Raw genomic sequence first — 56,744 nt, forward strand, 5'->3', positions numbered from 1 at the left:
GCGTCGCTGCCGGAGCCCGTGCATGCGGCAGCGGCTCCGGCCGCGCGCACGCCGCCGCTTTCGGCGACGGGCGACCACGCGGGGCTGACGGGCGGCAGCGGCGGCGGCGCGAGCGGCGAGAATTCCTGCTCGGCATGCACGACCTTGCCGTCGACGACCGTCAGCACCGACGACAGCTGCGGTATCCGCGGCACGTCGATCGTGAAGTAGTCGTCGCTCAGCACCGCGAAGTCCGCATACCGGCCGGGCACGAGCGCGCCCTTGCGGTGTTCGTCCGCGGAAAACCACGCACTGCCCACCGTGTAGCGGCGCAGCGCCTCCATCCGGCCGAGCCGGTTGCCCGGCGGATAAAGCGCGGTGCCGCCCACGCTGCGGCCCGACACCATCCAGTACAGCGCGACGAACGGGTTGTAGCTGCCGGCGCCCGTCGCGCCGGAGCCCGCGCCGACCGGCAGCCCGGCCGCGAGCATCGCGCGGATCGGCGGCGCGCGCGTGGCCGCTGCGGCGCCGTGGCGCGCGATGAACGCCTCGCCCTGGAACGCCATGCGCGGCTGCACGGTGATGCCGCCGCCGAGCGCGGCGACGCGCGCGATGTTCGCATCCGAAATCGTCTCGCACCGGTCGAAGCACCAGCGCAGCCCGTCGAACGGTATCTCGCGGTTCACCGCCTCGAACACGTTCAGGAAGCGGCCGATCGATTCGTCGTACGTCGCATGCAGCCGGAACGGCCAGCGATGACGCACCAGCAGGCGCACGACGGCCGTCAATCCGGCTTCGATCGACGCGCTCAGCGCTGCGCGCGGCTCCATGAAATTGCCGAGATCGACCGCCGAGAACAGCAGCCGCTCGCCCGCGCCGTTCGCGCGCAGGAACGCGTCGCCGTCGCCGGGCGCCGTCAGCGCGATCCACTGCGCGAAATCGTCGAGTTCGCGGCCGGCGTGCCGCGCGCCGAGGTGGTACGCGATGCGCAGCGTCAGCTCGCCGCGCTGCGCGAGCGCCATGACGGCCGCGTAGTCGTCCGGATACGCGAGGCCGTCGCCGCCGGCGTCGATCGCGCTCGTCACGCCGACACGGTTCAGCGCACGCATGAAGTGCCGCGTCGAGTTGATCCGGTCGGCCGCATCGAGCGCCGGCGCGTACGCCAGCGCCGCTGAAAGCACAGCCGGATCCGGACGCGCGAGCAACAGGCCGGTCGGCCGCCCGTGACGGTCGCGCCGCAGTTCGCCGCCTGGCGGATCCGGTGTGTCGCGGCCGTAGCCGAGCGCGCGCAGCGCGGCCGCATTCAGCCACGCGCTGTCGGACAGATGCTGGACGAACACCGGCGTATCGGGCGCGATCGCGTTCAGCTCGGCGGCGGTCGGGCCGCGCTTTTCCGCGAACTGCAACGCGGTCCAGCCGCCCGCCACGCGCGCCCACTGCGGCGCGGGCGTCCGCCGCACCTGCCGGCCCAGCAGGTCGAGCGCGTCGGCGAGCGTCGGCACGCCGTCCCAGCGCAGCTCGAGGTTGAAGTTCATTGCGCCGCGTATCGCCTGCAGGTGCGCGTCGATCAGGCCCGGAATCACGGTGCGGCCGTGCAGGTCGATGCAGACCGTGGCGTCATGCGCATGGCGCAGCACGTCGCGATCGTCGCCGGTCGCGACGATGCGCCCGTCCTTCACGGCGAGCGCGCTGACGAACGAGCGCTGGTCGTCCTGGGTCGCGATCTTGCCATTGAAGACGACGAGGTCCGCCGAGCGCGCGGGTTGCGTCGCGCTAAGCACCGTCGGCCCTCCCGTGCGCAACCGCGCGAATGCGCCGCATCGGCAAACACACGAACGTGGCCGCGCCGCCCGCATCGGCGCGCATGCCGCGATTGCGCAGCCGCGCTGCTGCAACGGATTCGCGCATCGTCAGGCCGCCTGCTGCGCCGCATCGGCGGCGTCGTGCCGCGCGCGAGTCCGGCACGGCGCGGTGGGCGCGTCCTGGCGGACGAAGCTCTGCACGCGCAGCAGCCGGCGCACGTCGTGCGCGCGCGAGCCCGGATCGAAGTGTCGCGCGACGCCGGCCACCAGCGTCGACGCGTGCGCGGTGCGCCCGCGCTCGATCAGGTGATCGGCAAGATCCAGCGCGCTGCGCAGCGCCCACATCGCCGCCCCCTGCGCGTTGGCGGTCTGGATCGCCATCTGCAGATGACGATGTCCGTCGGCCTCGTACGCGACCGCGCAATCGGCGGACGCGGTACGCGCCTGTTCGAGCATCACGATACCTCTCACGCGCAACAGTTCGGGGACGAACAGATGCTCGCCGTGCGCGCGGCAGCGCGCGAGCGTCGCATCGAGCCGCGCGCGCGCCTCGGCCGCGCGGCCGGTGCGCACGAGGCCCTCCGCATACGCGACGTTCAGCGGCGCGAGCAGCCGCCGGAAGCCGCTCGCCTCGACGCGCCGCAGCGCGGGTTCGAGCCGTGCGACGCCCGCGCCGGGATGGCCGGCCTGGATGTCGAACTGGCCGGTCAGGCATTCGGCATGACTGCGCCAGATGTCGAAGCCGTGCGCTTCGGCGGTCGCGCGCAGCGTCGCGAGATAGTCGGTCGTGACGTCGTGGTCGCCGTAGCGCAGCGCGATCGGCACGGCGGCCGCGCCCAGCACGACGCACAGCGCGAGCGCCGACGGGCCGCGGCGCGCGCAGTCGACCGCATGCGCGGCGATGCGCATCGCCTCGTCCGGATCGCCCTGCATCCAGACGAGCCGCGTGAGCATCGTGCGCGCGAGCGTCGTCATGTCGACGCCGAGCGCGGCCTGCGCGCACGGCGGTTCGCCTGCATCCGCGAGTTCGGCCGTCGCGGCTTCCAGCCGCTCGCGCGCCTGCGCATGCTCGCCGAAGTAATGCAGCGACGTCGCGACCATCGCGTTCGCGAGCAGCCGCTGCGATCGGTCGCCGCGCCGCTCGGCCGCGCGCTCGAAACGCGTTGCGTAGCGCAACGATTCGTGGATGTCGGACAGCGTCAGCATCGCGTGCCACAGCCCGACCAGCGCACGCGCGTCGAATGCGTCGTCGCCGATGTGCGTCGCCAGACCGAGCGTGCGGTCCCACATCGCGGCGGCAGCGAGCGCGTCGCCGTCGGTATGCAGCAGCGCCGACGCGCACGCCGCGCGCAGCCGCATCTCGCGCGCGGCATCGACCGGATCGGCGGTGCTCGTGTCGAGCCGGTCGAGCACCCGGCGCGCCCGCGCCGCGCATTCGCGCATCCGCGCGGGCTCCAGCAGCGCGCGGGCGAGCAGGTCGGGTTCGGGCACGCCGGCGGGCGCGGCCGAGTCCGCCGGTTCGGCCGCGGCCTGGCCGGGGGCGTCGTACGGCCGCATGTTGTCCGGCTGCAAGTCGTTCGGTTGCGCGCCGGGCTGTTGCGAATCGGCCTGTTGCGCATCCGCATGTTGCATATCGGCCAGTTGCGAATCGACCGGCGGCATATCGGTCAGCTGCATATCAACCGGTTGCGCATCGGCCGGCGGCATATCGTCAGGCTGCGCATCCGCCAGCGGCGCAACGGCCGACGCCTGTGCCGCCGCGCCGTCAGCCGCTGCCCCACGCGACTGCGCTTGTCCGCGCGCGTACTGCGCGTGCCGCGCGGCGATGCGCTCGAATTCGCCTTCGTTATGCAGCTTTTCCAGCGCGTACGCGCGCGTCGATTCGGTCAGCCGGTAACGCGCATACGCGCCGTGGAACTCGACGGTCACGAGCGACTTCGCGACGAGTTCGCCGAGCACCGCGATCATGTCGGCGGCCGACGTGTCGGGCTCGGTCGCAACCGCGCGCGCGGCATCGAACGTGAACGGACCGATGAAGCACCCCATCCGCCGGAACAGCGCGCGCGCGGCCGGATCCAGCAGCACGTAGCTCCAGTCGAACGTCGCGCGCAGTGTCTGATGACGCGGCAATGCCGAGCGCAGCCCGCCCGTCAGCAGATTGAGCCGGTCGTCGAGGCGAGACGCGACGATCGCGAGCCCGAGCGTCGCCACGCGCGCCGCCGCGAGTTCGATCGCGAGCGGCAGTCCGTCGAGCCGCCGGCAGATGTCCGCGACGAGCCGCACGCCCGCGTCGTCGACCGGACAAGCGGGCGCGGCCGCGCGCACGCGCTCCAGGAACAGCTCGACGGCGGAACAGCGGACGATTTCGTCGGCGGACGCATCGCCGTCCGGCACCGCGAGGGGACTCATGCGCAGCACCGCTTCGGCCGAGATATGCAGCGGCTCGCGGCTCGTCACGAGCACGCGCAGCGGCGCGGCGCACGACGTGAGCGTTTCGACGAGGGTCGCGACCAGATCGACGATGTGCTCGGCATTGTCGAGCACCAGCAGGCAGCGCGACGCGGCGAACGCTGCGCCGATGCGCTCGATGGCCGGCACGCCGTGCGTGTCGAGACCGAGTTCGGACGCGAGCGCGATCAGCACGTCGTCGCGCGTCGATGCGCGGGCCAGTTCGACGAACAGCACGTGTTCGCGCGAACGGCTGCGCACGACGTGCGCGACGTGCACGGCGAGGCTCGTCTTGCCGATGCCGCCGGCGCCGACCAACGTCACGACCGGCGTGCGTTCCAGCATGTCGACGATCTGTGCGATTTCGGCGTCGCGACCGACGAGCGGCGCCGGCGGCGGCGACGCCGCCGGCGCGGGCGACACGACGGCGGCGGCCGGGCGGGCCTCCGCGCGCGCTTCCGCGAGTTCGGCCGCGGGCACCGGCACGGGCATCGAAGACGCGCTCGCGACCAGCAGGTAGCCGCGGCCGGGCACCGTCTTGATCAGATCGCGGCTCGTGCCGAGCGCCTTGCGCAGCGTCGCGACGTGCACCTGCAGGCGATTTTCCTCGACGATCAGGCCCGGCCAGACCGCGTCCATGATGTCGTCTTTCGACACGACCGAACCGCTCGCGCGGTGCAGGACTTCGAGGATGTCGAGCGCGCGTGCGCCGATGCGCAGCGACGCGCCGTGACGGCGAATGTCGCGCTGCTCGAAATCGACCGACAAAGTTCCGATCTGGATCATGGCCGCCTCCGGGTACCTCGGGATGAACGCCCGGCGAACGCGGCAGTTCGGCAGGCGGGAAGTTCAAGCCCGGCGCGCTGTCGCGCCGGACGCAAAAAATGGCGAAATTCGGCTCGAGTGTAGACGGCCGCTCCGCGAAAATCTTGAAGGAAAATGCGCTGACCCGCGCATCCGCGGCGCGCGCGATCGAGTCGTTCACCCGCGCGCAAGAATCGGGGCGCTATACTGCGCCGAGCCGCGCGCGTACGCGCAGCGCGGGGCCGCGGCGAGCTATTCACTGGCCGCCGCACGCAAGCATTGAAAGCAATATGTCAGGAAAGAAAGCGGACGTTTATGCAAATTGATTTTGAACGTCCGCGCATCGATTTAAACTGGACTCGTGATGTCGCTCTTCGAGTCCCTCGCCCGGAAATTCCATGTCTGACTCCGTCATCGCAGCGACTGCGAAACCGCCCGCGCCGCTGCCGAAAGACACGCTCGGCTGTGTGTCGAGCCTGCTGTCGAAGGATGTCGAAACGGCGTCCGGCGGCCTGAAACTCCACCGCAAATGCATGCGCGACGCGCATGTCGAGCGCATCGACATGCCCGCGTGCGACCGCGGCTTTCTCGTCGGCGTGTCGCTGAACGGCGGCCACCGCCGCACGCTGTATGGGCGCGCAGGCGCGACCGAGCGCCGGTTCCAGCATCACTCGATCTACATTCGCGACTTTTCCCGCCAATTCCGCGCCGATCTCTACGGCAACTTCGACTTCGTGCTCGTCGAACTGCCGCACGCGTATCTGGAACGCGTCGGCCCGGAGCACGGCGGCAATCCGGTCGGCGGCCTCACGTGCCGGGCGGACATGCGCGATCCGGTGCTGGGCCATCTTGCGCACGCGGTCGCGGACAGCCTCGACGCGCCGGGGCCGCTGAACACGCTGTTCATCGAGCAGGTCGGCCTCGCGATCGGCACGCACCTCGTGCGCCGCTACGGCAACGCGCGCACGCGCGAACTGGAAAGCAAAGGCGTGCTGTCGCCGGCGAAGGTGGCGCTCGCGAAGGAACTGCTGATGGAAAAGGCGGACCTCGGCGTGTCGATCGAGGAAGTGGCGAACGAATGCGAGCTGTCGCGCGGCTACTTCATCCGCGCGTTTTCGCGCACCACCGGCCGCACGCCGCACCAGTGGCTGCTCGAACAGCGGGTGATGCGCGCACGCGAGTTGATCGAAACGTCCGACATGACGCTCGCCGACATCGCGGTCGTATGCGGTTTCGCCGACCAGAGCCATCTGAACCGCGTATTCGCGCGGATCGTCGGCCATCCGCCCGGCGCGTGGCGGCGCGCACGCGCGCGTTGACCGTCGGCACGGCGCGCTACGCCGTGCGTCACGGCACCGCCGTCGCATCGTAGTTGACCGGCACCCAGTCGTACCGCGCACCATCGCGGCGCAGGTGGCCGAGGCCCGGAAACGCGATATGCGCGGCACCGACGAGATAGCGCCGCGCCGCGACACGCGCGAGCGTATCCCGCCGCGTGCGGCGTGCAGCGGCGGCATCGCTGTCGTACTGGACCGTCGCGTTCACGTCGCGCAACTGGATCGCCGCCACGTGCACGATGTCGCCCCACGCGAGCATCCCCGCGTTCCCGCTTTCGATCAGATACGCGGTATGGCCCGGCGTATGGCCGGGCATCGGCACCGCGCGAATGCCCGGCGCGAGCGTCGCTTCGCCGCGAAACGTCTTGAAGCGGCCTGCCGCGGCATAGGGTGCGACCGCCGCGGCGGCCGCATCGAAAAACGATGCGAGGAACGCAGGCGCGCGCGCCTTGTTCGCGGGATCGAGCCAGTAATCGGCTTCCACCGCGTTCGCCCGCACGATCGCATTCGGAAACGTCATCGCGCCATTCGACGCGATGCCGCCGACATGGTCCTTGTGCAGATGCGTGAGCAGTACTTCGTCGATCTGCGCGGGTGCGTAACCGGCCGCTCGCAGGCTGTCCAGCAGCTTGCCGCAGCAGTCGCCGTACAGCGTGCCGGCACCCGCGTCGACAAGCACCCGCTTCGAGCCGGTATCGACCAGGAACGCGTTGATCGAACCTTGCACCGGCGGTTCCAGGAACGCGCGATCGAGGTCGCGCCGGATCTCCTTCTTCGAGATGTCGCGGAACACCGTATCGATTGGAAACGGATGCGTGCCGTCGGACAGCGCGATCACCGTGAAGGCGCCGATCCTCTGCCGGTAGAAACCAGGGGGCTGCTGCCCCACGACGGGCGCCGGCGCGGATCGTGCATCCGCGTGGGCGCCGGCGGACGGATCAGCCTGCGCGAACGCGGCGGACGCGAGCAGGCTGGCGCATCCGGCCGCAACGAACAAACGGGCTGCACGCGCGACGATGGCGTGCCGTGACAGGTTCTTCATGATTTCTCCAGGACGACCCATGCGCGCGCACGGCCCCGAATCCGGCCGCGCGCGCGACACGCGATGTCGCGCAGCTTATCGGCCGCGGTGGCGAAAATCCTTGAGCCGCACCTGAATTGTCCTGAACGTCCGGCATGCGAGCGCGACCGCCGCGCCGCCCGCCGCTAGAATGCGAACCGCATGCAACGCGACGTTGCGACACGCACAAGGGCGACTCCATGGACAAATTCTCGGCACTGCGCGCATTCGTCGAAGTAGCGGAAGCCGGCGGCTTCTCCAGCGCGGGGCGGCGCCTCGATCTCGCCGCGTCGTCGGTGGTGCGCGCGGTGGACGCGCTCGAGGCATCGCTCGGCACCGTGCTGCTGAACCGCACGACGCGGCAGGTCACGCTGTCGGATGCGGGCGCCGTCTACTACGCGCGTGCGAAACGCGTGCTCGAGGAACTCGCCGACGCCGATGCGCTCGTCGCCGATCGCGGCGACGAGCCGTCGGGGCCGCTGCGCGTGTCGGTGCCGGTCGCATTCGGGTTGCGCCGCATCGCGCCGCACGTCGCCGCGTTCGTCGCGCGCCATCCGAAGCTCGACGTCGACCTGCAACTGACCGACGAGCGCGTCGACCTCGTGAGCGCGCGGATCGACGTCGCGATCCGGCTCGGCGACGCGGCCCCGACCGCCGACGTCGTCGCGCGGCCGCTCGGCACGTTCCGCCGCTACGTGGTCGCGAGCCGCGCGTATCTCGACACGCACGGCACGCCGGCGACGCCGGGCGAGCTGGTCGATCACGCGTGCCTGCGCTTTCACTTCGGCGTCGACCAGCAGACGTGGACGTTCGCCGACGCGCAACGGACGACGCAGGTGATCGTCGCCGGACGGCTGAAATCGAATCACAGCGAGGTGTTGCGCGCGGCCGCGCTCGACGGCGCCGGCATCGCGCTGCTGCCCGACTGGCTGGTCGGCGCGGATATCGAAGCCGGCCGCCTGCAGCGGCTGTTCGAGCAGTACGACGTGACGCCGGGCTCCGCGCGCGCGGTGATCACCGCGCTGTACCTGCCGAACCAGCGCGGCTCGAAGCGCGTGACCGCGTTCGTGGACTTCGTCGAATCGCTCGCGCGCGCGCAGCGCTGAACTGAAACGCGCCGCGTCACCAGCTGAATTTCGCTTCCATTCCGACGTAATCGGCATTGCGCGCGCCCAGCGCGCGAATCGACGAGCCGAGCTGGAAGTGCACGGCCTCGAGCGCGAGCGCGACGTTCGCGTTCACGAGCCAGTCGACCCGCGCCTGCGCGTACACGCCGGTCCACGCGCCGCCCTTGCCGGCCGTGCCGGGCACCGCCGACATTCCCTGCCCGTAGATCGCGTCGGCCGTCGTCTGCCGCCACTGGAAGCCGACCGCGGTGAGCAGCGTCACCGAGCTGGCCGGCTTGAACGTCAGTGACGGCTTTACATGGATCAGGTTGCTGTAACCCGTATAGCCGGCGAGCGTGAAGTAATAGCCGTTCGGAAACATCGGGTTGAACGTGCCGACGCGCCGGTCGCCCGGATGCGCGTCGCCCGACGCGCCGTCGATCTGGATGCCGATGCGCGGCGTGCCGGCCGTCTTCGCGAACGTGTAGCCGCCCAGCGCGCCGAACGCCCATGCGCCGATCGTGTCCTGCCCGACGTGCCCCGTCTGCACCATCGCCTCGACGTCCCAGTCGAGCCGGTCGGCCTTGCCCGCGTAGCGCACGTCGAACACGTCGCGCCGCTCGGTGCCCGATGCATCCGGATAGCGCGCGTTGTCGCGAGTGTAGCGCGACCAGTAGCCGGACAGGTCGCCCGGCCCCGTGCCGTTGCGCTCCACGCGCACGCCGTCGAAGCGCAGATGCCGGTTCGACACGTCGTCGAACGCGGCCGCATTGCGGTACTGCACTGGGCGCGTCACGTAGCCGATGAAGCGCCATTTGCCGATTTCGTAATCGGCCCACAGCGCATCGAACGCCTGCCGAACGTTCGGGCCGTCGCGCACCGACACGAAGCGCTGCAGGTCGAACGCCATCTCCTGCCGGCCGATCCGCGTCTTGAAGGTGCCGGCTCCCAGCTGATCGACATACGCGACGAACGCCTGCTCGAGGTCGAGCTGATCCTTGTCGACCGCGCCGACCGTGTCCTTGCCGAACGGCCGCGCATCGACGAACTGCACGAACGCCTGCAGATGGCCGCGATAGCGCAGGTCCGCATGCACGTTCGCGCGCTGGATCACGTAGTTGTCGTCGTGCGCGGCGCCGAGGCCGAACAGCGGCGCGTCGTTGAGCTCGAAGCGCTCGCGCAGGTTCGCGCCGAGCGACAGGTAGGTCGACGGATCGCCGCCGAGCGGCACGTACTTCAGCGCGTCGAACGGCTTGCGCGGCACGCATGGATTCGCGAGCGCCGACCAGTCCTCCTGCCAGCGGTTGAACAGCACCGTCGGACGTTTCGCGATGCACGTCGCGGCGGCGGCCGGCGACGCTCCGGCATCGGCGCCGGCGGCCGCCGCCGCATGCGATGCGGCACCGCCCGCGAGCACGACGCACGACAGCGCGCCGCGCCACGTGCGCTTCATCGGCCGGCGCACCGTCATTTCGACCGTGCGTGGATCTCGGCGACGTAGCCGCCCGGGAACTGCACGAGCGCCGCGTCGCGGCCGTCCGAGGCGAACGGCGGCACGAGCACGGTCACGCCGGCCGCTTCGGCCTGCTTCAGCGTCGCGCCGAGGTCGGCCACTTCGTAGCCGGTCATCTCGCGGCCGAACGGGTACGGCAGATGCCCGTCCGTCGCGAGCACGGTCATCTTGCCGAAGCCCGATTCGATCCGGATCCGGCGGTACGTGTCGTTCGGCCGGCCGATCTCGATGCCCGGCGCATGACGCACGTCGGACACGATCTTCCCGTGCGAGAACGCGACGAAGTTGCGCGCGAGCTTGCTCGCGCTTTCCGGCGACACGTACACGCGGTTCTCCGGCACCGTCTGCAGCGGGTCGTAATTCGGCGCTTGGGTGTGCCAGTACAGTTGCATGTTCACGCCGCCCGGCCAGCGGACGATCGCGTCGCGGCCGATCGGATCGGGGAACGTCGCGACGACCACGTCGGCGCCGTGCGCGCGTGCCGACTTCACCGCGACGTCCATGTCGGTCACGAGATAGCCGGTGCGTTCCGCGCAGAACGGATACGGAATCGGCGTCTTGAAGCCGAACACCGAGATCGTGCCGACCGGCGTCAGCACGAGCTGCGACATCGTCTGGCTCGGCGTCGGCGTGACCTGGAACACGCCCTGCTTCGACTTCTTGCCGCCGAACGTCGCGACGAAGCTGTCGGTGAAGCGGTCGAAGTCTTCCGGTGCGACACACACGTGCGTCGTGTCGTATTGCGGGCCGACCGCGACCGCGGGGAAACGCGCGGCGGCCGTTTGCCGGGCCATATCGTCCAGGTGCGTTTCGTCGGCACGGGACGGCGCGGCCGCGAACAGCACGGCGAGCACGGCCGCCGATGCGGCCGTCGTGCGCAGCACGCTGCGCAGCTTCGGTGAAGTCATGGATTCTCCTTGAGGGTGGCGCACGCAGCCGATGCCGCGTGCGGAATCGGCGTTCAGCGCGATGCGGACGGCTCGCCGGTCCGGCCGGATCGCCAGGCGAGAAAAGCGAGCACCGCGACCGGCAGCGCGAGCGCCCAGAACGCGGCGTACAGGTAGGCGCTCGCGCCGGCGCCCGCGCCGAGCGCGAAACCGGCAATCGGCGGCAGCATGCGGCGCAGCCGCGCGCGGGCGGCTTCGCGCTCGGCCGGCGCGGCAATCGGCACGAGCCAGTCGAACGCGTCGATGACCGCCTGCGTGACGTTGCCGGTCATCACGGTGTTCGCGACGACCGCGCGCGCGGTCAGCCGGCCGTGCGCGTTCTGCACGCCCATCGCGGCGGCGCCGAGCAGCCCGCAGACGATCGTCGCGGGCGCATCGGCGTTGCCGATCGGCGATGCCGCGACGCCCGCGAGCATGAAGCCGGCCAGCAGAATCGTCTGCAGCGCGTACAGCGCGCGCGCCCGCGGGCCATGCCCGCGCACGCGCATCCGGTGGTCCAGCATCCGGGCGGCAACGATTCCCGCGATGAACGCCGGAAACGCGAGCCACTTGATCAGCAGTCCCTGGCCGGCGCCGGCGAGGCCCGAACCGATCAGGATGAAGTTGCCGGTCACGTGCGCGGTAAAGAGCCCGAACAGCGCGACGAACCCGAGCGTGTCGACATAGCCCGCGATCGATGCGAGAAACACGTCCTCGCCGCGCAAGCGATCGGGGGCCGCCGTGCCCGCCGCCGTTACTTGCGCGGGCTGCATGTCGTGGCTTCCGCGGTTTTGTCGGCGGCGTCCGCGTCGCGGACCTGCGCGGCGGGCGGGCGCAGCTGCGCCTGCACGAGCGGAATCGCATGCTCGCCGACGACGATGCCGAGCAGGCCCGCGAGCGCGATCAGCGGCGGCGCGGGCGATTGCACGCGCACGAGGTAATACAGGAGGCCGACCGCGATGCCGGCTCCCAGCGAGATCAGATAAGGCATGGTCCGTTCCGGTTGCGCCGCAGGCCGGGCCGGCCGAAGGGCTTCGGCCTCGTTCAGCGGTTCGGAGCAAGACTAGGGAATGCCCGCCTGAAAGTCATGGCGGCGAACTGAATTTTTCTGAACGTGCCGGGTCGGCGACGCGCGAAGCGGCGCGTGGCGGCTGCGCGCGGCCGCGCCTTGCTATTTTTCGATCGATAAGTGCAGAATGAGCGGCATTCAGGAGCCGATGCATGACCGAAACCAAGCGCAACGCAGCGTCCCGCACGCGCGGGACGACCGCCGGCGAGCCGGCCGGCACGCCGGGCCGCCGCCTCACACCGGAAGCGCGCGAGCGCCAGATCGTCGAAAAGGCGGTCGAGCACTTCGCGACCCACGGGTTTTCCGGCAGCACGCGCGAGCTCGCGCGGCAGATCGGCGTCACGCAGCCGCTGCTCTACCGGTATTTTCCGAGCAAGGAAGCGCTGATCGACCGCGTGTACGACGAGGTCTACACGTGGAATCCCGACTGGGAAAAACTGATCGCCGACCGTTCGGTGCCGCTGCAACAGCGGCTCGTCGCGTTCTACCGGTCGTATGCGCAGACGATCCTGCGGCGCGAATGGATCCGCACGTTCATCTTCGCGGGCTTGAGCCGCGAAGGCTTCAACACGCGCTATCTGTCGCGGCTGCGCGAACGCGTGTTCCTGCCGGTGCTGCGTGAGCTCCGGCACGAGTACGACATCGCGACGCCGGCGTCGGAAGCGCAGCGCAACGCGGAAATCGAACTGGTGTGGAGCCTGCACGCGAGCATCTTCTATCTCGGCGTGCGCAAGTGGGTGTACGGGCTGCCGGTGCCCGACGATCTCGACGCCGAAATCGAACGGCAGATCGATGCGTTCCTGAACGGCACGCCGGCTGCGCTGCAGCGCGTCGCGGCCGACGCGCCTGCGAAACGCCGCCGCGGGTGAGCCGCCGCGCGTGCAGCGCACGTGCGCTCATGCGGCTTCAGAACGATTCAACCGCTGCGTGCGTCGCTTGCCCTATGCTCGGCACATCATCGAACGGTTGCCACGCCGCGCACCGTCCGCATCGAACCGGGATCCGCTCATGACGACCGACACGCGCGCCCTCACCCATCACGCCGTCAAGGCGAACCGCATCCGCCGGCACGTCGCCGTGCCGCCGCACGGCTTCCGCGACACCCGTTTCGCGCGGCGTCACCGGATTGCGCATCGCCGGGGGAACGTGTGATGGAACACGAATCGGGCCGCAAGGCCATCATCGTCGGCGGCTCCGTCGGCGGGCTGTTCGCGGCGAACGCGCTGCGCGCGGCCGGCTGGCGCGTCAGCGTATTCGAGCAATCGCCGCACGCGCTCGACAGCCGCGGTGGCGGCATCGTGCTGCAGCCGCCGATCGAGCGCGCATTCGCGTTCGGCGGCGTACTGCTGCCGCGCGACGCCGGCGTCGATTCGGTCGATCGCATCTACGTCGATACGCAGGACCGGATCGTGCAACGCTTCGCGATGCCGCAAACGCAGACGGGATGGAACGTGATCTACACGGCGCTCAAGCGCGCGCTGCCTGCCGGACTCGTGCACGCGGGCGACGCGTTCGAGCGGCTCGAACAGGACGGCGAGCAGGTCGTCGCGCACTTCGCGAGCGGCCGCGCCGAGACGGCCGATCTGCTGATCGGCGCGGACGGCAGCCGTTCGACCGTGCGCGCGCAGTTGCTGCCTGGCCTGCGGCCGACGTACGCGGGCTATGTCGGATGGCGCGGGCTCGTGGACGAACGCGCGTTGCCCGAACAGGTGCTGTATCTGCTGCGCGATCGCTTCACGTTCCAGCAAGGCGACCGGCACCTGTTCCTGACCTATCTGGTGCCCGGCGCGGATGGTGCGGTCGAACCCGGTAAGCGGCGCGTGAACTGGGTCTGGTACCGGCGCCTCGCGGCCGACCGGTTGCCGTCGCTGTTCCTCGCGCGCGACGGCACGCAACGCGACGGATCGCTGCCGCCCGGCGCGATGCGCGACGATCATCGCGCGGAACTCGTGAATGCCGGCGACCGGATGCTCGCGCCGACGCTCGCCGCGCTCGTCGACGCGACACCCGCACCGTTCGCGCAGGCGATCCTCGATCTGGCGGCCGCCCGCATGGCGTTCGGCCGCGCCGTGCTGCTCGGCGACGCCGCCTGCATCGTGCGTCCGCACACGGCGGCGGGCGTCGCGAAGGCGGCCGACAACGCGGTCGGCCTCGCCGAAGCGTTGCGCGACGTCGCGCGCGGCACTGCGTTCGACGCGGCGCTGGCGGGCTGGGATGCCCGTCAGCGGGCGGCCGGCGCGTTGTTGTCCGCGCGCGGGATCGCGCTCGGCGCGCGATTGATGGGCGCTGCGTGAGCGTGAGCGGAGCCGGTGCCGGCCACCGCGCGGTTCGAATCGAAGCCGGGATTCAGCGCGTGCAGCACGCTCGCGCGCCCGCCGTCGTCATCGGGCAGCAGCGGCTGCCCGCGCGCGAACGCCGGGGCCGCGGCCGCCGCCAGCCACGCGGCGACCGCCAGCGCCGCGACGCATGTCGATACGCCGGCCGCCTTCATTGCGCGCTCGCCGTCGACACGGCAGCCGACGTCGCTGCCATTGCCGTGTGCCGGTCGCCATGTGCGATCGCATACAGCTCCTGATTGCGCGCGATCATCTGCGCGCTCGGCGGATAGTCCCAGTTCGACGTCGGCAGCGTGCCGTCGCGTTGCGCCTGAACCAGTTGGGCGATCACGTCGGCGCGCGTGAGCTCATGGCCGGTGGTTTGCGCGAATGCGACGATCGGTGCGCTCAGCGCACAGGAAAGCAGGACTGCACGAATCAGGTTGTTCATGACCTTCACCTCTCAAGATGGCGTGTTCGCGTCCGCAGATCCTGCCGGACATCCGCTCCGCATCGATGCGACGAGGAGTTGTGTCCATTCTGCGATTCGCGCGCTTTCCTGAAGGTGAGGCTTCGATTACGGTTTTGTCATCTGAGCGCTGGCGCATGCCGAAGCGCGTCGCGCCCCGTTTCGTCGAGCGCTGCGCAACGCGCAGGCCCGACCGCCGGATCGCTCAGCGCGCAACGGCTTCCGTATTGCGGACGCTGCCCAGAAACCGCGTCAGCTCGACGGTCTGCGGCCGTTCGAAGATCTCGTCGGCCGTGCCGCTCTCCCACACGCGCCCCTGGTGCATGAACACGACCCTGTCGCTCACTGCGCGCGCGAAGTTCATCTCGTGCGTGACCATGATCAGCGTCATGTCCTCGCGCGCGAGTTGCTCGACGACGCCCAGCACCTCGCCGACGAGCTCGGGATCGAGCGCGGACGTGATTTCATCGCACAGCAGCACGCTCGGCTTCATCGCGAGCGCACGCGCGATCGCGACGCGCTGCTGCTGGCCGCCCGACAGTTGTTCGGGCAACGCGTCGAACTTGTCGCCGAGGCCGACGCGCTCGAGCATCAGCTCCGCGATCGCGCGTGCCTGCTGGCGGTGCGTCTTCTTCACGACCGACTGCGCGAGCATCACGTTCTGTCCGGCGCTCAGATGCGGAAACAGGTTGTATTGCTGGAACACCATGCCGACCTTCAGCCGCAGCGCACGCAGGTCCGCGTGCCGCGCATCGACGCGTTCGCCGTCGATCGAGATCGTGCCCGCGTCGATGCTCTCGAGCCCGTTGAGCGTGCGCAGCAGCGTGCTCTTGCCCGAGCCGCTGCGGCCGATGATCGACACGACCTGCCCGCGCTCGACGGAGAAATCGATGCCCTTGAGCACATGATGGGTGCCGAAGTTCTTTTCGAGACCCCGGGTTTCAACGAGCGGCATGCCATCTCCTTTGCAACGTGCGCGCATAACGGGTAAGCGGATAACAGAGCGCGAAATAGATCAGCGCGACGAGGCCATACACGACGAACGGCCGGAACGTCGCGTTCGAGATCGCGATGCCGACCTTCGTCAGCTCGGTGAAACCGATGATCGACACCAGCGCGGTGTCCTTCACGGCCTGCACGCCGAAGCCGACCGTCGGCGCGATCGCGATGCGCGCGGCCTGCGGCAGGATCACGTGCCGCAGCTGCTCGACGTAGGTCATCGCGAGGCTCGCCGACGCCTCCCATTGCCCCTTCGGCACCGCCTCGACGCAGCCGCGCCAGATCTCGGCCAGATACGCGCTGGTGAAGAACGTGAGCCCCGCCGTGGCCGCGACCCACGGCGAAACGTCGAGCCCGACGAGCGGCAGGCCGAAGAACACGATGAACAGCTGCATCAGCAACGGCGTGCCCTGAAACACTTCGATATAGAGCTTCGCGATGCCGCGCAACACCGTCGAGCCCGACACGCGCATCACGAGCAGCCCGAGGCCGACGACGCCGCCGGTCACGAACGACACGAGCGACAGCACGATCGTCCAGCGCGCGGCCAGCAGCAGATTCGACAGAATCTGCGCGAACGTGAAATCGGTCATCGCGCACCTCGCACACGACGGGAGAACAGATGGCGGCCCATCGCGCCGAGCGCGGCGCGCAGCAGCAGCGCCATCGCCAGATACGCGAGCGTGATCACGAAGTACGTCTCGAACGCGCGGAAGTTGCGCGACTGGATGTAGCCGGCCGCATAGGTCAGGTCGGCCACCGAGATCTGCGACACGACCGCCGACCCAAGCATCGTGATCACGATCTGGCTCGACAGCGCGGGAAACACCTTCGCGAGCGCCTGCGGCAGCACGACGTGGCGCAGCATCTGCGTGCGCGACATCGCGAGCGCCGACGCGGCCTCCAGATGCCCTTTCGGCACGGCGACCACGCCCGCGCGCACGATCTCGACCGAGTACGCGCCAAGATTGAGCGTCATCGCAAGGATCGCGGCCGTGTATTCGCCGATGTGCACGCCGAGCGCCGGCAAGCCGAAGAAGATGAAGAACAGCTGGACGACGAACGGCGTGTTGCGGATCGCCTCGACGTATGCGCCGATCAGCGGCCGCAAGCGCACCGCAGCGCGTGCGTCGGCACTGTATGCGGCCGCACCGAGCACGCCGAGCGCCACGCCGAGCACGGTCGCGACCGCGGTCAGCGCGAGCGTGATCGCCGCGCCGCTCGCGAACACGCCGGCGTAATCGGCGAGTTCGCCGAATTGAAGCTGGTAGCTCATGGGAAGCGGGTAAATTCGGGTTCGGACAACGACACGCGCCGCGCCGGGCATCCCGGCCGCGGCGACGTGTCAGGCTGCATTGCGATGCGTCACAGCCCGGCCGGCAACGGCTGGCCGAGCCACTTGCGCGACATCTCGCCGAGCGTGCCGTCCTGCTTCGCATGCGCGATCGCATCGTCGATCTTCGCGAGCAGGCGCGGTTCGTTCTTGTTGACGCCGACGAAGCACGGCGAATTCTTGATCACGAACTTGACCTCGGGGCGGCGCGGCGGATTCTTCGCGAGAATCGCCGCCGCGACGATGTTGCCGGCCGCGATCAGCTGAACTTGCCCCGACAGGAACGCCTGGATCGTCGCGTTGTTGTCCTCGAAGCGCTTGATCGTCGCGTTCGGCGCGAGTTGCGACAGCGCGATCTCCTCCAGCGCGCCGCGCGTCGCGCCGACCGTCTTGCCGGTCAGGTCGGCGGGCGCGCTCACCTTCACGTCGGCCGGCCCGAACACGCCCTGGAAATACGGCGCGTACGCGCTCGAGAAGTCGATGACCTTCTCGCGCTCCGGCGTCTTGCCGAGCGACGAAATCACCATGTCGACCTTGTTGGTCGTCAGGTACGGAATCCGGTTCGCACTGTTCACGGGCACCAGCTTCAGCTTGACGCCGAGCGCCTTGGCGAGCACGCCGGCCATGTCGATGTCGTAGCCCTGCGGCTGCATGTCCGTGCCGACCGAGCCGAAAGGCGGATAGTCCTCGGGCACAGCGACGCGCAGCGTGCCGCTTTTCGCGATGGTGTCGAGCGCATCGGCATGGGCCGGCGCGGCGGCGAACAGCGCCATCACGGGTGCGGCGAGCAACGCAGCCAGCCAGGTGCGTCGGGGGAACGGTCGGGTCGTCGGGCTCACGGTGAATCTTCCTTGTCTGGTATGTCGTCGTCGGGCAGCGCGCAACGATTGCGCGGCCGATACCATTCCAGCAAGAACCGGGCCATTGCCTTGAAACGCTTGCCGCGCGGGCGTGAGGCGGAAATTCCGAAGCGCCGAATTCCTCATTTTGGTGCATGCGCCGGCACTGGCCGCAGCGGCTGCCCTCGGAGCGCGCGCCGACGCACCAGATTAACTGGCTGGTTCATCCGTCTCCGGAGGGGCCATGCACGGATTCGAACAGGCTCAGTCCAAATTTGCATTCCGTTTGTGACGGGAATTACGGCTGCATACGTTCGCGGCGTACCGTGCCTTTCGCCGCACCGGCGATTCGCAATCAGGATCGGCGTGCTCGATTCCGCGCCCTGGTCCTCCGGTACCGGTGGTCCCGATCGATCCGCGATCGGGATGAATTCAATCCCATCCGTGCGCGAGGATACCGTCATGGCATCGATTCCCGACCCGTCGACAACCGGCGGCACCGACAAACGCAGCTGGCTCGAGTCGCACGAAGCCGGTTATCACAAGACCCTCGGCAATCGGCAGGTGCAGATGATCGCGATCGGCGGGGCCATCGGCACCGGGCTGTTTCTCGGCGCCGGCGCCCGGCTGCAGGCGGCCGGCCCGTCGCTCGCGATCGTCTATCTGGTGTGCGGCGCGTTTTCTTTCCTGATCCTGCGCGCGCTCGGCGAACTCGTGATGCATCGCCCCAGCAGCGGCAGCTTCGTGTCGTACGCACGCGAATTCCTCGGCGAGAAGGCGTCGTTCGTCGCAGGCTGGATGTACTTCCTGAACTGGGCGATGACCGGTATCGTCGACATCACCGCCGTCGCGCTCTACATGCATTACTGGGCGCCGTTCGCGGCCGTGCCGCAGTGGATCTTCGCGCTCGTCGCGCTCTGCATCGTCGCGACGATGAACCTGATCGGCGTGAAGTGGTTCGCCGAGATGGAGTTCTGGTTCGCGCTGATCAAGGTCGCCGCGATCGTGCTGTTTCTCGTGATCGGTTCGGCGATTCTCGGCACGGGCATGCCCGTCGCCGGCCATGACACGGGGATGCATCTGATCACCGACAACGGCGGGTTCTTTCCGCACGGGCTGATGCCGGCGCTGGTGCTGGTGCAGGGCGTGGTGTTCGCGTTCGCGGGCGTCGAACTGGTGGGCACGGCCGCCGGCGAGTGCAAGGATGCGCGCAAGGTACTGCCGCGCGCGATCAACAACGTGATCTGGCGCATCGCGATCTTCTACGTCGCGTCGGTGGTTCTGCTGGTGTGCCTGCTGCCGTGGAGCGCGTACAACGCGGGCCAGAGCCCGTTCGTCACGTTCTTCGGCGCGCTCGGCGTGCCGGGCATCGGCTCGGTGATGAACCTGGTGGTGCTGACGGCCGCGCTGTCGAGCCTCAACTCCGGCCTGTATTCGACGGGACGCGTGCTTCGCTCGCTGTCGATGGGCGGCTCGGCGCCCGCGTTCCTCGCGCGGATGAGCGCGCAATCCGTCCCGTACGCGGGCATTCTGGTGACGGTCGCGATCTATGTGGTCGGCGTGCTGCTCAACTATCTCGTGCCGTCGAGCGTGTTCGAGATCGTGCTCAACATCGCGTCGCTCGGCATCGTCAGCACATGGGGCTTCATCGTCGTGTGCCAGATGAAGTTCCGCGCCGCGGTCAGGCGCGGCGACGTGGCGGACGTGTCGTTCAGGATGCCGGGCGCGCCCGTGACGTCGTGGCTCACGCTGCTGTTCCTGCTCGGTGTGCTGGTGTTGATGGCATTCGACTACCCGAACGGGACGTGGACGATTGCATCGATCCCGCTGGTCGCGCTGATGCTCGTGGGCGGCTGGACGTGGCTGAGCCGTCGCGCGCGCCGCGCGTTGCTCAAGCCGACGATTCCGTCGATCGCCCTCACGCAGAACGTGCTCGAGAACGGAGAAGGCTGAGTCGCGGCGGCATGCATGCCGCTGGACGATCCGCCGCCGGGCCACGGACGGCGGTCGCCCACAGCGTTCAGTGATGCTCGTACAACTGTTGCGTGTCGAGCGACGCGAGCGATTGGGCGTCGGCGCTCGTTGCGGCGACGCTCGGTGCGGCGGCCGATTGCGATTGCTGCGCGGCGACCTTCGCTTCCGCGGCCTGGATGTCGTCGGGATAGTACGGGTCGCTGCCGACGGGACGATAGCCGGCCTTCTCGACGCGGACGAGATCGGCGCGCACGTCGGCTCGCGTGAGCTCATGGCCGGTGGTTTGCGCGAATGCGACGAGCGGTGCGCTCAGCGCACAGGTAAGCAATGCTGCACGAATCAGGTTGTTCATGATGTTCACCTCACAAGATGGCATGTTTGCGTCCGCAGATCAGGCCGGACATCCGCTCCGCATCGATGCGATGAGGAGTTGTGTCCATTCTGCGATTCATGCGCTTTCCTGAAGGTGAGGCTTCGATTACGGTTTTGTCATCCGGCCGCCGGCGTGTGCGGTGTGCGGGCCGATCCGGCCCGCCGCACGCCGCGCACACCGCGCACGCCGGCAACGCGGCCCGTATGCCGGTTTGTCGTCGCGTTCATGCAGACGCGTCGAGCGGCCGCACTTCCGGAATCATCGCGGCCTGACCGCGCACGATGCCGTCCGCGTCCGCGAGCTGCCACACGGTCGCGCGCTCGATCCAGAACCGCTTGCCGGACTTCGTCACGCGCACGCCGCGGTATTCGGACACGAAGCCATCCCGCATCACCTTGTCGAGAAACACCTGGCGCTCGTGTCGCTCCATCGGCTCCGCCGACAGACGCGACGGCAACGCCGTCAGTTCGTCCCAGTCGTATTCGAAGATCGCCTGTGCGCGCTTGTTGCCGTACACGAACACCGGGTCGGCCGACGTGTCGTGCGCAAGGATGCCGAACGGCGCCGTCTCGTACAGCCACGCGGCGCCGTCGGCTGCGCTCATGCCGTCGGGAACGAGCGGGCGGTTCACGAGCCGGCGGTACGAATCGGCAAGAAGGAGGAAGAAGTTTGCATCGGTGCGCAACGACATCGGTCTGGCTCCTGAAATCGGTGAGATACGCCGGTGAGCGAAGGTTCACGGTCCGCCATTATATGAACGAAGCCGAACGAAGCCGCGCACCGCCGCGTCGTCGCAGCATGCGCCGAAGGCGTGCGGACGCCCGCGCCGGCCGAGCTTTTTGACGCGATCGTTGCGCTACCGTTTTGGACATAAAATGCAGGCTCGCCGCACCGGCATGTCACGCGGCAACAGGCTTCGGGCGGTACGCTTCCATTCGGAATTTTCACAGGCGGAGGACGATATGACCGGTATGACCAACGACACGGCCGATCCCGTCGTCTTCGTGATCGACGACGACAGCGCGATGCGCGAAGCGGTCGAAACGTTGCTCGACTCGGTCGGACTGCGCGTCCGGTCGTTCGATGCCGCACCGCCGTTCCAGGCGCTCGACGTGCCGGACGCACCGGCCTGTGTCGTCCTCGACGTCCGGCTCAAGGGGCAAAGCGGGCTTGCGGTGCAGGCGGACATCGCGCGGGAGCTGCGCATCCCGGTCATCCTGATGACCGCGCACGGCGACATCCCGATGTCGGTTCAGGCGATGAAGGCCGGCGCGGTGGACTTCCTGCCGAAACCATTCCGCGGCCAGGACATGATCGACGCGGTCACGCGTGCGCTCGAGAGCGACCGCAAGCGACGTGCGCTCGATCGTTCGGCCGCGCTATTGCGTGCGTGCTACGCATCGTTGACGCCGCGCGAGCGGACGATCATGGCGATGGTCGCGAACGGGCTATTGAACAAGCAGATCGCCACGGAACTGAAGCTGAGCGAAATCACCGTGAAACTGCACCGCGGGCAGGCGATGAAGAAGATGAAATCGCAGTCGCTCGCCGATTTCGTGCTGAAGGCCGATGCGCTGGGGCTCGTCGATCGCGAGAGCCGGTTGGCCGAGCATGCGTGACGGGCATCGGCAAGCGGGCGCGGCCGGCCGCGGCGATACGGCACGAACCGGCGCAACGCAGTGTCCGCCATGAGTGAATCGCCGAATCCGGGCGCCGTCGCCGCGCCCGGGCAGCGGGCCGCCGATGGCGCGCGCACGCGGCAGCTGCCGCCGGCATCCGCGCCGGCGCAGCTTGCCGCCGACCTCCGTCTTTCCGTGGTCTGCGAAGACGAAGACGTCGTTCATGCGCGCGCTTCGCTGACGGACGCACAGGGCAACCGCATTCCCGTGCTGGTCGCGCAGCCGAAAGGCGGCGCGTCGAATCCGGCCGCGTTCGAGCGGCTGCTGAACGAATACCGGATGCGCGACCGGCTGGATGGATCCTGGGCAATGCGGCCGCTGGATCTGCAACGACGCGGCGACAGCATCGCGCTCGTTCTGGAAGACCCGGGCGGCGTTCCGCTCGAACATCTGCTGACCGAAAGGCTCGCGACCGCGCGGTTCCTGACGCTGGCCGTCCAGATCGCGGCCGCCGTCCACCGGATGCATGCCGGCGATATCGTTCACCGGGACCTGAAACCGGGGCATCTGTACGTCGACGACGTCGACGGCGTCGTCAGGATCACGGGCTTCGGCATCGCGTCCGACGCGCCCGAGCAGCACAAGCCGGCGAGTCCGCCGGATCTGATCGCGGGCACGATGGCGTACATGGCGCCGGAGCAGACGGGACGGCTCGATTGCCCGATCGACGCCCGCAGCGATCTGTACAGCATCGGCGTGGTGTTCTATCGGATGCTGACCGGGACGTTGCCGTTCCGGGCCGCGGACGCGTCGGAATGGATTCACAGCCACACGGCCCGACAGCCCGTTGCGCCGCATCTGCGCGCCGATCGCGTCGACCGTCAGCTGTCCGCGATCGTCATGAAACTGCTCGCGAAGGCGCCCGGCGACCGCTATCAGAGCGCGGCCGGGCTCGAGCGCGACCTGCGCCGCTGCATCGCGGAGCTGAGCGCGCACGCGGCAATTCACGCGTTCGATCCGGGCGACGCGGATCCGCCGGGCCGGCTGTCCGGTCCGCGCAAACCATACGGCCGGGAACATGAACTCGCACGGCTGATGCGCGTGCTCGGGCGCGTCACGCACGGCGGGAACCTCGAATTCGCGCTGGTTTCCGGCCATGCCGGCGTCGGCAAGTCGTCGCTGGTGCGCGAGCTGCAAACGGCAATCGGCCCGTCGCACGGCACGTTCGCCGTCGGAAAGTGCGATCAGCACAATCGCGAGGCGCCGTATGCGGCCGTCGCGCTCGCGCTGAAAAGCATGGTGAGGTCGCTGTTCACGCAACCGGAGGACACGTTGCGCGCGTGGCGCGACGCGCTGCGCGATGCAGTCGGGCCGAACGGCAAGCTGATCACCGACTTCGTGCCCGATCTCACGTTGCTGCTGGGTGAGCAACCGAGTGTGCCGGAGCTGCCGCTGCAGCACGCCCATACGCGGTTTCAGCGGGTGCTGCACCGCTTCCTTCGGGTGTTCGCACGGCTGAAGCCTCCGCTCGTCGTGTGCATCGACGATCTCCAGTGGGCCGATGCGGCCACGCTGGAGCTGCTCGACAGCATCGGCGGCCAGCACGACATGCGCGGCATCCTGCTGATCGGCGCGTATCGCGACAACGAAGCCGGCGCTGCGGATTCGCTACGGCAGATGCGCGCGCGGATGAAGTCGGCCGGCGTGGCCGTCGAGGAAATACGGCTGACGCCACTCACGGTCTCGCAGACGACCGCCGTCGTCGGCGATATCCTGCGGTCCGACTGCGAGTGCGTGGAGCCGCTCGCCCGCATCGTTCACGCGAAGACCGCCGGCAATCCGTTCTTCGTCGTTCAGTTCGTGCATGCGCTCGCCGAAGAGAACGTGCTTCGGCTCGATCGATCGGCGGGACGATGGTCATGGGACCTGCAGGCCGTCGGGAGCGCACGCTACACGGACAACGTCGCGGAGCTGATGTCGGTCCGGCTCGAACGCTTGCCGCGACCATGCAAGGACGCGCTTCGCGCGCTCGCATGTCTCGGCAACAGCGCGACGGTGCGCAGCCTCGCGATCGTCCGGCACACGACCGAAGACGCGCTGCATGCGCAGCTTCGGCTCGCGACGCGGCAGCAGCTGGTCGAACGCGTCGGCGACACGTACCGGTTTGCGCACGACCGGATCCAGGAAGCGGCGTATGCGCTGATTCCCGATGCCGCACGAGCCGGCACGCACCTGGAGATCGGCCGGCGCCTGCTGCCGCATCTGCCCGCGTCCAGCGACGACGGGCTGCTGTTCGACATCGCGGGCCAGTTCGAGCGGGCCGGCAACGATGCCCTGTCGGCAGACGAGCGGCACGCGGCGGCCGCGCTCAATCTGCGCGCCGGCATTCGCGCGAAATCGTCGGCAGCGTACGGCGCCGCACTGCGTTATCTGCGAACCGGCGCCGGCCTGCTGGCGCTCGCCCCGGATACGCGCGCGCCCGGCATCCGCTTCGAGTTCGAGCTGGAGCTGGCCGAATGCGAGTTCCTCACCGGCGAACTCGCGGCGGCCGGGTGCCGCCTCGCGGCGCTTCGCGCCGACACGCTGACCGTCGTCGATCGCGGCCGGGTTGCCGTGCGGCGGATGGACGTCCATACGGCGCTCGATCGAAGCGCAGAGGCGATCGCGGTCGCGCTGGATTTCCTGCGGCACGTGGGCATCGACGTGCCGGCCCGTCCGTCGGATCTCGACGTTCACGATGAATACACGGCGCTGCGCCGACGCGCCGCCGCGCTGACCATCGACGACATCGCCGGATCGCAGCCGATGGCCGATCCCGTTGCGCTGATCACGCTGGAAGTGTTGACCCGCCTGCTGTCCGCGGCGTGCTTCACCGATTTCAACCTGAATTCGCTGATCACGTGCAAGGCGATCAACATCAGCCTCGCGAGCGGGAACTGCGAAGCGTCGTGCGTCGCGTATGGCACGTTGAGCCGGATTGCGGGCCCGCGTTTCGGCGATTTCGAACTCGGCATCCGCTTCGGCGAGGCAGGCTATCGAATCGCCGAACGCAACGCGCAGCACCGCTTCCATGCGAGCACCTGCATGGTGTATGCCATTTTCACGCTGCGCTGGATCACGCACGTCCGGTTGTCCGAAGACACGCTGAGGCGCGCGTTCGCCGCCGCGAACAAGGCCGGCGACCTGCTGTACGCGTCGTATTCGCTGAACTGCCTGAACACGAATTTCCTGTTCGCCGGCGATCCGCTTGCATCCGTCCATGACGAAGCCGAACGCGGGCTCGCGTTCGCCCGGAACGCGCAACATGGCCTCGTGGTCGACATCGTGTCGACGCAACTCGCGCTGGTGCGCACGTTGCGCGGACAGACGACGCGGCCCGGATCGTTCGACGACGGACACTTCGACGAGCATGCGTTCGAAGCGCATCTCGCGGACAATCCCGGGCTCGCGATCGCGGCATGCTGGTACTGGATCCGCAAGATGCAGGCGCGCTACCTGTTCGGCGATCACGAGGCAGCGCTCGAATCGCTACGGCACGCGCAGGCGCTGCTGTGGACGTCGTCGATGTTTCTCGAGGAGGCCGAGTTCCACTTCTACGCCGCGCTGACGTTGTCCGCGGCGATCGACGATGCCGGCCCCGGCGAACGTGCCGGCCTGCTCGAGCGGTTCGTCGTGCACCAGGCGCACCTCGACGTGCTGGCCCGCCACTTCCCGGAAAACTTCGAGCATCGCGCGGCGCTGCTCGGTGCCGAGCGTGCGCGAATCGAGTCCCGCACGCTCGATGCGCAGCAACTGTACGAACAGGCGATCCGTTCGGCTCGCGCGAACGACTTCCCGCATCAGGAGGCGCTCGCGAGCGAGCGTGCCGCCTGCTTTTACCGCACGCGGGGCTTCGACATCATATCGGACGCCTATGCGCGCAATGCCCGCTACGGATACATGCGCTGGGGCGCGGATGCGAAAGTCCGCCAGCTCGACCGCGCTTACCCTCACCTCGCCGCCGGGATGCACGATCACGGCCGCCGCGAAACGATCCGGTCGACGGCCGGGGAAATCGACTACGCAATGTTGATCGACGTGTCGCAGCGCGTGTCGTCGGAGATCGTTCCGGAGAAGGTGATCGACACGTTCATGAAGGCCGCGCTCACGCACTCCGGCGCAAGTCGCGGGCTGCTGATCCTGGCGTCCGGAAACGGCGGCGGCGATGCGAGCATCCACGCGGAAGCCACGGTTCACGACGACGCGGTCGCCGTCGCCCAGGAAAGCTCGCCGCTCGACGCGGATCGCCTGCCGGTCGCGACCCTCCACTACGTGCTGCGGACGCGCAAGACCGTATCGAGCCCGGACGCGTTGACGGATCCCGTCTGCGCGGCCGATCCCTATACGACCGCGCAGCGCGTGCGTTCGATTCTCTGCATGCCGCTGCTGCGCGGCGACGAACTGACCGGCGCGCTGTACCTCGAGAGCCGGCTCGCCACCGGCGTCTTCGCGCCGGCGCGCCTCGCGGCGCTCGGCGTACTCGCGTCGCAGGTGGCGATCACGCTGCAGAACGCGCGGCTGTATCGCGAGCTGTCCGAACGCGAGGCGCGGATCCGTCGCCTCGTCGACGCGAACATCATCGGCATCTTCATCTATGCGCTCGACGGAACGATCATGGATGCGAATTCCGCGCTCCTCGACCTGATCGGCTATAGCCGCGACGAACTCGAACGCGGGCAGTTGAACTGGCGATCGCTCACGCCGCCCGAATGGATCGAGGCCGATTTGCAGATCCACGAGCCGACGCTTCGCGCGACCGGCGTGCTGCCTCCGATCGAGAAGGAGTACTTTCGGAAGGACGGCAGCCGCGCGCCCATCCTGGTCGGTGCGGCGATGTTCTCGTCGAGCGGGCAGGACGGCGTCGCGTTCGTCCTCGACCTGAGCGAAAGCAAGCGCGCCGACGCGCGCGCGCGGGAAAGCGAGAGTCGTTTCCGCGAAATGCAGCAGGAGCTGGCGCACGCGAACCGCGTGTCGGCCGTCGGGCAACTGACCGCAACGATCAGTCACGAGGTCAAGCAGCCGATCGCCGCGATGGCCGCGAACGCGGATGCCGCGTTGCGATGGCTGGCCGCGCGGCCGTCGAACGTCGAGCGCGCATCCAAGGCGCTCGACCTGATCGTTCGCGACGCGCTGCGAGCGGGCGACATCATCGACCGCATCCGCAACTTCGTCCGGAAATCGCCGGTGCGCGAGGAGACGGTGGACGTCAACGCGGCGATTCTCGACATCCTGTTCGTGACGCGGCGCGATGCGGAAAAGAACGGCATCTGTATCGACACGGACTTCGCGACGCCGGCGCCGCTCGTGGTCGGCGATCGCGTCCAGCTCCAGCAGGTGATCCTCAACCTGATCGTCAACGCGATCGAGGCGATGCATGCGGTCAACGAAGGCCGCCGAAGCCTGATCATCTCGACGTCGAATACCGACGGCGGCAGCGTCGAAATCTGCGTGGCCGACTCCGGGCCCGGCGTATCGGACGCCCATATGGACCGCCTTTTCGAGCCGTTCTTCACGACGAAGGACACGGGAATGGGCGTCGGGCTGTCGATCGCGCATTCGGTCGTCGCCGCGCACGGCGGCCGGCTGCATGCGACTGCCCGGCAACCGGCCGGCACGACGTTTCACGTGATGCTTCCGTCGGCGCGCGCGTGACGGCGCCGCGCAGCGGCGGCAACGTCGCGCGCATCGCGCATGCGGCCCATGCGATTCGGAAAAAATCCGTGCGCTGACAGAACGACACCCCAATCGCCTCTCCTAATCTGCGACGAGAACGCGTTCCGCAGACGAATGATTTCGCAGACCAGGAGAACACGAATGGCGAAGGTGCTGTGTGTGCTGTATCCCGACCCGGCGACCGGCTATCCGCCGCGTTACGTGCGCGACGACATCCCCGTCATCGCCGCGTATCCCGGCGGCCAACGACTGCCGTCGCCGCAAGGCGAGCCGGGTATCAAGCCGGGCGCGCTCGCCGGATGCGTATCGGGCGAGCTCGGCTTGCGGCCGTATCTGGAAGCGCATGGGCACGAACTGGTCGTGACGAGCGACAAGGACGGCGCCGGCTCGATCTTCGAGCAACACCTGCCGGATGCGGACGTCGTCATTTCGCAGCCGTTCTGGCCCGCCTACCTGACGCGCGAGCGGATCGCGAAAGCGCGCAAGCTGAAACTCGCGCTGACCGCCGGGATCGGATCCGATCACGTGGACCTGCAGGCCGCGGCGGAGCGCGGCATCGTCGTCGCGGAGGAAACGTTCTCGAACAGCATCAGCGTGGCCGAACACGTGGTCATGACCGTGCTCGCGCTGGTGCGCAACTTCGTGCCGGCCCAGCGGATCGCCGTGGACGGCGGCTGGAACATCGCCGATTGCGTGAGCCGCAGCTACGATCTCGAAGGGATGCACTTCGGGACGATCGGCGCGGGACGCATCGGTCTCGCCGTGCTGCGCCGGCTGAAACCGTTCGACGTGCATCTGCACTACACGAGCCGCCATCGGCTGTCGTCCGGCCTCGAACGTGAACTCGGCCTCGTCTACCACCCCACTCCGCAGTCGCTGGTGCGTGTCTGCGACGTCATCAATCTTCAATGCCCGCTTTATCCGGCGACGGAACGCATGTTCGACGACGAGATGTTCAGCCACGTCAAACCCGGCGCCTATCTGATCAACACGGCGCGCGGCAGGCTGTGCGACACGGACGCGGTCGTGCGCGCGCTCGAATCGGGGCGTCTCGCCGGCTATGGCGGCGACGTGTGGTTTCCGCAGCCCGCGCCGGCCGATCATCCGTGGCGGCGGATGCCGAATGCCGCGATGACGCCTCACATCTCCGGCACGTCGCTGTCCGCGCAAGCGCGCTACGCGGCGGGCACGCTCGAGATCCTGCAGTGCTTCCTCGAAGGCAGGCCGATCCGTCCGGAATATCTGATCGTCGACGGCGGAAAGCTCGCCGGCACCGGCGCCGCATCGTACAACCTGACGTAACGCGCGCGGCGGCCGGCGAACGCGGCGCGCGGCGCAGGTCGCGCGGCGAACGGCCGGCAGGCCGGCCCGCGTCCGCCGCGCGAAGCGGGCGTCGCGGACGGCCGCCGACCGCGGCCGTTACTGCCCGATGTGCTCGCGAATGCCGGCGCTGATCTGCTCGAGCGCCGCCTCGGTCGACGGCACATGGCGCAGCGCGTTCAGCAGCACGAAATCGTGAATCGTGCCGTTGTAGCGGACGGCCGCGACGCTCACGCCCGCGTCCTTCAGCTTGCGCGCATACGCTTCGCCCTCGTCGCGCAGCGGATCGTTCTCGGCGGTCACGACGAGCGCGGGCGGCAGCCCCTTCAGTTCGTCGTTGCTCGCACGAAGCGGCGACACGTACGGGTTGTCGCGCGTCTTCGCATCGGGCGCATACAGATCCCAGCCATATTTCATGAACGCGCGGGCGAGGAAGCGTCCCGTCGCATACTCGCGATACGAATCGGTATCGACGCTGGCGTCGGTCGCCGGAATCAGCAGCGCCTGATAGCTGATCTTCGGCCCGTTGCGGTCCTTGGCCATCAGCGTCAGCGCCGCGGCCATATTGCCGCCGACGGAGTTGCCGGCCACCGCGATCCGGGAGCCGTCGGCGCCGAACTGGCCGGCGTTGGCAGCGGCCCACTTCAGCGCCGCGTACGACTCCTCCAGCTGCGTCGGGAATTTCGCCTGCGGCAGCGGCGTGTATTCGACGAAAACGGCAACCTGGCCCGAGCCGACCACGAGGTCGCGCACGAGACGCCGATGATTCGCGAAGTTGCCGACGATCCAGACGCCGCCGTGGATGAACAGCAGCACGCCCGGCTTGCCCTCGGTGCGGGCCGGCTTCACGATGTACAGCTTCACCGTGCGCCCGTCCGCGGTGATCGTTCGCTCGGTGGTCGTGACGCCGGACATGTCGACCGGCGTCTGGTCCTGCAGATGCGTCAGGATCTCCTGCGGCTTCGGCTGCGGCAACTCCCAGAACGGGCTGCTGTCCTTGTCGAGCGCGACGAGGAACGGCCGAATCTGCGGATCGATGTGCTCGTCCGTCGCAGGGTCCGCGGGCGACGCGGCGGCCGTCGACGACGCGACGCCGAGCGTCGCACAGGCGGCGATGGCCGCGACAACCAGCTTCTTCCTGAGTGGCATGTTCATTTGATCCCCTTTGCTTTTCCGGTATGACGGGATGATGCGTCGCGCTTTTCGCTGCACGATGCGCAGCGCGCGACCTGCGTGCCGCGAGCGAACGCGCTCGCAGGCGCAGCCATCATGCCGGTTGCATCGACGGGATCTTTTCGCGGCCCCGGCGCGCTTGCCGATTCGAACGGCGGCGCGCGGAATCAGGCTCCGCGCATACTCGGCGCGGCGGCGGCGTCGCCGGGTTGACCGACGCCGAGCGCTTCCGCCTTCTTGACGAAGTCGGCGAGCGAGCGCGCGTCCATCTTCTTCATCGCCTGCCCGCGATGGATCTTCACGGTGATTTCGCTGAGATGCATTTCGGCGGCGATCTGCTTGTTCATCAGTCCGCTCGCGACGAACGCCATCACTTCGCGCTCGCGCGCCGACAACGTCGCATAGCGGGCGCGCAGATCGCCGAGCGCGCGCTGCGCGCGCCTGCATTGCGCGTCGCGTGCGAGCGCGGCGGACACGGCGTCGAGCATGTCCTGCTCACGGAACGGTTTCGCGAGGAAATCCATCGCGCCGGCCTTCATTGCCTTCACCGACATCGCGATGTCGCCGTACGCGGTCATGAAGATGACCGGCAGATGCAGGTCGGCGGCTGCGATCTGCTCCTGGACCGCGAGGCCGCTCTGGCCTTTCAGGCGCACGTCGAGAATCAGGCAGCTCGGCACGTCGGGCTTGTCGAACGCGAGAAACGCGTGTGCGGACGCGAATGCGTGCACGCGCAATCCCACCGATCGAAGCAGCATGTCGACGGCCGTGCGCATCGATTCGTCGTCGTCGACGACGTAGACGATCGACTGCCCGGCCGGATCTTGCGCGTCAGTGCTCATTACACGTTTCCTGTTCGACGGGCCGCACGAACGGCATGACCGCACCCGGACACGCATGCAGGCCAGCCCGGATCCGCGCGCCGGGCGCTTCGACGATCGATCGGCAAATCGACAACCCCATTCCCATGTGATCCTCCGTGGTCGTGAACGGTGCGCTGGACAGGCGGGACGCCGGCGCCGGTGTCTCGCACGACCACCTGCGCGTGCAAATCCGCGAACGGCGCGCGAGTTCGAGCGATTCTCGCACAATGGCGTTCGGATCGAGCGGCGTCTGCCCGGGTGCGCGGCGCTTGCCAGAGCGCGAGCGTGCCGGAGGCGCGCATCATCGCCGCGGTGCGGCACGCCGCGACAGGAAAAGGATCGGCCGGTCAGCGCGCCGCATCGGCCCCGCCCGCCTTCACCGCTTCCAGACGGCGCGCCATTTCGGCCGAGTCGACCGGTTTGGCGAGCACGCAGACGGCACCCATGTCGAGCGCCTGCCGCCGGACCGAATCCGACGCGAACGCGGTAATGAAAATGACCGGTGGCGCGATGTCGCCGTCGACGAGACGCCGATACATTTCCAGGCCGGAAATGCCAGGCATCTGGACGTCCGAGATGATGCAGCAGACGTCCGCGAGGCCGTCCGCTGCCAGAAACTGTTCCGCGCACGCGTAGAGGCGGGCCGTCCAGCCAAGGGAACGCACCAGGCTCGACGTTGCGACGCGAACGGATTCGTCGTCGTCGATAATCGAAACGATCGGATTTTTCTGCAAACCTCGGGCCCTCGGCCGAAATCGTACGGCGGGCGGCCGGCTGCCGGCCACCCCAACGGCAGCCATGTTAGAGAAATCGGCGGCCCGCGCAAATCATATGGACGTATAGTCGCCGCCCGCGTGCTGCCGCACCCGCCGGCGCACCGCCGCGCGACGGCAGGCGCCGCTCGCGATCCGGCGAATCCGCACTCTTGCGTGCGTCCGCGCAACGACGCGCGGCGCGCGTTCCCTATATTCGGTGCATCGACCACCGATCTGCAGCCGGTCCGTCAACGTCGCCACGCCGGGTCGCGGCGATCCTGCACGCCGGGCGTCACCCCGGGCCGCCGCATCGATCGGGTTCCACGCAGCACGGGTCGTCACCGGCGTGCTTGCACGCCTTACCACCATCCCCGTTGATATCCGAAGGAGCGTCATCATGAAGCACATCGCCATCTCACTGATTCTGGGCGCCTGCTCGCTGATCCCCGCCGCCGGCTTCGCGCAAACCGCCGCGCCGGTCACGCGCGCGCAGGTACGCGCGGACCTGGCTCGCATCGAGCAGGCGGGCTATCTGCCGTCGCGCGGCGCCAATGCCGACTATCCGGCCGACATCCAGGCCGCGGAAGCGAAAGCCGCCGCAAACGACACGCAGCACGCGCTCGCCCAGGGATACGGCGGCACGCCCGACTGGGGCCGCAGCGCGGCCGGCACCCGCGCCGCACGCACCGTCGCGAAAGGCGCGGGCTGTGTCGGGCCGGCCAGCTTCTGCACGCCGTACTTCGGCAGCTGAAGCGCGCCGCGCCGCGCGCCGCCGGTGCGCGCGGCGCGGCACGGCGCGTCACGCGCGGATGAACGCGAGCAGATCGGCGTTCACGCGATCGGCATGCGTCGTGCACAACCCGTGCGGCGCACCCGGATAGACCGTCAGCCGCGCGTCGCGAACCATTTCGGCCGACAGCCTTCCCGAATCGTCGAGCGGCACGATCTGGTCGTCGTCGCCCTGCAGGACCAGCGTCGGCACGTCGATGCGCCGCAGGTCGCCGGTAAAGTCGGTTTCGGAGAAGGCCTCGATGCAGTCGTACGCGCTCTTGATCGAGCACTGCATGCCGGCAAGCCAGAATGCGTCCACCGTACCCTGAGACAACTTCGCGCCGTCGCGATTGAAGCCGTAGAACGGCACCGCAAGATCCTTGAAGAACTGCGAGCGGTTCCCGATGACCCCGCTGCGAATGTCGTCGAACACCGACAGCGGCAGCCCGCCCGGGTTCGCGGCCGTCTTCAGCATCAGCGGCGGCACGGCGGCGATCAGCACCGCCTTCGCGACGCGCCGCGTGCCGTGCCGGCCGATGTAGCGCGCCACTTCGCCGCCGCCGGTCGAGTGGCCGACGAGCACCGCGTCGGCCAGATCGAGATGCTCGATCAGCTCGGCCAGATCGTCGGCGTACCGCGACATGTCGTTCCCGTCCCACGGCTGGCTCGAGCGGCCGTGTCCGCGGCGGTCGTGCGCGATCGCGCGAAAACCGCGCTCGGCCAGATACATCATCTGCGCATCCCACGCGTCGGCGTTCAGCGGCCAGCCGTGCGAGAACACCACGGGCTGTCCCGTGCCCCAATCCTTGTAAAACAGTTCAGTGCCGTCTTTCAGTACGAGCTTCGCCATCTTCATGCTCCTTCGAGAATGCCGCTGTCGCGCGCCGTCGCGGGACAAGCAGCGGTATCGCACGACCTGCGCAGCGGCCCGTTGCCGACCGCACCATCGTGCATCCGCGTCATTCTCGGTGCCGCCCGGCCTGCCGCTTTTTCGTGCAACCCCGCCATATTTCCGTTGCGCACGACCGCGACGCCGCACGCGTCGCGAGCGCCCGATGCGGCCGTCGCGGGCCGCGATCCGGCCATTTTGGCCGTGTATAATCGCCGCGCATTTTTCAGCGAGATGGCGTGCCCCGTGTCGCGGGGAGTCGCTCGGAACACGGCCAACGCAGCTTCCCACCATGAACGAATCCGTCGCAGCGCCGGGCAGCATGCACGATCGCGAGACGCGCGCCGCCATCGACGCGCGCGTCGACGCGCTGTTTCGCAGCGCGCCGATCCCGATCCTGATCGAAGACTGGTCCGGCATCAAACGCTGGGTCGATGCGCTGAAGGCGCGCGGCGTGACCGATCTCGACGCCTACCTCGACGCGCATCCCGGCGTCATCGACGAAGTTCGCCGGATGCATGCGTTCGTCGATGCGAACGATGCGACGCTGTCGCTGTTCGACGCGGAATCGAAGGACGCGTTTTTCGCCGCGGCCGCGCAATTGCTGCCGGCGAGCCGGGTCAGCAATTCGCAGGTCCTGCGCGCGATGTTCGAAGGCCGCACGTCGTGCCAGGGCGAACGCACGCTGTCCACGTTGACGGGCAGGAAAGTGCCGATCGTCTGGCGCTGCTCGCTGCCGGCCGACGGCGACGCGTACCGCCGGCTTCATTTCTACGCATTCGACGTCACCGAATACAAGGAGAACGGCGAACGGCTCGACGCGCTGCGCGCGCAGCTTGCGCGTACGGCCCGTGCATCGATGATGGGCCAGCTCGTTGCGTCGATCACGCACGAGATCGGCCAGCCGCTCGGCGCGATTCGCACGGCGCTCGACGCGGCCGTGCGGTGGCTCGACCGTGCCGAACCGGACATCCCCGAGGCCACGGCCGCGTTTCGTCACGCGTCGCGATGGACGGACGACCTGGCGAACATCTGCCGGCGGCTGCGCGGGTTCCTGGCCGGTGCGCCGGTGGAGGCCGTCGAGCTCGACTGCGCGGACGTCGTGGGCTCGGCCATGCAGCTGGTCGCATCGGAAGCCGGCGCGCATGCGATCACGCTCACGAGCGAAATCGCCGCCGGCGCGACGGCGTATGCGGACCGGATTCAACTGCAGCAAGTGCTGACCAACCTGCTGATCAACGGCATTCATGCGATCGGCGCGGCGCCTGCCGACGCGCGTGCGCCGCTGTTGCGCGTGCGCGCCGGCCGCTACGACGACACGCATACGCTGTTCGAGGTCGCCGATACCGGTTGCGGGATCGCCAGCAGCCCGCCCGACGCGATCTTTCAGCCGTTTTCCAGCACCAAGCGCGACGGAATGGGGATGGGTCTGCCGATTTCGAAATCGATCGTCGAAGCGCACGGCGGCACGATCTGGATCGACGACACGGGCCCGCACGGCACGCGGCTCTGCTTCACGCTGCCTTCGTCCGAGCACGCGCGCCGCCGCCCGTCCGACGGGGCCGCGGCGGTATCCGCACAGGCGGGAAATTGACCTGGCGGCACGCGTGCGCGCCGGTCGGCGCCGTCCGCCCGGCCGGCGGCGACGCGCGGCATCGCGCCCGCGAGCGCCGGATTCTCGCGACGATCGTCGCGGCGAACGCGCTGGAGTTCTTCGACTATTTCTCGTATGCCGTGTTCGCGGCATTCATCACGCGCACGTTCTTCCCGCACGTGGCCGGCGCGTACGGCCCGCTGCTTTCGCTCGGCGCGTTCGCGGCCGGATTTCTGTCACGGCCGCTCGGCGCGATCGCGATCGGCGTTCATGCGGATGCGGCCGGCCGCAAGCCGGCACTGCTGCTCACCGCCGCGCTCGTGACGGCGGGCTCGCTCGGCCTCGCCGTGATTCCCGGCTATGCGACGCTCGGCATCGCCGCGCCAATCGCCGTGCTGCTGTGCCGGATCCTGCAGGGCATCGCGATCGGCGGCGAGATGGGCGCGTCCGGCGCGCTGCTGCTCGAGCGGTGTCCGCCCGAGCGCGCATGCACGTATGCGGGCTGGCTGATGGCCGGACAAGGCGTCGCGCTCGTCGCGGCGGGCGTGTGCGGCGTCGCGCTGTACGCGATGCTGGGCGCCGCGCAGGTCGAGCGCTGGGGATGGCGCGTGCCGTTCGCGCTCGCGTCCGCGCTGATTCCCGTCCAGATCTACTTGCGCCGCCATATCGACGAAACGTGGGAGCCGCGCACCGCGGCGATTGCGTTCCGCGGGATGCTCGCGCGTGATCGCGGCCGATGGCTGTTCGCGATCGCACTGATTTTCGGCGGCACGGTGCCGACCTACGTCGCCGCGTACACGACGACCTTCGGTGTCGCGGGGCCGCCGCCGTCCGCGTATGCGTCGTTCGTCACGACCGCGGCCGTCGGTGCGGTCACGTTCGCACTGTCGATCGCGGGCGGCCGTCTCGCCGATCGCATCGGCCGCATCCGCACGATCGTGCTCGCCCGCGCGCTGACGATGGTCGTCGTGCTCCCCGCGTTCCACGTCGCGGCCGCTCACGCGCATCCGCTCGTGCTCACCGGCGTGGTCGCGCTGTTCGCGGGGCTGTCGGCGCTCGCCGGCGCGCCGAGCATCGTCGCGATCCTCGACATGTTCCCCGCGCGCGGCCGCGCGGCAGCGCTGTCCGTCGTCTATGCGACGGGCGTCGCACTGTTCGGCGGCACCGCGCCTGTCGTCGTCGCGTCCGTGAACGCATGGGCCGGCACGCGCGGCGCCGCGGGCGCATACGTGTTCGCGTCGGCGGCCGTCACACTGGCCGCGATAGCCGTCTTTCAAGCGACCCGCACACGAGCGCCCGCCGCACGACGCTGAACGCGCGCCGCATCGCCGTCGTGCGATTCCGCAAACGCCCGTCGCTTGCCGACAGCACCCCTCCCTGCGCGCATCCAGAATCCGCCTGTCGTCGGGCGTCTCTTCGATCGAGGCGTCCGGCGTCCCGCTGAAAAGCGACGAAGACCGCGCCGACGTGCATCGCGCGATACGCGGCGCGGCACGTCGCTCCACCACAGCTCCACTTCGGACAGGATCGCCCATGTCACACCATCTCGACTCTCCGCTCGCCCGACAGGACATTCGGCTCGACATCACCGACCTCTACTGCTTTCGCGGCGAGACGGGCACGGTGCTCGTCATCAACGTCTGCCACTCGATCGCCGGCGACGTGCCGACGCCTGGCTATCACCCGGAAGGCTTCTACGAATTCAAGCTCGACCTGAACGGTGACGCGATCGAGGAGCTGACGTACCGGATCCGCTTCGACGCGCGCGATGCGCACGGGCGTCAGCGCTTCGAGCTGCGCCGCATCGCCGGCGCGGCCGCGACCGATCCGCATGCCGACGGCGAGCTCGTGGTTCGCGGCAGCACCGACGAAGCGGCCGCCGCGCCATCCGGCGTGCGCGTCTGGGCCGGCAACGCGGGCGACCCGTTCTGGATCGAGCCGGACGTGCTGCATGCGGTCGGCCATGCGTTCCAGGACGGCACGCCGCTCGACCTCGGCACGTGGCAGCCGGGCGATGCGCGCAACCTGTTCGCGGGCCACACGGTGTACTCGATCGTGCTCGAAGTGCCGGACGCCGAACTCGTCCCGGCCGCCGGCGCGAACCGCAGGATCGGCGTGTGGGCGGTCGCGACGCTCGCGACGGACGCGGGCGGCTGGCGATCGATCAATCGCGTCGGGCTCCCGATGATTCATCCGCTCTTCACGCAATACAACGAGGACCTCGGCGACCGGTTGAATGCGGGCCGCCCCGCCGACGACTTCGCGACGTACGGCGAAACCGTGATCGCGTCGGTTGCCGGCGCGGTGCGCGCGAACGGTACGGCCGAGGATCCGCTCGGGTACGCGACGGCCGTCGCGCACCGGTTCCTGCCGAACATCCTGCCGTACACGATCGGCACGCGCGCCGTGTTCGGCATGGCCGAGTGGAACGGACGATCGCTCACCGACAACGCGCCGGACGTGATGTTCACGATCGCGGCGAACACGCCGATCCGGCTCGGCATCGGCAAGGAATCGGTCACGTCGAAGCCGTCTTCCACGTTCCCGTACGTCCCGAAAGCCTGACGCCAGCCCGGCGTCTCCCGCACCCGGCGTCCGCGCGCCGGGTGCGTCTCTCCCCTTTCATCGAGGCCGCCATGCCTGCACGTCGACACCACCCGCCGCCCGGCACCGCCAACGCCGGCCGGCATCGCATCATGCCGATCGATCCCGCCGCGCTCGCGATCGTTGCGTTCATCGCACTGCTGCACGTCGTCGGCTGGGGGACGCTGATCGCGCTGATCGTCCCGCAGCATCTGAGCGTCGGTTCCCGCGCGTTCGGAATCGGCGCGGGCATCACCGCGTATTCGCTCGGCATGCGCCACGCGTTCGATGCCGATCACATCGCCGCGATCGACAACACCACGCGCAAGCTGCTCGGCGAAGGCAAGCGTTCGGCGAGCGTCGGCTTCTGGTTTTCGTTCGGTCACTCGAGCATCGTGTTCGGGCTCGCCGTGCTCATCTCGCTCGGGATGCGCTCGCTGTCCGCGCACGTGGTCGACGCAGGGTCGACGCTGCGCGGGCTGACCAGCGTGCTCGGCGCGGTCGTGTCGAGCGTCTTCCTCTATGCGATCGCGGCGCTGAACGTCGCGGCGTTCCATGATCTGTACGCGGCCTTCCGCGCGATGCGCACGGGCCGCTACGACGAAGCGCAGCTCGAGCGGCGCCTCGAGTCGCGCGGCCTCGTCGCGCGCGTGCTCGCGCCGCTGATGCGCATCGTCCGCAAGCCGGCCCACATGTACTTCGTCGGGCTGCTGTTCGGGCTCGGCTTCGATACGGCCACGGAAATCGCGCTGCTGGTGCTGACCGGCTCCGGCGCCGCGTCCGGTCTGCCGTGGTACGCGATTCTCTGTCTGCCCGTGCTGTTCGCGGCCGGCATGCTGCTGTTCGACACGATCGACGGCTCGTTCATGCACGCCGCATACGGCTGGGCGCTCGCGCAGCCCGTTCGCAAGATCTACTACAACCTCGTCGTCACCGGGCTTTCGATCGGTGTCGCGCTCGTCATCGGCACCGTCGAGGTGCTCGGCCTGATCAACCGCGCGCTGGGCCCGCACGGCGCGGCCGGCACATGGGTCGCGGCGCTCGACCTGAACGACCTCGGCTTCGCGATCGTCGGCCTGTTCGTCGCGACCTGGGCCGTCTCGATCGCGATCTGGAAGTTCGCACGCATCGAGCAGCGCTGGGCCGTCGGCCGCGACGCATAGCGTTCGTCAACACCACGTTTACCGCCTACGGAGGGCATCCATCATGAGCAAAGTCATACTCGTCACCGGCGCATCCAGCGGCTTCGGCAGGCTGACCGCGGAGGCACTCGCGCGCGCCGGCCACATCGTCTACGCGTCGATGCGCGACGTCGGCGGGCGCAACGCGCCGGTGCTCGACCAGATGCGCACGCTCGCACGCGACGCGCGCGTGGACCTGCGTCCGCTCGAACTCGACGTACAGTCGGACGCGTCGATCGATCGCGCCGTCGCGCAGGTGATCGAGCAGGCCGGCCGCATCGACGTGCTGATCCACAATGCCGGGCACATGGCGTTCGGCGCGGCCGAAGCATTCACACCGGAACAGTACGCGCAGCTGTACGACATCAACGTGCTCAGCACCCAGCGCGTGAACCGCGCCGTGCTGCCGCACCTGCGCGGCCGGCGCGAGGGGCTGCTGATCTGGGTATCGAGCAGCAGCGCCGCCGGCGGCACGCCGCCGTACCTCGCGCCGTATTTCGGCGCAAAAGCCGCGATGGACGCGATCGCCGTGCTGTACGCGCGCGAACTGTCGCGCTGGGGTATCGAGACGTCGATCGTCGTGCCGGGCGCGTTCACGCAGGGCACGAACCATTTCGCGCACGCGAGCGCACCGGCCGACACCGCACGTGCGGCCGAATACGACGCCGGCCCCTATCCGGACTTCGGCCGCGAGGTGCAGGAAGCGTTCGCCGCAATCGTACCGGCGGACGCGCACGCGAGCCTCGTCGCCGATGCGATCGTGGGCGTCGTCGCGGCGCCTGCCGGCAAGCGGCCGTTTCGCGTACACGTCGATCCGACCGAAGACGGCGCGAACGTCGGCTTCGCGGTGCTCGACCGGCTGCGCGCGGAGATGCTGCATCGCGTCGGCCTGTCCGATCTTCTGTCGCCGCGCGTGCCGACGCCAAACTGAGCGTATCGCGCACCGTTTCACCCGCACCCGATCATCCACCCGACCGGGTTCGGCCGCGCGACGCGTCGCGTTTGCGGCCGCCCGGCATACATCGAAGGAGCTCACATGTCTCAATCGTCCGGCAAGATCGCCATCGTCACCGGTTCGTCGCGCGGCATCGGCGCCGATATCGCGGTTCGCCTCGCGCACGACGGGTTCAAGGTTGTCGTCAACTATGCGAGCAACGCGGCACCGGCGGAAGAAGTCGTCGCGCGCATCCGCCAGGCGGGCGGCGAAGCATTGCTCGTCAAGGCCGACGTCGCCGATCCGGCGGCCACCATCGCGATGTTCGATGCGGCCGAAAAGGCGTTCGGCGGGATCGACGTCGTGGTCAACAGCGCCGGCGTCATGCTTCAGGCGCGGATCGCCGAGTTCGACGACGCGACGTTCGACCGGTCGGTCGCGATCAACTTCAAGGGCGCGTTCAACGTGAGCCGCGAAGCCGCGCGCCGCGTGCGCGACGGCGGCCGGATCATGAACCTGACGACGAGCGTGACCGGCGTGCGTTTGCCGACCTATGCGGTGTACATCGCGACGAAGTGCGCGGTCGAAGGGCTCACGCAGGTGCTCGCACAGGAACTGCGCGGCCGCCGCATCAGCGTCAACGCGGTCGCGCCGGGGCCGGTGGCCACCGAGCTGTTCCTCGCCGGCAAGAGCCCGGAACTCATCGAGCGCATGGAGAAGATGAATCCGATGGAACGGCTCGGGCAGCCGGAGGACATCTCGGCCGTCGTCGCGTTCCTCGCGAGCCCGCAGGGCGGGTGGATCAACGGCCAGGTCGTGCGTGCGAACGGCGGAATGTGCTGAAACGCGCCGGGCGGGCGTCCGTGCCGGCCCGGCGGCCACGCGCGCATCGCGGCGGATCGAGGCCGGCGTGACGGACGCCATGCCGACACGCGAGCGCACGTGGCTGCGTCGGGGTCGTTCGTGTCGCCTGCCGTCGTTCGACAAGGAGCCTTCATGATCCCGATCGTCATCCGCCCGCTGACAGCGCTTTGCCTGTCGAGCGCCGTCGCAATGGCCGCCTGCATCGTCGGCGCGGCCCAGTCGCCGCGGTTCGTCGACACGATCGAAGCAGTCGGTTCGGACACGGAATTGCCGCTCGAGCGCATTGCGACCGGCGGCGCACTCATCGCGACGGACTCGCGCTCCACGCACGAGTCCTCGCGATTGCCCGCATGGAACGCCGTGGATCATCCCGCGGCGCCGCGTCGTGCCCATGTCGACAAGCGGCTCGATCATGCCGGCCGCGCGCCCGGCTATCGTCACGCGATCGGCGATGAGAAATACTGGACCTAGCGCGACATGCGCGGCCCCCGCGAAGGACCGCGCACACACGCTCACGCCGTTTCTTCGATCTGCTCCAGCACCGATGCAAGAATCATCGCGCCCGCATTGATCGGTACGGGACGCGTCGGCCGCGGCCGGTAAACGGAATCGCCGGGCGCGATCGGACGCCCGCTCACCGCGCACACGCCGCCGACACGCGCGCGCGCCGTCTGCCAGACCTGATCGCCATACGAGCACCGCGTCGCATCGCGCCATGCGATCGACACGGTCGTCGCGCTCTGGCGCTCGACGACACTGACGGCGACCGTGCGCCGTTCCGACATCGCATAAAGCTTGTTCCGCCCGTCGGCGCCCGGGCGCGCGCGACGCGTTTCGCGCGGGCGCGCGGATGCTCGCACGTCGCGCGGCGCACACAGTTGCGTGAGCAGGCCGAGAGTCTGCGTCCACGGATCGACGTCCGTCGCGTTCGTTCGAATTTCCATCACCGCCTCTCTCCGTCGTGTGAACCCATCGCCGTTGGCCGCCGCGCATCGCGCACCGGCGCCGCTGCATCCCGGCCGGCTGCATGGCCCGCCGCATGGCCCGATACGTCGTCCCATACGTGCACGCCACCGCCGCGGGCGACGCGCGACGCGATCGTGTCGCGCGTCGGCACAGGCATCGGTTGCGGCCGCCGCCGCGTGTCGTCATGCACGCGCTGCCCGCCGCACAGAAACCGCTCGCTGATCGCGAGGAACGCGCTGATCCGCTCAACGTTGTTCATCGATGTTCGTCCTCCAGCAGCACGGCGTTTGACCGACGAAGCGCTTGAACACGGTCGTGAAATGAGCCTGCGAGCGAAAACCGGTGCTCAGCGCCACGTCGAGCACGTTGTGACGCGATTCCAGCAGCAGCTGCTGCGCGCGCTCGATCCGGCGGCGCATCAGGTATTCGTGCGGACGCAGCCCCGTCGCGTGACGGAACTGCGCGGCAAAGTGCATGCGCGTGAGGCCGGCGCTTTTCGCCATGTCGGCAAGCCCGATCGAATCGGCGAGATGCGCATCCACGTACTCGACCACGCGCCGCATCCGCCACGACGGCAGCTCGGCCGCTCGTCGCGCATCGCGCTGCCGCACCGAGAAGTGACGCGCAATGACGCGCGACACGATCGCGAGGCCGACGCCGTCGGCAAATACCTTGCCGAGCGCGCCGTCCCGCGTGTGCGACACCGCGAGCGCCTGGCCGAGCCGCTCCAGCGCCGGGTCGCGGATCAGGCGCGGGTCGTCGATCACGACATCGCCCGACGGCGGCCGGCCGAACAGGTCTTCGTAGCATTCGGCGAGCACGCGCTGCGACGCGAACAGATGCAGCACGTCGCTCGCGCCGTGGAAGTCTGCCCGGCAGTGCACGCCTGGAGCCGTGACCTGCGCGGCCCCCGCGGTCACGCGTCCGTCGACGAGCACGCGCCCCGCATGCACGAACGTCAGCGACGTGCATTTCAGGCTGATGCCGATGCAGTGCCAGCGCTCGCTGCCGTCGTGCGACACGGCGACGGACGTCGCGTCCTGTCGCGTCCACCGCGAGAGCGCCATGTCGGCGTGCGGCGCCGCGCCGGGTTCGCGCCACGCGCGCTCGACGTTGATGGGATCGTGCGGGGCCGGCGGCCAGCCGCACGCGTCGACGCCGTCGACGGAACCCGGAGAATTCGGCAAGGAAAGCATCATGATGGTTTTCCGAAAAGATCGTAGGACGATGATCGGCAGCCGTGCGCCGCGTCGACTCAACGGTAGCGAATCGGTACCGCGCGGGCCAGCCGTACATACGGATGCGTGAAGGCCACAATCGATGGGGCGCGTCATATCGAGGTTTAATGCCGCGATGCGGACGCCGTCCGGCGCTCTCGCCAGCACGCTGGGGCGTGCCGCCTGCGTGGCGCCGCCGCACGCCGGCATCGGCGCCGATCGAACGGCGCACCGATCCGGCGAACGCGCTCATACCTTCGTATGGTCCGGCGATGCGATCGTGTAGCGCGGCGGCGACGAACGCCGAAAGCGTTCCACCGCCGGGCGAGCGCGCATTTCACCCGCAACGGCGAATGCGCGCTTGCCGATATGCACGACCGCGGCCGGACCGTGCGGACCCCGCGCGGCGTTCGCACGCCCGCACCGTGCCAGTGGACAAGCCGGCGTGCGTTCCGGCAATCCGGATGGCGGCGCTGAACCGATACTCCGTTTGCCCGACCGACGACGATATCGATGCGCGGTGCGACGCCGGCGCCCGCTCGCGCCGCAATCGCGCCGGTGCGTCGCGGACGGGAATGTCCACACGACACGCACGGGCCGGGCGCCGACGCGCGGCCCGGCGCCACGTTCAACGAGAGGAAAACATGCGCCCCATCAAGCTCGCCGTATCGGCACTCATCCCGCTGTTCACGGTGGCGACCGCCGCGGTCGCGCAAACCAGCGCGCCCGCTTCGGCGTCCGCCGTATCGACACCCGGCAAGCAGCAGCTTCGCCGCGCGAACTGGCATACCGAAACGCAGGTCCGCAAGGCGTTGACGTCGACGCGCGGCCTCGCGACGTCGGACATTCGCGTCGTCGCGCGCGCGAACACGATCACGCTCGACGGCACCGTTCCCGACGAAGCGCAGATCGAGCTCGCGCAAACCGCGGCGCAAGCCGCCGCGCCGGCGAAGACGGTGGTCAACCGCCTGTCCGTGAAGGAAGCCGGACACTGACGCGCGCATGGCGGCGGAGGCATTCGCCGCGCCGGCGGCGCGGTGCTTCCGGTGCGCCGCCATCGGCTGCGCAGCGGTCTCCAACACGCGCACAACGGTGATCTCGGCAATGCAGACGGGTTTCGTCACGACTCGCTCCTGACGGGATCGACAAGCGCGCATCGGCGATGCGCGGCCGGCAGCATGGCCGCGGCCGCGGCTGGCTGATGTGCGCATTCTCGGCAACGCAGCCGCGCGCGGCGCTGACGGCCAGATGACAAATTTGAAAGCCTCGGCCGATGCAGCCCCGCCCGCACAGATAACGACTTCGTAATCCTCGGGTCAGGATCGGGTCAACGCCCCACCGGCAGACTGCACGCTCGTCGCATCGAATGCGCATCCATGCCCTGCTTCGAGGAGCACCATCATGTGGATCGTCCGGCTGGCGTTACGCAGGCCCTACACGTTCGTCGTACTCGCACTGCTGATCTTCATCGCGGGACCGCTTGCGCTGCTGCGCACGCCGACCGACATCTTCCCGAGCATCGACATTCCGGTCGTCAGCATCGTCTGGTCGTACAACGGCTTCTCCGCGGAGGACATGGCCAAGCGGATCACGTCGAACTACGAACGCGCGCTCACGTCGGACGTCGACGACATCGAGCACATCGAGTCGCAGTCGCTGAACGGCGTGTCGGTCGTGAAGATCTTCTTTCACCCGGGCGCGGACATCAATCGCGCGATCGCGGAAGCCGCGAGCAACGCCGCGTCGATCCTGCGCATCCTGCCGCCCGGCACGCTGCCGCCGAACATCATCACGTACAACGCATCGACGGTGCCGATCCTGCAGCTCGGGCTGTCGAGCAACACGCTCGCCGAGCAGCAGCTGTACGACCTCGGCAACAGCTTCATCCGCACGCAGCTCGCGACCGTCCAGGGCGCGGCTGTGCCGCTGCCGTTCGGCGGCAAGATTCGCCAGATCGTCGTCGACCTCGACACGCGCGCACTGCAGGCGAAGGGGCTCGCGCCGATCGACGTCGTGAACGCGATCAACGCGCAGAACCTGATCCTGCCCGGCGGCACCGCGAAGATCGGCACGCACGAATACAACGTGCAGATGAACGGCAGCACGCAGACGGTCGCCGCGCTCAACGACCTGCCGGTGAAGACGATCGGCGGCAACGTCGTGTACGTGCGCGACGTCGCGCACGTTCGCGACGGCTACGCGCCGCAGACCAACATCGTGCGCGTGAACGGCAAGCGCGCGGCGCTGCTGACGGTCGAGAAGACCGGCAGCGCGTCCACGCTGACGATCATCGACCAGGTGAAGGCGATGCTGCCGAAGATCGCGGCGGGGCTGCCGAAGGCGTTGCACATTTCGCCGCTCGACGATCAGTCGGTGTTCGTGAAGGCGGCGGTCCAGGGCGTCGTGCGCGAAGCGCTGATCGCCGCGTGCCTGACCGCGCTGATGATCCTGCTGTTTCTCGGCAGCTGGCGCGCGACGCTGATCATCGCGGTATCGATTCCGCTCGCGGTGCTCACGTCGCTGCTTGCGCTGTCCGCGCTCGGCCAGACCATCAACATCATGACGCTCGGCGGACTCGCGCTCGCGGTCGGCATTCTCGTCGACGATGCGACCGTCGCGATCGAAAACATCACGCACCACCTGGAGCTCGGCGCGCCGCTGGAGGACGCGATCCTGACCGGCTCCGGAGAAATCGCGGTGCCGACGTTCGTGTCGACGCTGTCGATCTGCATCGTGTTCGTGCCGATGTTCCTGCTCACCGGCGTCGCTCGCTACCTGTTCGTGCCACTGGCCGAGGCCGTGATCTTCGCGATGATCGCGTCGTACTTCTTCTCGCGCACGCTGGTGCCGACGCTCGCGATGGCGCTGATGCGCGCGAAACGGCAGGACCGGCCGCCGCGCGGTGTATTCGCGCGCGTCGCGCGTTTCCAGGCCGCGTTCGAGCATCGCTTCGAGGCCGTGCGGCTGCGCTATCGCGCGCTGCTGTCCGCGGCGATCGCGCGGCGCCGTCGTTTCGCGGCCGCGTTCCTGCTCGCGTGCATCGCATCGACGGGCCTGTACGCATTCGCCGGGCAGGACTTCTTCCCGTCGGTCGACACCGGCGAGATCCGCCTGCACCTGCGCGCGCCGACGGGAACACGGATCGAGGAAACCGCACGGCTGACCGACGAAGTCGAAGCGAAGATCCGCGGCGTGATTCCGGCGAACGAACTCGCCGGCGTGCTCGACAACATCGGCGTGCCGGTGAGCGGGATCAACCTCACGTACGACTCGTCGGATCCGATCGGCACCGAGGACGCCGACGTGCTCGTCACGCTGAAGCCGAATCACGCATCGACGGCCGCGTACGTCGCGAAGCTGCGCAACGTGCTCGCGCAGTCGTTCCCCGGCGTGACGTTCGCGTTCCTGCCGGCCGACATCGTCAGCCAGATTCTCAACTTCGGCCTCCCCGCGCCGATCGACATCCAGATCGTCGGCAACAAGCTCGACCAGAACCGCGCGGTCGCGAATGCGCTGCTCGCGAAGCTGCGCGGCGTGCGCGGGCTCGTCGACGCACGCATCCAGCAGCCTGGCGACGAACCGGCGATCAACGTGAACGTGGACCGCACGAAAGCGATCCAGGCCGGCCTCGAGCAGCGCGACGTCGCGCAGAACCTGCTGATCGCGCTGTCCGGCAGCTCGCAGACGACGCCGAACTTCTGGCTCGATCCGCGCAATGGCGTGAGCTACCCGGTGCTCGTGCAGACGCCGCAATACACGGTGAACTCGCTGCAGTCGCTCGCGAACGTGCCGCTGCCCGCCGGCACCGCGCGCGCGCCGCAGACGCCGGCCGGCGGCCCGGCCGCGGGCGCGCCCGCGCAGAACCTGCTCGGCGCGCTCGGCACGTTCTCGCGCGCGACGCAGCAGGCGGTGGTGTCGCACTACAACGTGCAGCCGGTGCTCGACATCTTCGCGTCGGTGCAGGGGCGCGACCTCGGCGGCGTCACGGCCGACGTGACGAAACTCGTCGACGCCGCACGCGCGCAGCTGCCTCCCGGCTCGTCGATCGTGCTGCGCGGCCAGGTGCAGGCGATGCACGAGTCGTTCACCGGGCTGCTCGGCGGCCTGGTGCTCGCGATCGCGCTGGTCTACATGCTGATGGTCGTCAACTTCCAGTCGTGGCTCGATCCGCTCGTGATCGTCGGCGGGCTGCCGGCATCGCTCGCCGGCATCGCGTGGATGCTGTTCGTCACGCGCACCACGCTGTCGGTGCCCGCGCTGACCGGCACGATCCTGTGCATCGGCATCGCGACCGCGAACAGCATTCTCGTCGTGAACGCGGCGCGCGAGCTGCTCGCCGGCGGCGCGTCGCCGTGGCAGGCCGCGCTCGATGCCGGCTTCAGCCGCTTCCGGCCCGTCGTGATGACGGCGCTCGCGATGCTGATCGGCATGCTGCCGATGGCGCTCGGCCTCGGCGACGGCGGCGAGCAGAACGCGCCGCTCGGCCGCGCGGTGATCGGCGGGCTCGCGTTCGGGACGTTCTCGACGCTGCTGTTCGTGCCGGTGCTGTTCGGCTTCGTCCACGCATGGCTCGCGCGGCGCCGCGACGCCGCGGCCGCGCGGCGCACGCAGCACGCGCCCGATACGCCGGCGCTGCGGTGAGCGCGCACGGCCGCCTCTTCCCATCCTTCGATTCGCCCGACCCGGACCCATCATGAACGACTCGATCGAACCCGTCGCCCCGCTGACCGCCGACGAAGCGTCAACGCCTGCAACGCCGGCCACGCAGGCTGCTCCGGCTGCTCCGGCTGCTTCGGCTGCTTCGGCAGCTTCGGCAGCTTCGGCTTCTGCGCCTTCTGCGGCTTCTCCGGCCGCTCCGGCAGCTTCGGCCACGCAGGCAGCTCCGACCGCTCCGGAGGCCCCAACCGCCAACGCGGCCGTGCCGCCCGCATCCCACGACGCAACCCGTGACGCGGCACGCGACGTGCCGCCGAGCCGCGGCGCCCGCAAGCTCGCCGTGCCGCTCGCGGCCGTCGCGCTCGCCGCCGCGCTGCTCGCGCTCGGCATCGTGCCGCGTATCGACGCACGCGCCGCGCAGCGTGCGCAGGTGGCCGCGCAGCAGGCGCTGCCGGTGTCGGTCATCGTGCCCGGCGCGGCGCCGGCCGATCAGACGCTGACGCTGCCCGGCGCGGTGGCGCCGTATGCGGACGCGTCGATCTACGCGCGCACGAGCGGCTACATCGCGCACTGGAGCGCCGATCTCGGCACGCACGTGAAGGCCGGCCAGACGCTCGCGCAGATCTCGGCGCCCGATCTCGACGCGCAGCTGCGCCAGGCGCGCGCCGACGAAGCGAGCGCGCAGGCGAACTACGACTACGCGAAATCGACCGCGCAACGCTGGCAGGACATGCTCAAGACGCAATCGGTGTCGCAGCAGGACACCGACACGAAGGTCGCGGACATGAACGCGAAGCGCGCGATGCTCGCGTCCGCGCACGCGAATGTCGCGCACCTTGCCGAGCTCGTGTCGTACGAGTCCGTCACCGCGCCGTTCGACGGCGTGATCACCGCGCGCAACGTCGACGTCGGCACGCTCGTCACGGCGGGCGGCACGCCCGGCAGCCCCGGCCTGTCCGGCGAACTGTTCCATCTCGAACAGACGGACACGCTGCGCGTGTTCGTCGACGTGCCGCAGGACAGCGCGACCGGCGTGTCGGCCGGCACGCAGGTCTACCTGACGACGCCGCAATATCCGGGGCGGCGCTTTGCCGCGCGTGTCGCGCGCAGCGCGGGCGCGATCGATCCCGTCACGCGCACGCTGCGGGTCGAGATCGACGTCGACAACCGCGACGGCGCGTTGATGCCCGGTGCGTATGCACAGGCGCATCTCGTCTTGCCGAGCGCGGCGCCGGCGCTCGAACTGCCGGTCAGTGCGCTGCTGTTCCGTCCGAACGGCGTGACGGTCGCGACCGTCGGCGCGAACGGCCGAACCGTGCTGAAGACCGTGCAGATCGGGCGCGATTTCGGCACGCGCGTCGAGATCGTCGCGGGGCTCGCGGCCACCGACCGCGTGATCGACAATCCGGGCGATGCGATCACGGCGGGCGAAGCCGTGAAGATCGTTTCGTCCGCACGCGCGGCGGCACCGGGTGCTGCTGCGTCGGCTGCGTCGGCTGCGTCGGCTGCGGCCGCTTCGTCCGCTTCGCCCGCTTCATCGTCTGCGCCTGCTCAATCCGCCCCGCCCGCGCAAACCGCTCAACCGACATCCGCAACCGCTGCGCGCAACTCACCGCCGCCGCGCGCCGCAGGCACGACGCCCGCGCCATCGACGCCCGCTCCGGCGCCCGCCCGCGGCTGACCCATCGACGACGACTCACGAGATCCCTGCCATGCGCCTTCCCCATCCGCTCCCGTTCGCCCGCCAAGCCGTCGCGCTCGGCGCCGCCGCGGCGTCGGCCGCGTTGACCGCGTGCTCGACGCTGCCGCCCTACTCGCCGCCCGCCGTCACGGTGCCCGCGCACTACGCGGGCGCACCGGCCGCGCAGGCCGGCTGGCAAATCGCAACGCCCGCAGATGCCGCCTCGCGCGGCGCATGGTGGACCGTGTTCGGCGATGCCGGCCTGAACGCGCTCGAAGCGCGCGTCGACGTGTCGAACCAGACAGTGAAAAAAGCCGTCGCCGACCTGCAGCAAGCACGCGCGATGGTCGACTATCAGCACGCCGGATTCCTGCCGACGATCACGGCGGGCGCCGCACAAAGCCGCGCGCGCGTATCGCAGAACCGGCTCGGCTCGTCGCTCGCCGGCAAGACGACGCCCGACTACCAGGCCGGCGTGGCCGCAAGCTGGGAACCCGACGTGTTCGGCCGCGTGCGCGACGCGGTGGCAGGTGCGCAGGCGAACGCCGCCGCGAGCGCGGCCGATCTGCAGGCCGTGAAGCTGTCGGTCACGGCCGAACTCGCGACCGACTATTTCGCGCTGCGCTCGCTCGACACGCAAAAGCAGCTGCTCGACGACACGGTGCGCGCATACGCGGACGCGCTGACGCTGCTCAAGCAGCAGCTCGCGGCCGGCGCGATCGACGCGTCGGCGGTCGCGCAAGCCGAAACGCAGCTCGAATCGACGCGCACGCAGGACACCGACATCGACGCGTCGCGTGCGCAGTTGCAGCATGCGATCGCGACGCTCGTCGGCGAAAGCGCGTCGACGTTCGCGCTGCCGCCGCGCGTGCAGGCGTTCCGCGTGCCGGCGATCCCGGCCGGCGTGCCGTCGCAACTGCTCGAACGGCGGCCCGACATCGCGGCGGCCGAGCGCCGCGTCGCGGCCGCGAATGCGCAGATCGGCGAGGCGCGTGCCGCGTTCTTCCCGGATCTCGTGCTGTCGGCGAGCGCGGGGCTCGAGAGCTCGTTCTTCGCACCGTGGCTGACCGCGCCGAGCCTGTTCTGGTCGCTCGGCCCGCAGCTGGCCGGCACGCTGTTCGACGGCGGCCGCCGCAGCGCGTCGCTGCGCGGCGCGCATGCGCAATACGACGGTGCGGTTGCCGATTACCGGCAGACCGTGCTCGTCGCGTTCCAGCAGGTGGAGGATCAGCTGTCGGCGCTCGACGCGCTCGCATCGGAGGCGCGCAGCCAGCAGCGCGCGACCGACGCGGCCGACCTGTCGCTGCGGCTGACGACGAATCGCTTCAACGCGGGCGCCGTCAGCTATCTGGACGTCGTGACCGCGCAGACGATCGCGCTGACGAACCGCCGCACGGCCGACCAGATCGACGCGCGGCGGATGGAGGCCGCGGTCGGGTTGCTGAAGGCGTTGGGCGGCGGCTGGCAGGCGGCCGCGGACGCAGCCGTACCGGAGAGAACGAACACGAACACCGGCACGAACGGACGCTCGGCGGCCGCATCGCCCGACGCCGCGGTCACGCAGCGGGCGGCCGGTTGAACGTGAGGATGAAACGCGTGCCGCGCGCGTCGCTTTCGACCTGGGCGGTGCCGCCGTGCAGTTCCATCACCGAGCGCACGATCGCGAGGCCGAGCCCGGCGGTGCCGCCCGGCACGCCGCCGCTGCGGGCCGGATCGCCGCGCACGAAGCGATCGAAGATCCGCGGCAGCAGCGCAGGATCGATCGGCTCGCCGGGATTCGCGACGACGACGCGCACCGCGTCCGGCGTTTCGTCGACGGCGAGCGTGATGACGCCGCCGGCGGGCGTGTAGCGCAGCGCGTTCGCGAGCAGGTTGCCCACCGCGCGGCGAAACAGCTCGACGTCGGCGGTCAGTTGCCCGTGCCCGTCGACGCGCAGCGTCGAGCCCGCTTCGTCGGCGAGCCCCTCGAAATATCCGGCGATGCGCTCGAGTTCGTCGCGCACGTCGAACGCGCGCTGCCGCGTGACGAAGCTCGGATGCTCGGCGCGCGCGAGAAACAGCACGTTGTCGATCATCCGCGCGAGACGGTCGTATTCCTCGAGATGCGATTCGAGCAGCGCCTGATACTCGTCCGCCGAACGCGCGCGCGCGAGCGCGACTTCGGTCGCGCCGCGCATGTTGTTCAGCGGCGTGCGCAGGTCGTGCGCAAGATCGGCGCTGAATTGCGACAGATGCGCGAACGCCTGCTGCAGGCGCCCCAGCATCGCGTTCTGCGCATCGACGAGCGCGCACAGCTCGCTCGGCGCGCGCGACGCGTCGAGCCGCGTGTCGAGCTTGTCGACGGTGATCCGGCCGGTGTTGTCGACGATCTCGCGCAGCGGCGCGAGCGCCGTGCGGATCAGCCAGTAGCCGAGCAGCAGCGCGAACAACGCGCCGAGCCCGCCGGCGATCACGAGCCGGTCGCGGTAGCCGTCGAGCAGGTCGGCGCGGTCGCGCATGTTGCGCGCGATCGCGATGCGGATCGGCGTGCGGTCGCCGAGCGCAGCCTCGAACACGACGCCGCGCATCGGCGTGCCGCCGTCGGCCGTCCACGTGACGAGCCGGTCGGCCGTGATCCGTTCGTTCGGCGGAACCGGCACCGCATGCGGCGCAAACAGCTGCGCATCGGCCAGCGGAGCCGATGCGGCGGCACGCGCATCGTCGAGCGCGGCGAGCCGCACGTTGTGGCGCGCGAGCACGTCGCCGCGCGCGTCGACGGCGGCCATCGACAGCGCCTCGTTGCCGAGCACCTGGCTCGTCAACAGCTCGGCGTGCGTGCGGACCGCATCGGCCGATTCGAGCTCGCCCGCGAGCCGGCGCGTGTGGCGCGCGGCGAGCACGATGTCGAGATCGTCCTGCGTGTTCACCTGCCGTTCGAGGCCCGCATACACGTAGGCGCCGACAAGCGCGAACGCAGCGAGCGTGGTCGCGGCGAACGCGAGCGCGAGAGTCGCGGCGAGCGAGCGCGGCCGCGTCATGCGCCGTCCTTCGGTTCGAGCACGTAGCCGACACCGCGCACCGTATGAATCAGCTTGACCGGAAACGCGTCGTCGATCTTCGCGCGCAGGCGCCGGATCGCAACCTCGACGACGTTGGTGTCGCTGTCGAAATTCATGTCCCACACGTACGACGCGATCTGCGTGCGGCTCAGCACCTCGCCCTGCCGGCGCGCGAGCAGCTGCAGCAGCGAGAATTCGCGCGGCGTCAGGTCGATCCGCGTGGCGCCGCGCTTCACGCGGCGGCGCACCACGTCGATTTCCAGATCGCCGACCACGAGGTGCTCGGTTTCGCGCGGCGGCCCGCGGCGCGCGAGCGTGCGGATGCGGGCGAGCAACTCGACGAACGCGAACGGCTTCACGAGGTAATCGTCGGCGCCGAGCTCGAGGCCGTGCACGCGATCCTGCACGTCGTCGCGCGCGGTCAGGAACAGCACGGGCGTCGTGTGCGTGTCGCGCAGCCGCTTGAGCACGCCCCAGCCGTCGAGCACCGGCAGCATCACGTCGAGCACGATCACGTCGTAGCGCTCCTCCTGCGCGAGCATCAGCCCTTCGGCGCCATCCTTCGCGAGATCGACGCTGAAGCCCGATTCCTCGAGCCCCTTCTTCAGGTACGCGCCCGTCTTGGGTTCGTCTTCGACTATCAGGATGCGCATGGCCGGCTCCGCCGCATTCGTGGGACATGCGGCGATGTTACCGGGAAATGGAAACGAGGAACCGCTCCGTGCATGCACGAACGCCGTTGATTACAAAACGGTAATCAGCCGGTCAGCCTGGCGTGCGGCGGCGCGGCCAGAATGCGGGGTGCGGGGCCTTTTTGTGCGCTTGCGTTCGCGCGTTCGCTTCACCGGGAACCGGGAAAACCGCGCGGCCGCGTCCGGTCCGGCCGTACCGCGGCATGCGGGCGAGCCGCCGTCTCGCGACGTTGTCGCGGGACGCGCGCGCCGCCGCTTACGTCATCGCCTGACTGACGAGCGCGTAGAGCCCGTATGCCGGATCGGGCGCGCTGCCGGACGCCGGGGCCGGCGCGTTGCGAACCATCTTCGCGCAGGTGTCCACGCGTTTCAAACCCTGCACGTCGAGCCAGTCCGGCAAGCGGGTGCCGGACGGCACGTCGATGCGAACGAATTCGTTCTCGCGCCTGCTCAGCCAGTGCGCGATCAGCGCCTTCGCGTACACGTCGCCGCCCGTTCGCGGTGTGACGACGGGGCCGATTACCCAACCGCGGCCGAAGCGGCGCAGCACCGAAAATCCGACGGCCTTGCCGTCGCGTTCGAGCACGACGCTTTCGCCGCGCTCGAGCAATGCCGACAGCAGCGTGTCGCGGACGAGGCCGGAAGCACGCGCGTCCAGTTCGACGAAGCAGTCCAGATCGGCCCGCGTGCCGGGCCGCAGCCGCTCCCCGTCGGGCAACGCGACCGCGAGCGGCCGGCTCGCGTTCCCCTGAAATTGATCCAGCGACCCGCACACCGCGAAGCCGAGCTTCTCGTACAGCGGCTGGCCGGCCGGCGTCGCGTGCAGGAACGTGGTGCGCGGCCCCAGTTCGTCGATCAGGATCTCCATCAGCGCGCGGCCGATCCCGCGGCCCTGATGCTCGGACGAGACGATCACGTGGCCGATCGCGGCACGATCCGCACCGTACTTCCAGCACATCGCCGTGCCGATGACCACACCGTTTTCCTCGGCCGCGAACGCAGTCGACGTCTGCGCCGAAAACTGCCAGTCTTCCGCCCGGAACGGCCAGCGCAGCGCCATCGACAGTGCGTGGGCCGCGGGGACGTCCGTCGCGGTGAATCGCCGATAGCGAAGCGCCGTCACGGCGCCGGACGTGCTCGTCGCGTGTTCGAATGTCATTCGTGATCCTCGGAAATTGCGTCGTTCGGCGGGCCGGCAGCGGCAATGCGCATTCGCGGCCCGTCGATGGAATCGACTGTCGTCACCGCCGCATCGCGCGCGGCCGACGGCCGATAAACCGTGCATTAATCCGCACTCGACGGCGTCCGTGCGAAATACCGCTGGGCGAGCGCAACCCAATACCGGACGCCGGCCGGAATGATGTCGTCGTTGAAGTCGTATTTCGGATGATGCAGCGCCGGCGAGGCCGCACCGTCCGGGGCATTGCCGATCAGCACGTAGGTGCCCGGCCGTTCCTCCAGCATGAAGCCGAAGTCTTCGGACGTCATGTTCGGCGGCACGTCGCGGGCCAGGCGTGCATCGCCGAACGTATCGCGGATCACCGCTTCGCAGAAGGCGGTCTCGGCCGGCGTGTTGACCGTCGCCGGGTAGTACTGAAAAAATTCCACGTCGACCTGCGCGCCGTAAGCCGCGGCCAGCCCTTCGCACATCAGCCGGACGTCGCGCTGCAACTGCTGCTGCAACGCGGACGACAGCGTGCGGATTGTGCCGCGCAGCTCGGCGGTGTCGGGAATCACGTTGTCCGTCGTGCCCGCATGGAACATGCAGACGGAAATGACCGCCGGGTCGACGGGGTCCTTGTGCCGCGCGGCGATCGTCTGGCACTGCAGCACCATCGCGCACGCGAGCGGCACCGGATCGATGCCCAGATGCGGCTGCGCCGCGTGCGCGCCCTTGCCCGTCACCGTGATCCTGAAGCGCGAGCCGGCGGCCATGATCGGGCCCGTGCGCAACCCGAAGTGCCCGGCCGGCAATCCCGGCCAGTTGTGCATGCCGAATACCGCTTCCGTCGGGTATTGCTCGAACAGTCCGTCGTCGATCATCTTGCGCGCGCCCGCACCACCCTCTTCGCCGGGCTGAAACACGAAATGGACGCTGCCGGGCAGCTGCGGCAGTTCCTTCAGCACGCGCGCGGCGCCGAGCAGCATCACGGTATGGCCGTCATGGCCGCACGCGTGCATGATCCCGTGCGTGCACGATGCGTGCGCGAAGTCGTTTGCTTCGTGGATCGGCAATGCGTCGAGATCGGCGCGCAGCACGATGCCGCGATGCGGATCCGCGCCGCGCAGGCTCGCGACGACGCCCGTGCCGCCGAGCCCGCGCGACACCGCGTAGCCGAGCGCTTCCAGTTCGCGGGCGACGACGTCGGCCGTCCGGTGTTCCTCGAATCGCAACTCGGGATGCGCATGCAGGTCGCGGCGCAGCTTCGCCCAGTGCGCGTGATGCGCGTCCAACGACGTGTCGGGGATGATGGCGTTTTCCAATCTCGGCATCCTTGCAAAGCAAACCGGTTCAAATCACGACTGCCGCGTCGCGCGCAGCCGACGCATCAATCATAAAAGCCCAGGACGGACTTCACCTCCATGTACTCCTCCATCCCTTCGATCCCGTACTCGCGGCCGTTGCCCGACTGCTTGTATCCGCCGAACGGCGCCTGAGGGTCCCATGCCGGGTAGTTCAAATGGACCTGCCCCGCCCGGATGCGCGCGGCCACCGCCCGCACGCGCGCCATGTCGGTGCCCTGCACGTGCGCGCCCAGCCCGTACACCGTATCGTTCGCGATCGCGACCGCTTCGTCGACGGTGTCGTAAGGCAGGATCGCGAGAACCGGACCGAAGATCTCCTGCTGCGCGATCGCCATGTCGGTGCGCACGTCGGAGAAGATCGTCGGCCGCGCGTAGAAGCCCTTGGCGAGCCCCGCCGGCCGGCCGGGGCCCCCGGTGATCAGCTTCGCGCGTTCGTCGATGCCCGCGTCGATCATTTGCCCAACCCGCCGGAACTGCGCGCGATTGGCCAGCGGCCCGTGCGTCGTGGCCTCGTCGAACGGATCGCCGACGATCAGCCGCTGCGCCGCGGCGACGGCCAGTTCCTCTACCTTGCCGAGCGCATCGCGCGGCACGATCATGCGGGTCGGCGCGCTGCACGACTGGCCCATGTTCCGGAACGCGGCGGCAACGCCCGGCGCGATCGCACGCTGCAGGTCCGCATCCGGCAACACGACATTCGGCGACTTGCCGCCGAGCTCCTGCGCGACGCGCTTGACGGTCGGCGCGGCGGCCTGCGCGACGAGCACGCCGGCCCGCGTCGAACCTGTGATCGACACCATGTCGACTTCAGGATGCGACGACAGCGCGGCGCCCACCGTTTCGCCGCTGCCGCTCACGAGATTGAATACGCCGGCGGGCACGCCCGCATCGGCGATCACTTCCGCGAACAGCAGTGCGCTCAGCGGCGAGAGTTCGCTCGGCTTCAGCACCACCGTGCAGCCTGCCGCGAGCGCGGGCCCGACCTTCGCGGTGATCTGGTAGATCGGCCAGTTCCACGGCGTGATCAGCGCGCACACGCCGATCGGCTCGCGCACGACCGCGGTCGTCCCGCGCCGCTCGACGAACGGGTAGCTCGCCAGGTTGTCGCGCGCGACGCGGATATGCTCGGCCGCAAGCGGCACGTGCGCGTTGCGGGCGTAGCTGATCGGCGCGCCCATTTCCAGCGCGAGCGCGGCGGCAAACAACCCGGCGCGCTCCACGAGCAATGCATGGATGCGGTCGAGCACTGCGGCACGCGCATGCGGCGACGTCGCCGACCACGATTCGAACGCGCGGCGCGCGGCGCTCACCGCGCGCTCGGCATCGCGTGCGCTGCCGAGCGGAATCTCGCACAGCGTGTCCTC

At 69.1% G+C, this 56,744-nt stretch carries 49 protein-coding genes (1 of these 49 running past the window's edge); 22 read left to right on the forward strand and 27 right to left on the reverse strand.

The features are described from left to right. Nucleotides 1-1,760 (reverse strand): amidohydrolase (locus BSE24067_RS21545; RefSeq protein ID WP_174904849.1); only part of this gene is annotated, 1,760 nt, incomplete at its 3' end. 129 nt (nucleotides 1,761-1,889) lie between these two features. Then, entirely contained in the window at nucleotides 1,890-5,015 is a 3,126-nt protein-coding gene (locus BSE24067_RS21550) for an ATP-binding protein (protein WP_174904850.1), read from the reverse strand. 98 nt (nucleotides 5,016-5,113) lie between these two features. On the opposite strand from BSE24067_RS21550, the gene BSE24067_RS21555 reads away from it, so the two are divergent. Together BSE24067_RS21555 and BSE24067_RS21560 are read left to right on the forward strand one after the other, a co-directional pair. Beyond that, entirely contained in the window at nucleotides 5,114-5,359 is a 246-nt protein-coding gene (locus BSE24067_RS21555) for a hypothetical protein (RefSeq protein ID WP_170297537.1), read from the forward strand. A gap of 72 nt (nucleotides 5,360-5,431) precedes the next feature. Beyond that, the gene (locus BSE24067_RS21560; protein ID WP_151067140.1) at nucleotides 5,432-6,352 is read left to right on the forward strand and encodes a helix-turn-helix domain-containing protein; all 921 of its coding nucleotides are present in this window, start codon (nucleotides 5,432-5,434) and stop codon (nucleotides 6,350-6,352) included. Nucleotides 6,353-6,380: 28 nt separating this feature from the next. Here BSE24067_RS21560 and BSE24067_RS21565 read toward each other — a convergent pair whose 3' ends face one another. Next, nucleotides 6,381-7,412, reverse strand: a complete 1,032-nt coding sequence (locus tag BSE24067_RS21565) for an MBL fold metallo-hydrolase (protein ID WP_151067141.1) — start codon at nucleotides 7,410-7,412, stop codon at nucleotides 6,381-6,383. Between the two features lie 218 nt (nucleotides 7,413-7,630). Here BSE24067_RS21565 and BSE24067_RS21570 point away from each other — a divergent pair, with 218 nt between their 5' ends. Next, nucleotides 7,631-8,536, forward strand: a complete 906-nt coding sequence (locus BSE24067_RS21570; protein WP_151067142.1) for a LysR family transcriptional regulator — start codon at nucleotides 7,631-7,633, stop codon at nucleotides 8,534-8,536. Between the two features lie 16 nt (nucleotides 8,537-8,552). Here the strand turns inward: BSE24067_RS21570 and BSE24067_RS21575 are convergent, their stop codons facing one another. Genes BSE24067_RS21575 through BSE24067_RS21590 form a run of 4 tightly spaced genes read right to left on the reverse strand, consistent with a single transcriptional unit; the run spans nucleotide 8,553 to nucleotide 11,966 of the window. Then, entirely contained in the window at nucleotides 8,553-9,989 is a 1,437-nt protein-coding gene (locus BSE24067_RS21575; protein ID WP_151067143.1) for an alginate export family protein, read from the reverse strand. Between the two features lie 14 nt (nucleotides 9,990-10,003). Further along, nucleotides 10,004-10,957: a VOC family protein gene (locus BSE24067_RS21580; RefSeq protein ID WP_151067144.1), complete on the reverse strand. Its 954-nt coding sequence runs from the start codon at nucleotides 10,955-10,957 to the stop codon at nucleotides 10,004-10,006. Between the two features lie 53 nt (nucleotides 10,958-11,010). After that, complete coding sequence (locus BSE24067_RS21585) at nucleotides 11,011-11,748, reverse strand: YoaK family protein (RefSeq protein WP_151067145.1); 738 nt, start codon at nucleotides 11,746-11,748, stop codon at nucleotides 11,011-11,013. Beyond that, nucleotides 11,730-11,966 carry a DUF1427 family protein gene (locus tag BSE24067_RS21590; protein ID WP_151067146.1) on the reverse strand — a complete coding sequence of 79 codons (237 nt, stop codon included), beginning with the start codon at nucleotides 11,964-11,966 and terminating at the stop codon, nucleotides 11,730-11,732. Before BSE24067_RS21590 ends, BSE24067_RS21585 begins: the two co-directional genes overlap by 19 nt. A 230-nt stretch (nucleotides 11,967-12,196) precedes the next feature. Here BSE24067_RS21590 and BSE24067_RS21595 point away from each other — a divergent pair, with 230 nt between their 5' ends. The 3 genes from BSE24067_RS21595 (at nucleotide 12,197) to BSE24067_RS21605 (ending at nucleotide 14,338) form a co-directional block, all read left to right on the forward strand. Then, nucleotides 12,197-12,913 (forward strand): TetR/AcrR family transcriptional regulator, encoded by a 717-nt coding sequence (locus BSE24067_RS21595; protein WP_151067147.1) that lies wholly within the window; start codon nucleotides 12,197-12,199, stop codon nucleotides 12,911-12,913. A gap of 139 nt (nucleotides 12,914-13,052) precedes the next feature. Beyond that, nucleotides 13,053-13,196: a hypothetical protein gene (locus tag BSE24067_RS21600; protein WP_170297538.1), complete on the forward strand. Its 144-nt coding sequence runs from the start codon at nucleotides 13,053-13,055 to the stop codon at nucleotides 13,194-13,196. After that, nucleotides 13,196-14,338 carry an FAD binding domain-containing protein gene (locus BSE24067_RS21605; protein WP_151067148.1) on the forward strand — a complete coding sequence of 381 codons (1,143 nt, stop codon included), beginning with the start codon at nucleotides 13,196-13,198 and terminating at the stop codon, nucleotides 14,336-14,338. Before BSE24067_RS21600 ends, BSE24067_RS21605 begins: the two co-directional genes overlap by 1 nt. Here the strand turns inward: BSE24067_RS21605 and BSE24067_RS21610 are convergent. From BSE24067_RS21610 to BSE24067_RS21635, 6 genes are all read right to left on the reverse strand, one after another. After that, the gene (locus BSE24067_RS21610; RefSeq protein WP_151067149.1) at nucleotides 14,266-14,535 is read right to left on the reverse strand and encodes a hypothetical protein; all 270 of its coding nucleotides are present in this window, start codon (nucleotides 14,533-14,535) and stop codon (nucleotides 14,266-14,268) included. The two genes, BSE24067_RS21605 and BSE24067_RS21610, sit on opposite strands and share 73 nt — an antisense overlap. After that, entirely contained in the window at nucleotides 14,532-14,810 is a 279-nt protein-coding gene (locus BSE24067_RS21615) for a DUF4148 domain-containing protein (RefSeq protein ID WP_151067150.1), read from the reverse strand. Before BSE24067_RS21615 ends, BSE24067_RS21610 begins: the two co-directional genes overlap by 4 nt. A gap of 223 nt (nucleotides 14,811-15,033) precedes the next feature. Then, nucleotides 15,034-15,783: an amino acid ABC transporter ATP-binding protein gene (locus tag BSE24067_RS21620; RefSeq protein WP_151067151.1), complete on the reverse strand. Its 750-nt coding sequence runs from the start codon at nucleotides 15,781-15,783 to the stop codon at nucleotides 15,034-15,036. Then, nucleotides 15,770-16,420 carry an amino acid ABC transporter permease gene (locus tag BSE24067_RS21625; protein WP_151067152.1) on the reverse strand — a complete coding sequence of 217 codons (651 nt, stop codon included), beginning with the start codon at nucleotides 16,418-16,420 and terminating at the stop codon, nucleotides 15,770-15,772. Before BSE24067_RS21625 ends, BSE24067_RS21620 begins: the two co-directional genes overlap by 14 nt. Next, complete coding sequence (locus BSE24067_RS21630) at nucleotides 16,417-17,103, reverse strand: amino acid ABC transporter permease (protein ID WP_151067153.1); 687 nt, start codon at nucleotides 17,101-17,103, stop codon at nucleotides 16,417-16,419. The genes BSE24067_RS21625 and BSE24067_RS21630 overlap by 4 nt, the downstream gene beginning before the upstream one ends. 89 nt (nucleotides 17,104-17,192) lie before the next feature. After that, nucleotides 17,193-17,999 (reverse strand): transporter substrate-binding domain-containing protein, encoded by an 807-nt coding sequence (locus BSE24067_RS21635; RefSeq protein ID WP_151067154.1) that lies wholly within the window; start codon nucleotides 17,997-17,999, stop codon nucleotides 17,193-17,195. Between the two features lie 462 nt (nucleotides 18,000-18,461). Here BSE24067_RS21635 and ansP point away from each other — a divergent pair, with 462 nt between their 5' ends. Next, on the forward strand, nucleotides 18,462-19,952 hold the full coding sequence (gene ansP / locus BSE24067_RS21640) for an L-asparagine permease (protein ID WP_151067155.1): 1,491 nt from the start codon (nucleotides 18,462-18,464) through the stop codon (nucleotides 19,950-19,952). 67 nt (nucleotides 19,953-20,019) lie between these two features. Here ansP and BSE24067_RS21645 read toward each other — a convergent pair whose 3' ends face one another. Together BSE24067_RS21645 and BSE24067_RS21650 are read right to left on the reverse strand one after the other, a co-directional pair. After that, on the reverse strand, nucleotides 20,020-20,325 hold the full coding sequence (locus tag BSE24067_RS21645; protein ID WP_151067156.1) for a DUF4148 domain-containing protein: 306 nt from the start codon (nucleotides 20,323-20,325) through the stop codon (nucleotides 20,020-20,022). Nucleotides 20,326-20,569: 244 nt separating this feature from the next. Beyond that, a complete protein-coding gene (locus BSE24067_RS21650; protein ID WP_151067157.1) occupies nucleotides 20,570-21,037 on the reverse strand; it encodes an MEKHLA domain-containing protein in 468 nt (155 codons plus the stop codon). Nucleotides 21,038-21,308: 271 nt separating this feature from the next. Here BSE24067_RS21650 and BSE24067_RS21655 point away from each other — a divergent pair, with 271 nt between their 5' ends. The 3 genes from BSE24067_RS21655 (at nucleotide 21,309) to BSE24067_RS21665 (ending at nucleotide 28,979) form a co-directional block, all read left to right on the forward strand. Then, on the forward strand, nucleotides 21,309-21,965 hold the full coding sequence (locus tag BSE24067_RS21655; RefSeq protein ID WP_174904851.1) for a response regulator transcription factor: 657 nt from the start codon (nucleotides 21,309-21,311) through the stop codon (nucleotides 21,963-21,965). 69 nt (nucleotides 21,966-22,034) lie between these two features. Then, complete coding sequence (locus BSE24067_RS21660) at nucleotides 22,035-27,656, forward strand: trifunctional serine/threonine-protein kinase/ATP-binding protein/sensor histidine kinase (protein WP_151067158.1); 5,622 nt, start codon at nucleotides 22,035-22,037, stop codon at nucleotides 27,654-27,656. A 162-nt stretch (nucleotides 27,657-27,818) separates the two neighbouring features. Beyond that, a complete protein-coding gene (locus tag BSE24067_RS21665) occupies nucleotides 27,819-28,979 on the forward strand; it encodes an NAD-dependent formate dehydrogenase (protein WP_151067159.1) in 1,161 nt (386 codons plus the stop codon). Between the two features lie 117 nt (nucleotides 28,980-29,096). On the opposite strand, the gene BSE24067_RS21670 is transcribed toward BSE24067_RS21665, so the two are convergent. The 3 genes from BSE24067_RS21670 to BSE24067_RS21680 all read right to left on the reverse strand — a co-directional run bounded on the left by BSE24067_RS21670 (nucleotide 29,097) and on the right by BSE24067_RS21680 (nucleotide 31,767). Beyond that, nucleotides 29,097-30,152 (reverse strand): alpha/beta hydrolase, encoded by a 1,056-nt coding sequence (locus tag BSE24067_RS21670; RefSeq protein WP_151067762.1) that lies wholly within the window; start codon nucleotides 30,150-30,152, stop codon nucleotides 29,097-29,099. Between the two features lie 185 nt (nucleotides 30,153-30,337). Continuing rightward, entirely contained in the window at nucleotides 30,338-31,012 is a 675-nt protein-coding gene (locus tag BSE24067_RS21675; protein ID WP_151067760.1) for a response regulator transcription factor, read from the reverse strand. Nucleotides 31,013-31,380: 368 nt separating this feature from the next. Beyond that, nucleotides 31,381-31,767, reverse strand: a complete 387-nt coding sequence (locus tag BSE24067_RS21680; RefSeq protein ID WP_151067758.1) for a response regulator transcription factor — start codon at nucleotides 31,765-31,767, stop codon at nucleotides 31,381-31,383. Between the two features lie 418 nt (nucleotides 31,768-32,185). On the opposite strand from BSE24067_RS21680, the gene BSE24067_RS21685 reads away from it, so the two are divergent. Next, the gene (locus BSE24067_RS21685; RefSeq protein WP_151067755.1) at nucleotides 32,186-32,539 is read left to right on the forward strand and encodes a DUF4148 domain-containing protein; all 354 of its coding nucleotides are present in this window, start codon (nucleotides 32,186-32,188) and stop codon (nucleotides 32,537-32,539) included. 48 nt (nucleotides 32,540-32,587) lie between these two features. Here the strand turns inward: BSE24067_RS21685 and BSE24067_RS21690 are convergent, their stop codons facing one another. Next, nucleotides 32,588-33,409 (reverse strand): alpha/beta fold hydrolase, encoded by an 822-nt coding sequence (locus BSE24067_RS21690; RefSeq protein ID WP_151067754.1) that lies wholly within the window; start codon nucleotides 33,407-33,409, stop codon nucleotides 32,588-32,590. A 331-nt stretch (nucleotides 33,410-33,740) separates the two neighbouring features. On the opposite strand from BSE24067_RS21690, the gene BSE24067_RS21695 reads away from it, so the two are divergent. From BSE24067_RS21695 to BSE24067_RS21725, 7 genes are all read left to right on the forward strand, one after another. Then, a complete protein-coding gene (locus BSE24067_RS21695) occupies nucleotides 33,741-35,042 on the forward strand; it encodes a sensor histidine kinase (RefSeq protein WP_151067752.1) in 1,302 nt (433 codons plus the stop codon). Further along, nucleotides 35,039-36,355 carry an MFS transporter gene (locus BSE24067_RS21700; RefSeq protein ID WP_151067750.1) on the forward strand — a complete coding sequence of 439 codons (1,317 nt, stop codon included), beginning with the start codon at nucleotides 35,039-35,041 and terminating at the stop codon, nucleotides 36,353-36,355. The genes BSE24067_RS21695 and BSE24067_RS21700 overlap by 4 nt, the downstream gene beginning before the upstream one ends. A 220-nt stretch (nucleotides 36,356-36,575) precedes the next feature. After that, a complete protein-coding gene (locus BSE24067_RS21705; protein ID WP_151067748.1) occupies nucleotides 36,576-37,607 on the forward strand; it encodes a DUF4331 family protein in 1,032 nt (343 codons plus the stop codon). A gap of 71 nt (nucleotides 37,608-37,678) precedes the next feature. After that, entirely contained in the window at nucleotides 37,679-38,788 is a 1,110-nt protein-coding gene (nicT, locus tag BSE24067_RS21710) for a Nickel transporter NicT (RefSeq protein WP_151067746.1), read from the forward strand. Nucleotides 38,789-38,831: 43 nt separating this feature from the next. Further along, nucleotides 38,832-39,737: an SDR family oxidoreductase gene (locus BSE24067_RS21715; protein WP_170297549.1), complete on the forward strand. Its 906-nt coding sequence runs from the start codon at nucleotides 38,832-38,834 to the stop codon at nucleotides 39,735-39,737. 105 nt (nucleotides 39,738-39,842) lie between these two features. Then, a complete protein-coding gene (locus BSE24067_RS21720) occupies nucleotides 39,843-40,583 on the forward strand; it encodes an SDR family oxidoreductase (RefSeq protein ID WP_151067742.1) in 741 nt (246 codons plus the stop codon). Nucleotides 40,584-40,736: 153 nt separating this feature from the next. Then, nucleotides 40,737-41,075, forward strand: coding sequence for a hypothetical protein (locus BSE24067_RS21725; protein ID WP_151067741.1), 339 nt, complete (start codon nucleotides 40,737-40,739; stop codon nucleotides 41,073-41,075). Between the two features lie 41 nt (nucleotides 41,076-41,116). Here the strand turns inward: BSE24067_RS21725 and BSE24067_RS21730 are convergent, their stop codons facing one another. From BSE24067_RS21730 to BSE24067_RS21740, 3 genes are read right to left on the reverse strand one after another with little or no spacing between them, the layout of a single operon-like run. Continuing rightward, the gene (locus tag BSE24067_RS21730; protein WP_174904852.1) at nucleotides 41,117-41,548 is read right to left on the reverse strand and encodes a DUF3331 domain-containing protein; all 432 of its coding nucleotides are present in this window, start codon (nucleotides 41,546-41,548) and stop codon (nucleotides 41,117-41,119) included. Further along, nucleotides 41,548-41,829 carry a hypothetical protein gene (locus BSE24067_RS21735; RefSeq protein ID WP_151067737.1) on the reverse strand — a complete coding sequence of 94 codons (282 nt, stop codon included), beginning with the start codon at nucleotides 41,827-41,829 and terminating at the stop codon, nucleotides 41,548-41,550. The genes BSE24067_RS21730 and BSE24067_RS21735 overlap by 1 nt, the downstream gene beginning before the upstream one ends. After that, complete coding sequence (locus tag BSE24067_RS21740) at nucleotides 41,816-42,766, reverse strand: helix-turn-helix domain-containing protein (protein ID WP_151067764.1); 951 nt, start codon at nucleotides 42,764-42,766, stop codon at nucleotides 41,816-41,818. The genes BSE24067_RS21735 and BSE24067_RS21740 overlap by 14 nt, the downstream gene beginning before the upstream one ends. A gap of 665 nt (nucleotides 42,767-43,431) precedes the next feature. Here BSE24067_RS21740 and BSE24067_RS21745 point away from each other — a divergent pair. The 4 genes from BSE24067_RS21745 to BSE24067_RS21760 all read left to right on the forward strand — a co-directional run bounded on the left by BSE24067_RS21745 (nucleotide 43,432) and on the right by BSE24067_RS21760 (nucleotide 50,703). Then, complete coding sequence (locus BSE24067_RS21745; protein WP_151067735.1) at nucleotides 43,432-43,782, forward strand: BON domain-containing protein; 351 nt, start codon at nucleotides 43,432-43,434, stop codon at nucleotides 43,780-43,782. Between the two features lie 406 nt (nucleotides 43,783-44,188). Further along, entirely contained in the window at nucleotides 44,189-47,428 is a 3,240-nt protein-coding gene (locus BSE24067_RS21750) for an efflux RND transporter permease subunit (protein WP_174904853.1), read from the forward strand. Nucleotides 47,429-47,480: 52 nt separating this feature from the next. Then, nucleotides 47,481-49,124: an efflux RND transporter periplasmic adaptor subunit gene (locus BSE24067_RS21755; RefSeq protein ID WP_151065949.1), complete on the forward strand. Its 1,644-nt coding sequence runs from the start codon at nucleotides 47,481-47,483 to the stop codon at nucleotides 49,122-49,124. A 31-nt stretch (nucleotides 49,125-49,155) separates the two neighbouring features. Continuing rightward, entirely contained in the window at nucleotides 49,156-50,703 is a 1,548-nt protein-coding gene (locus tag BSE24067_RS21760; RefSeq protein ID WP_151065950.1) for an efflux transporter outer membrane subunit, read from the forward strand. Here the strand turns inward: BSE24067_RS21760 and BSE24067_RS21765 are convergent. From BSE24067_RS21765 to BSE24067_RS21785, 5 genes are all read right to left on the reverse strand, one after another. Then, a complete protein-coding gene (locus tag BSE24067_RS21765) occupies nucleotides 50,681-52,141 on the reverse strand; it encodes a heavy metal sensor histidine kinase (protein WP_151065951.1) in 1,461 nt (486 codons plus the stop codon). The two genes, BSE24067_RS21760 and BSE24067_RS21765, sit on opposite strands and share 23 nt — an antisense overlap. Continuing rightward, on the reverse strand, nucleotides 52,138-52,815 hold the full coding sequence (locus BSE24067_RS21770; RefSeq protein ID WP_151065952.1) for a heavy metal response regulator transcription factor: 678 nt from the start codon (nucleotides 52,813-52,815) through the stop codon (nucleotides 52,138-52,140). The genes BSE24067_RS21765 and BSE24067_RS21770 overlap by 4 nt, the downstream gene beginning before the upstream one ends. Nucleotides 52,816-53,110: 295 nt before the next feature. Beyond that, complete coding sequence (locus BSE24067_RS21775; RefSeq protein ID WP_151065953.1) at nucleotides 53,111-54,013, reverse strand: GNAT family N-acetyltransferase; 903 nt, start codon at nucleotides 54,011-54,013, stop codon at nucleotides 53,111-53,113. Nucleotides 54,014-54,138: 125 nt separating this feature from the next. Further along, a complete protein-coding gene (locus tag BSE24067_RS21780; RefSeq protein ID WP_420883502.1) occupies nucleotides 54,139-55,347 on the reverse strand; it encodes a M20 aminoacylase family protein in 1,209 nt (402 codons plus the stop codon). A 56-nt stretch (nucleotides 55,348-55,403) separates the two neighbouring features. Then, a protein-coding gene (locus tag BSE24067_RS21785) for an aldehyde dehydrogenase family protein (RefSeq protein WP_151065955.1) crosses the window boundary here: on the reverse strand, nucleotides 55,404-56,744 show its 3' portion. It continues 117 nt past the right edge of the window; 1,341 of the gene's 1,458 nt are visible here — the last part of the coding sequence; the start codon falls outside the window, past its right edge; its stop codon occupies nucleotides 55,404-55,406.

The sequence above is a fragment of the Burkholderia latens genome (genome assembly GCF_902499045.1).
Classification (GTDB): Bacteria; Pseudomonadota; Gammaproteobacteria; order Burkholderiales; family Burkholderiaceae; genus Burkholderia; species Burkholderia latens.

Excerpts from the sequence above, each read along its gene's own strand:
- BSE24067_RS21550 (WP_174904850.1), bottom strand. The coding sequence starts at position 5,015 with ATGATCCAGATCGGAACTTTGTCGGTCGATTTCGAGCAGCGCGACATT.
- BSE24067_RS21555 (WP_170297537.1), top strand. The coding sequence starts at position 5,114 with ATGGCGAAATTCGGCTCGAGTGTAGACGGCCGCTCCGCGAAAATCTTG.
- BSE24067_RS21560 (WP_151067140.1), top strand. The coding sequence starts at position 5,432 with ATGTCTGACTCCGTCATCGCAGCGACTGCGAAACCGCCCGCGCCGCTG.
- BSE24067_RS21565 (WP_151067141.1), bottom strand. The coding sequence starts at position 7,412 with ATGAAGAACCTGTCACGGCACGCCATCGTCGCGCGTGCAGCCCGTTTG.
- BSE24067_RS21570 (WP_151067142.1), top strand. The coding sequence starts at position 7,631 with ATGGACAAATTCTCGGCACTGCGCGCATTCGTCGAAGTAGCGGAAGCC.
- BSE24067_RS21575 (WP_151067143.1), bottom strand. The coding sequence starts at position 9,989 with ATGAAGCGCACGTGGCGCGGCGCGCTGTCGTGCGTCGTGCTCGCGGGC.
- BSE24067_RS21580 (WP_151067144.1), bottom strand. The coding sequence starts at position 10,957 with ATGACTTCACCGAAGCTGCGCAGCGTGCTGCGCACGACGGCCGCATCG.
- BSE24067_RS21585 (WP_151067145.1), bottom strand. The coding sequence starts at position 11,748 with ATGCAGCCCGCGCAAGTAACGGCGGCGGGCACGGCGGCCCCCGATCGC.
- BSE24067_RS21590 (WP_151067146.1), bottom strand. The coding sequence starts at position 11,966 with ATGCCTTATCTGATCTCGCTGGGAGCCGGCATCGCGGTCGGCCTCCTG.
- BSE24067_RS21595 (WP_151067147.1), top strand. The coding sequence starts at position 12,197 with ATGACCGAAACCAAGCGCAACGCAGCGTCCCGCACGCGCGGGACGACC.
- BSE24067_RS21600 (WP_170297538.1), top strand. The coding sequence starts at position 13,053 with ATGACGACCGACACGCGCGCCCTCACCCATCACGCCGTCAAGGCGAAC.
- BSE24067_RS21605 (WP_151067148.1), top strand. The coding sequence starts at position 13,196 with ATGGAACACGAATCGGGCCGCAAGGCCATCATCGTCGGCGGCTCCGTC.
- BSE24067_RS21610 (WP_151067149.1), bottom strand. The coding sequence starts at position 14,535 with ATGAAGGCGGCCGGCGTATCGACATGCGTCGCGGCGCTGGCGGTCGCC.
- BSE24067_RS21615 (WP_151067150.1), bottom strand. The coding sequence starts at position 14,810 with ATGAACAACCTGATTCGTGCAGTCCTGCTTTCCTGTGCGCTGAGCGCA.
- BSE24067_RS21620 (WP_151067151.1), bottom strand. The coding sequence starts at position 15,783 with ATGCCGCTCGTTGAAACCCGGGGTCTCGAAAAGAACTTCGGCACCCAT.
- BSE24067_RS21625 (WP_151067152.1), bottom strand. The coding sequence starts at position 16,420 with ATGACCGATTTCACGTTCGCGCAGATTCTGTCGAATCTGCTGCTGGCC.
- BSE24067_RS21630 (WP_151067153.1), bottom strand. The coding sequence starts at position 17,103 with ATGAGCTACCAGCTTCAATTCGGCGAACTCGCCGATTACGCCGGCGTG.
- ansP (WP_151067155.1), top strand. The coding sequence starts at position 18,462 with ATGGCATCGATTCCCGACCCGTCGACAACCGGCGGCACCGACAAACGC.
- BSE24067_RS21645 (WP_151067156.1), bottom strand. The coding sequence starts at position 20,325 with ATGAACAACCTGATTCGTGCAGCATTGCTTACCTGTGCGCTGAGCGCA.
- BSE24067_RS21650 (WP_151067157.1), bottom strand. The coding sequence starts at position 21,037 with ATGTCGTTGCGCACCGATGCAAACTTCTTCCTCCTTCTTGCCGATTCG.
- BSE24067_RS21655 (WP_174904851.1), top strand. The coding sequence starts at position 21,309 with ATGACCGGTATGACCAACGACACGGCCGATCCCGTCGTCTTCGTGATC.
- BSE24067_RS21660 (WP_151067158.1), top strand. The coding sequence starts at position 22,035 with ATGAGTGAATCGCCGAATCCGGGCGCCGTCGCCGCGCCCGGGCAGCGG.
- BSE24067_RS21665 (WP_151067159.1), top strand. The coding sequence starts at position 27,819 with ATGGCGAAGGTGCTGTGTGTGCTGTATCCCGACCCGGCGACCGGCTAT.
- BSE24067_RS21670 (WP_151067762.1), bottom strand. The coding sequence starts at position 30,152 with ATGAACATGCCACTCAGGAAGAAGCTGGTTGTCGCGGCCATCGCCGCC.
- BSE24067_RS21675 (WP_151067760.1), bottom strand. The coding sequence starts at position 31,012 with ATGAGCACTGACGCGCAAGATCCGGCCGGGCAGTCGATCGTCTACGTC.
- BSE24067_RS21685 (WP_151067755.1), top strand. The coding sequence starts at position 32,186 with ATGAAGCACATCGCCATCTCACTGATTCTGGGCGCCTGCTCGCTGATC.
- BSE24067_RS21690 (WP_151067754.1), bottom strand. The coding sequence starts at position 33,409 with ATGGCGAAGCTCGTACTGAAAGACGGCACTGAACTGTTTTACAAGGAT.
- BSE24067_RS21695 (WP_151067752.1), top strand. The coding sequence starts at position 33,741 with ATGAACGAATCCGTCGCAGCGCCGGGCAGCATGCACGATCGCGAGACG.
- BSE24067_RS21705 (WP_151067748.1), top strand. The coding sequence starts at position 36,576 with ATGTCACACCATCTCGACTCTCCGCTCGCCCGACAGGACATTCGGCTC.
- nicT (WP_151067746.1), top strand. The coding sequence starts at position 37,679 with ATGCCTGCACGTCGACACCACCCGCCGCCCGGCACCGCCAACGCCGGC.
- BSE24067_RS21715 (WP_170297549.1), top strand. The coding sequence starts at position 38,832 with ATGAGCAAAGTCATACTCGTCACCGGCGCATCCAGCGGCTTCGGCAGG.
- BSE24067_RS21720 (WP_151067742.1), top strand. The coding sequence starts at position 39,843 with ATGTCTCAATCGTCCGGCAAGATCGCCATCGTCACCGGTTCGTCGCGC.
- BSE24067_RS21725 (WP_151067741.1), top strand. The coding sequence starts at position 40,737 with ATGATCCCGATCGTCATCCGCCCGCTGACAGCGCTTTGCCTGTCGAGC.
- BSE24067_RS21730 (WP_174904852.1), bottom strand. The coding sequence starts at position 41,548 with ATGGAAATTCGAACGAACGCGACGGACGTCGATCCGTGGACGCAGACT.
- BSE24067_RS21735 (WP_151067737.1), bottom strand. The coding sequence starts at position 41,829 with ATGAACAACGTTGAGCGGATCAGCGCGTTCCTCGCGATCAGCGAGCGG.
- BSE24067_RS21740 (WP_151067764.1), bottom strand. The coding sequence starts at position 42,766 with ATGCTTTCCTTGCCGAATTCTCCGGGTTCCGTCGACGGCGTCGACGCG.
- BSE24067_RS21745 (WP_151067735.1), top strand. The coding sequence starts at position 43,432 with ATGCGCCCCATCAAGCTCGCCGTATCGGCACTCATCCCGCTGTTCACG.
- BSE24067_RS21750 (WP_174904853.1), top strand. The coding sequence starts at position 44,189 with ATGTGGATCGTCCGGCTGGCGTTACGCAGGCCCTACACGTTCGTCGTA.
- BSE24067_RS21755 (WP_151065949.1), top strand. The coding sequence starts at position 47,481 with ATGAACGACTCGATCGAACCCGTCGCCCCGCTGACCGCCGACGAAGCG.
- BSE24067_RS21760 (WP_151065950.1), top strand. The coding sequence starts at position 49,156 with ATGCGCCTTCCCCATCCGCTCCCGTTCGCCCGCCAAGCCGTCGCGCTC.
- BSE24067_RS21765 (WP_151065951.1), bottom strand. The coding sequence starts at position 52,141 with ATGACGCGGCCGCGCTCGCTCGCCGCGACTCTCGCGCTCGCGTTCGCC.
- BSE24067_RS21770 (WP_151065952.1), bottom strand. The coding sequence starts at position 52,815 with ATGCGCATCCTGATAGTCGAAGACGAACCCAAGACGGGCGCGTACCTG.
- BSE24067_RS21775 (WP_151065953.1), bottom strand. The coding sequence starts at position 54,013 with ATGACATTCGAACACGCGACGAGCACGTCCGGCGCCGTGACGGCGCTT.
- BSE24067_RS21780 (WP_420883502.1), bottom strand. The coding sequence starts at position 55,347 with ATGCCGAGATTGGAAAACGCCATCATCCCCGACACGTCGTTGGACGCG.